The 56830-nt window shown below is 68.0% G+C and carries 52 protein-coding genes (2 of these 52 cut by a window edge); 21 read left to right on the forward strand and 31 right to left on the reverse strand.

Annotation, left to right across the window (positions count from 1 at the left end):
* Positions 1 to 84 carry the final stretch of a muconolactone Delta-isomerase gene (catC, locus tag Q3A80_RS03810; protein WP_446327731.1) on the forward strand. 207 nt of this gene lie to the left of the window's left edge, so the window shows 84 of its 291 coding nt (coding positions 208-291); the start codon falls outside the window, past its left edge; its stop codon occupies positions 82 to 84.
* 138 nt (positions 85 to 222) lie between these two features.
* Here catC and Q3A80_RS03815 read toward each other — a convergent pair whose 3' ends face one another.
* Positions 223 to 1008 carry an NAD(P)H-dependent oxidoreductase gene (locus Q3A80_RS03815; RefSeq protein ID WP_446327732.1) on the reverse strand — a complete coding sequence of 262 codons (786 nt, stop codon included), beginning with the start codon at positions 1006 to 1008 and terminating at the stop codon, positions 223 to 225.
* Between the two features lie 86 nt (positions 1009 to 1094).
* Between Q3A80_RS03815 and Q3A80_RS03820 the strand changes: the two genes are divergently transcribed.
* Together Q3A80_RS03820 and Q3A80_RS03825 are read left to right on the forward strand one after the other, a co-directional pair.
* Positions 1095 to 1988, forward strand: coding sequence for a LysR family transcriptional regulator (locus tag Q3A80_RS03820; protein WP_446327733.1), 894 nt, complete (start codon positions 1095 to 1097; stop codon positions 1986 to 1988).
* 185 nt (positions 1989 to 2173) lie between these two features.
* Positions 2174 to 2578 carry a DUF2471 family protein gene (locus tag Q3A80_RS03825; RefSeq protein WP_063551223.1) on the forward strand — a complete coding sequence of 135 codons (405 nt, stop codon included), beginning with the start codon at positions 2174 to 2176 and terminating at the stop codon, positions 2576 to 2578.
* Between the two features lie 174 nt (positions 2579 to 2752).
* Here the strand turns inward: Q3A80_RS03825 and Q3A80_RS03830 are convergent, their stop codons facing one another.
* A complete protein-coding gene (locus Q3A80_RS03830; RefSeq protein WP_446327734.1) occupies positions 2753 to 4786 on the reverse strand; it encodes an oxidoreductase in 2034 nt (677 codons plus the stop codon).
* 76 nt (positions 4787 to 4862) lie between these two features.
* Between Q3A80_RS03830 and Q3A80_RS03835 the strand changes: the two genes are divergently transcribed.
* Positions 4863 to 5945 (forward strand): AraC family transcriptional regulator, encoded by a 1083-nt coding sequence (locus Q3A80_RS03835; protein ID WP_446327735.1) that lies wholly within the window; start codon positions 4863 to 4865, stop codon positions 5943 to 5945.
* Between the two features lie 9 nt (positions 5946 to 5954).
* Here the strand turns inward: Q3A80_RS03835 and Q3A80_RS03840 are convergent, their stop codons facing one another.
* From Q3A80_RS03840 to Q3A80_RS03850, 3 genes are all read right to left on the reverse strand, one after another.
* A complete protein-coding gene (locus Q3A80_RS03840) occupies positions 5955 to 6404 on the reverse strand; it encodes an aconitase X swivel domain-containing protein (RefSeq protein ID WP_446327736.1) in 450 nt (149 codons plus the stop codon).
* Positions 6397 to 7644, reverse strand: a complete 1248-nt coding sequence (locus tag Q3A80_RS03845; protein WP_446327737.1) for an aconitase X — start codon at positions 7642 to 7644, stop codon at positions 6397 to 6399. Before Q3A80_RS03845 ends, Q3A80_RS03840 begins: the two co-directional genes overlap by 8 nt.
* Positions 7645 to 7708: 64 nt before the next feature.
* Entirely contained in the window at positions 7709 to 8137 is a 429-nt protein-coding gene (locus tag Q3A80_RS03850; RefSeq protein WP_446327738.1) for a MarR family winged helix-turn-helix transcriptional regulator, read from the reverse strand.
* 118 nt (positions 8138 to 8255) lie between these two features.
* On the opposite strand from Q3A80_RS03850, the gene Q3A80_RS03855 reads away from it, so the two are divergent.
* The 5 genes from Q3A80_RS03855 to Q3A80_RS03875 all read left to right on the forward strand — a co-directional run bounded on the left by Q3A80_RS03855 (position 8256) and on the right by Q3A80_RS03875 (position 13936).
* Positions 8256 to 9176 (forward strand): LysR family transcriptional regulator, encoded by a 921-nt coding sequence (locus tag Q3A80_RS03855; protein WP_446327739.1) that lies wholly within the window; start codon positions 8256 to 8258, stop codon positions 9174 to 9176.
* A 107-nt stretch (positions 9177 to 9283) separates the two neighbouring features.
* Positions 9284 to 9718 (forward strand): MarR family winged helix-turn-helix transcriptional regulator, encoded by a 435-nt coding sequence (locus Q3A80_RS03860; protein ID WP_446327740.1) that lies wholly within the window; start codon positions 9284 to 9286, stop codon positions 9716 to 9718.
* A 64-nt stretch (positions 9719 to 9782) separates the two neighbouring features.
* Positions 9783 to 10871 (forward strand): HlyD family secretion protein, encoded by a 1089-nt coding sequence (locus Q3A80_RS03865; protein WP_446327741.1) that lies wholly within the window; start codon positions 9783 to 9785, stop codon positions 10869 to 10871.
* Between the two features lie 13 nt (positions 10872 to 10884).
* The gene (locus Q3A80_RS03870) at positions 10885 to 12459 is read left to right on the forward strand and encodes a DHA2 family efflux MFS transporter permease subunit (protein ID WP_446327742.1); all 1575 of its coding nucleotides are present in this window, start codon (positions 10885 to 10887) and stop codon (positions 12457 to 12459) included.
* Between the two features lie 16 nt (positions 12460 to 12475).
* Positions 12476 to 13936, forward strand: a complete 1461-nt coding sequence (locus Q3A80_RS03875) for an efflux transporter outer membrane subunit (protein WP_446327743.1) — start codon at positions 12476 to 12478, stop codon at positions 13934 to 13936.
* A gap of 253 nt (positions 13937 to 14189) precedes the next feature.
* Here the strand turns inward: Q3A80_RS03875 and Q3A80_RS03880 are convergent, their stop codons facing one another.
* Complete coding sequence (locus tag Q3A80_RS03880; RefSeq protein ID WP_446327815.1) at positions 14190 to 14600, reverse strand: TIGR02594 family protein; 411 nt, start codon at positions 14598 to 14600, stop codon at positions 14190 to 14192.
* A gap of 191 nt (positions 14601 to 14791) precedes the next feature.
* On the opposite strand from Q3A80_RS03880, the gene Q3A80_RS03885 reads away from it, so the two are divergent.
* From Q3A80_RS03885 to Q3A80_RS03895, 3 genes are all read left to right on the forward strand, one after another.
* Positions 14792 to 15703 (forward strand): LysR substrate-binding domain-containing protein, encoded by a 912-nt coding sequence (locus Q3A80_RS03885; RefSeq protein ID WP_446327816.1) that lies wholly within the window; start codon positions 14792 to 14794, stop codon positions 15701 to 15703.
* A gap of 123 nt (positions 15704 to 15826) precedes the next feature.
* Positions 15827 to 17149, forward strand: a complete 1323-nt coding sequence (locus Q3A80_RS03890) for an MFS transporter (protein WP_446327744.1) — start codon at positions 15827 to 15829, stop codon at positions 17147 to 17149.
* 6 nt (positions 17150 to 17155) lie between these two features.
* Positions 17156 to 18397: an amidohydrolase family protein gene (locus Q3A80_RS03895; protein ID WP_446327745.1), complete on the forward strand. Its 1242-nt coding sequence runs from the start codon at positions 17156 to 17158 to the stop codon at positions 18395 to 18397.
* Between the two features lie 46 nt (positions 18398 to 18443).
* Here Q3A80_RS03895 and glmS read toward each other — a convergent pair whose 3' ends face one another.
* The 7 genes from glmS to Q3A80_RS03930 all read right to left on the reverse strand — a co-directional run bounded on the left by glmS (position 18444) and on the right by Q3A80_RS03930 (position 28354).
* On the reverse strand, positions 18444 to 20261 hold the full coding sequence (glmS, locus tag Q3A80_RS03900; RefSeq protein WP_446327746.1) for a glutamine--fructose-6-phosphate transaminase (isomerizing): 1818 nt from the start codon (positions 20259 to 20261) through the stop codon (positions 18444 to 18446).
* Between the two features lie 47 nt (positions 20262 to 20308).
* Positions 20309 to 21397: a hypothetical protein gene (locus Q3A80_RS03905; RefSeq protein WP_446327747.1), complete on the reverse strand. Its 1089-nt coding sequence runs from the start codon at positions 21395 to 21397 to the stop codon at positions 20309 to 20311.
* A gap of 104 nt (positions 21398 to 21501) precedes the next feature.
* Positions 21502 to 23655 carry a polysaccharide deacetylase family protein gene (locus Q3A80_RS03910; protein ID WP_446327748.1) on the reverse strand — a complete coding sequence of 718 codons (2154 nt, stop codon included), beginning with the start codon at positions 23653 to 23655 and terminating at the stop codon, positions 21502 to 21504.
* 340 nt (positions 23656 to 23995) lie between these two features.
* Complete coding sequence (locus tag Q3A80_RS03915) at positions 23996 to 24766, reverse strand: hypothetical protein (protein WP_446327749.1); 771 nt, start codon at positions 24764 to 24766, stop codon at positions 23996 to 23998.
* 14 nt (positions 24767 to 24780) lie between these two features.
* Positions 24781 to 25797, reverse strand: coding sequence for a YaiO family outer membrane beta-barrel protein (locus Q3A80_RS03920; RefSeq protein ID WP_446327750.1), 1017 nt, complete (start codon positions 25795 to 25797; stop codon positions 24781 to 24783).
* A 10-nt stretch (positions 25798 to 25807) separates the two neighbouring features.
* The gene (locus Q3A80_RS03925; protein WP_446327751.1) at positions 25808 to 26815 is read right to left on the reverse strand and encodes a polymer-forming cytoskeletal protein; all 1008 of its coding nucleotides are present in this window, start codon (positions 26813 to 26815) and stop codon (positions 25808 to 25810) included.
* 3 nt (positions 26816 to 26818) lie between these two features.
* Complete coding sequence (locus Q3A80_RS03930; RefSeq protein ID WP_446327752.1) at positions 26819 to 28354, reverse strand: glycosyltransferase family 2 protein; 1536 nt, start codon at positions 28352 to 28354, stop codon at positions 26819 to 26821.
* 1243 nt (positions 28355 to 29597) lie between these two features.
* Here Q3A80_RS03930 and wecB point away from each other — a divergent pair.
* Complete coding sequence (gene wecB, locus Q3A80_RS03935) at positions 29598 to 30815, forward strand: non-hydrolyzing UDP-N-acetylglucosamine 2-epimerase (protein WP_446327753.1); 1218 nt, start codon at positions 29598 to 29600, stop codon at positions 30813 to 30815.
* 156 nt (positions 30816 to 30971) lie between these two features.
* On the opposite strand, the gene Q3A80_RS03940 is transcribed toward wecB, so the two are convergent.
* From Q3A80_RS03940 to Q3A80_RS03995, 12 genes are all read right to left on the reverse strand, one after another.
* Positions 30972 to 31760, reverse strand: coding sequence for a hypothetical protein (locus tag Q3A80_RS03940; RefSeq protein WP_446327754.1), 789 nt, complete (start codon positions 31758 to 31760; stop codon positions 30972 to 30974).
* Between the two features lie 101 nt (positions 31761 to 31861).
* Positions 31862 to 33724 carry a methyl-accepting chemotaxis protein gene (locus Q3A80_RS03945; protein ID WP_446327755.1) on the reverse strand — a complete coding sequence of 621 codons (1863 nt, stop codon included), beginning with the start codon at positions 33722 to 33724 and terminating at the stop codon, positions 31862 to 31864.
* A 159-nt stretch (positions 33725 to 33883) separates the two neighbouring features.
* Positions 33884 to 34570, reverse strand: coding sequence for an OmpA/MotB family protein (locus tag Q3A80_RS03950; protein ID WP_446327756.1), 687 nt, complete (start codon positions 34568 to 34570; stop codon positions 33884 to 33886).
* Between the two features lie 18 nt (positions 34571 to 34588).
* The gene (locus tag Q3A80_RS03955; RefSeq protein WP_446327757.1) at positions 34589 to 35353 is read right to left on the reverse strand and encodes a flagellar motor protein; all 765 of its coding nucleotides are present in this window, start codon (positions 35351 to 35353) and stop codon (positions 34589 to 34591) included.
* Between the two features lie 22 nt (positions 35354 to 35375).
* Positions 35376 to 36614 (reverse strand): Crp/Fnr family transcriptional regulator, encoded by a 1239-nt coding sequence (locus Q3A80_RS03960; protein ID WP_446327758.1) that lies wholly within the window; start codon positions 36612 to 36614, stop codon positions 35376 to 35378.
* A 344-nt stretch (positions 36615 to 36958) separates the two neighbouring features.
* Entirely contained in the window at positions 36959 to 37420 is a 462-nt protein-coding gene (locus Q3A80_RS03965) for a DUF3761 domain-containing protein (protein WP_446327759.1), read from the reverse strand.
* A 61-nt stretch (positions 37421 to 37481) separates the two neighbouring features.
* A complete protein-coding gene (locus Q3A80_RS03970; RefSeq protein ID WP_446327760.1) occupies positions 37482 to 37619 on the reverse strand; it encodes an HHHH-motif protein in 138 nt (45 codons plus the stop codon).
* Between the two features lie 26 nt (positions 37620 to 37645).
* Positions 37646 to 37975, reverse strand: a complete 330-nt coding sequence (locus tag Q3A80_RS03975) for a hypothetical protein (protein ID WP_446327761.1) — start codon at positions 37973 to 37975, stop codon at positions 37646 to 37648.
* Positions 37976 to 37987: 12 nt separating this feature from the next.
* A complete protein-coding gene (locus Q3A80_RS03980) occupies positions 37988 to 38755 on the reverse strand; it encodes an ABC transporter ATP-binding protein (protein ID WP_446327762.1) in 768 nt (255 codons plus the stop codon).
* 33 nt (positions 38756 to 38788) lie between these two features.
* Positions 38789 to 39502 (reverse strand): ABC transporter permease, encoded by a 714-nt coding sequence (locus tag Q3A80_RS03985; protein WP_446327763.1) that lies wholly within the window; start codon positions 39500 to 39502, stop codon positions 38789 to 38791.
* Positions 39499 to 40188, reverse strand: coding sequence for an ABC transporter permease (locus tag Q3A80_RS03990; protein WP_446327764.1), 690 nt, complete (start codon positions 40186 to 40188; stop codon positions 39499 to 39501). Before Q3A80_RS03990 ends, Q3A80_RS03985 begins: the two co-directional genes overlap by 4 nt.
* A gap of 181 nt (positions 40189 to 40369) precedes the next feature.
* Positions 40370 to 41143, reverse strand: coding sequence for an ABC transporter substrate-binding protein (locus Q3A80_RS03995; protein ID WP_446327765.1), 774 nt, complete (start codon positions 41141 to 41143; stop codon positions 40370 to 40372).
* 493 nt (positions 41144 to 41636) lie between these two features.
* Here Q3A80_RS03995 and hutC point away from each other — a divergent pair, with 493 nt between their 5' ends.
* Positions 41637 to 42332 (forward strand): histidine utilization repressor, encoded by a 696-nt coding sequence (hutC, locus tag Q3A80_RS04000; protein ID WP_446327766.1) that lies wholly within the window; start codon positions 41637 to 41639, stop codon positions 42330 to 42332.
* Positions 42333 to 42437: 105 nt separating this feature from the next.
* Here hutC and Q3A80_RS04005 read toward each other — a convergent pair whose 3' ends face one another.
* Positions 42438 to 43679: a glycosyltransferase gene (locus Q3A80_RS04005; RefSeq protein WP_446327767.1), complete on the reverse strand. Its 1242-nt coding sequence runs from the start codon at positions 43677 to 43679 to the stop codon at positions 42438 to 42440.
* Between the two features lie 103 nt (positions 43680 to 43782).
* Between Q3A80_RS04005 and Q3A80_RS04010 the strand changes: the two genes are divergently transcribed.
* On the forward strand, positions 43783 to 44403 hold the full coding sequence (locus tag Q3A80_RS04010; protein WP_446327768.1) for a TetR/AcrR family transcriptional regulator: 621 nt from the start codon (positions 43783 to 43785) through the stop codon (positions 44401 to 44403).
* A gap of 120 nt (positions 44404 to 44523) precedes the next feature.
* Here the strand turns inward: Q3A80_RS04010 and Q3A80_RS04015 are convergent, their stop codons facing one another.
* Positions 44524 to 45138 (reverse strand): TetR family transcriptional regulator, encoded by a 615-nt coding sequence (locus Q3A80_RS04015; RefSeq protein ID WP_446327769.1) that lies wholly within the window; start codon positions 45136 to 45138, stop codon positions 44524 to 44526.
* Between the two features lie 371 nt (positions 45139 to 45509).
* On the opposite strand from Q3A80_RS04015, the gene Q3A80_RS04020 reads away from it, so the two are divergent.
* From Q3A80_RS04020 to Q3A80_RS04030, 3 genes are all read left to right on the forward strand, one after another.
* Positions 45510 to 46172, forward strand: coding sequence for a DUF3313 domain-containing protein (locus tag Q3A80_RS04020; RefSeq protein ID WP_446327770.1), 663 nt, complete (start codon positions 45510 to 45512; stop codon positions 46170 to 46172).
* Positions 46147 to 47781, forward strand: coding sequence for a PqiB family protein (locus tag Q3A80_RS04025; protein WP_446327771.1), 1635 nt, complete (start codon positions 46147 to 46149; stop codon positions 47779 to 47781). The genes Q3A80_RS04020 and Q3A80_RS04025 overlap by 26 nt, the downstream gene beginning before the upstream one ends.
* A gap of 179 nt (positions 47782 to 47960) precedes the next feature.
* Positions 47961 to 48314, forward strand: a complete 354-nt coding sequence (locus tag Q3A80_RS04030; protein ID WP_057925770.1) for a hypothetical protein — start codon at positions 47961 to 47963, stop codon at positions 48312 to 48314.
* A gap of 51 nt (positions 48315 to 48365) precedes the next feature.
* Here the strand turns inward: Q3A80_RS04030 and Q3A80_RS04035 are convergent, their stop codons facing one another.
* From Q3A80_RS04035 to Q3A80_RS04050, 4 genes are all read right to left on the reverse strand, one after another.
* Positions 48366 to 49208, reverse strand: a complete 843-nt coding sequence (locus Q3A80_RS04035; RefSeq protein ID WP_446327772.1) for an alpha/beta fold hydrolase — start codon at positions 49206 to 49208, stop codon at positions 48366 to 48368.
* Positions 49209 to 49316: 108 nt separating this feature from the next.
* Entirely contained in the window at positions 49317 to 50234 is a 918-nt protein-coding gene (locus Q3A80_RS04040) for a LysR family transcriptional regulator (RefSeq protein ID WP_069750038.1), read from the reverse strand.
* A gap of 269 nt (positions 50235 to 50503) precedes the next feature.
* Positions 50504 to 50749 (reverse strand): DUF3717 domain-containing protein, encoded by a 246-nt coding sequence (locus Q3A80_RS04045; protein WP_006761486.1) that lies wholly within the window; start codon positions 50747 to 50749, stop codon positions 50504 to 50506.
* Between the two features lie 365 nt (positions 50750 to 51114).
* The gene (locus Q3A80_RS04050; RefSeq protein WP_446327773.1) at positions 51115 to 52650 is read right to left on the reverse strand and encodes an amino acid permease; all 1536 of its coding nucleotides are present in this window, start codon (positions 52648 to 52650) and stop codon (positions 51115 to 51117) included.
* 598 nt (positions 52651 to 53248) lie between these two features.
* Here Q3A80_RS04050 and Q3A80_RS04055 point away from each other — a divergent pair.
* The 3 genes from Q3A80_RS04055 to argG form a co-directional block, all read left to right on the forward strand.
* The gene (locus Q3A80_RS04055) at positions 53249 to 54781 is read left to right on the forward strand and encodes a diguanylate cyclase (protein ID WP_446327774.1); all 1533 of its coding nucleotides are present in this window, start codon (positions 53249 to 53251) and stop codon (positions 54779 to 54781) included.
* 455 nt (positions 54782 to 55236) lie between these two features.
* On the forward strand, positions 55237 to 56307 hold the full coding sequence (locus tag Q3A80_RS04060; RefSeq protein ID WP_446327775.1) for an FUSC family protein: 1071 nt from the start codon (positions 55237 to 55239) through the stop codon (positions 56305 to 56307).
* A 329-nt stretch (positions 56308 to 56636) separates the two neighbouring features.
* Positions 56637 to 56830 carry the 5' end (the start) of an argininosuccinate synthase gene (gene argG, locus Q3A80_RS04065; RefSeq protein ID WP_446327776.1) on the forward strand. 1144 nt of this gene lie beyond the right edge of the window, so only the first 194 of its 1338 coding nucleotides appear in the window; its start codon is at positions 56637 to 56639; its stop codon lies beyond the right edge, outside the window.

Consider the following 56830-nt stretch of genomic DNA (forward strand, 5'->3'; position numbering starts at 1 on the left):
CAGCTGCCGCTGTTTCCGTATATGGAGATGGAAGTGCAGGCGTTGTGCCGGCATCCGTCTTCGGTGCGGGACGACGATCGGTAAGCGGCGCTGAAGCGCGCGGCCCGCGCACGGCCGCGACACGCATGACACGGGCGGCCGGCGATGTTCTCGCCGGTCGCCCGTATCGTTTTGCAGTCCGGGCTTGCGGCGCCGCCCCGCATCACGCCGATGCAGCGGCGCTCACTGCTGCGCGGCCAGATGCGCGGCAAACCCGACCGTGCCCGGCGCGATTTCCGGCTTCAGCGTCAGCGCCGGAATCTCGTAGTCGCCCGCGTTCTGCCGCCGGAACGGAATCGGCTGCGCGGTCCACAGCGTGTCGAGACGCTTCGCGAGCGCCGCGCGCGTTTCGCCGAAGCGCGCGTCGTCCATCCGTCCGGTGCGATAGATCACGAACGGCGGCAGCACGTCGAACCCCGGGTAATACAGGATCCCGTGCTGGATCGGAAACAGCACGTCGTCGATCGGCCCGTTGATGCCGCGCGCGCTGTAGTGCGACTCCCATCCGCCCGTCGTGACGATCACCATCGCACGCTTGCCCGCGAGCGAACCTTCGCCGTAACGATCGCCCCAATGCCGGTCGGAATGCTCGCCGACGCCGTACGCGAAACCGTACGCATACACACGCTCGACCCAGCCCTTCATGATCGCCGGCATCGAGAACCACCACAGCGGAAACTGCAGGATCACCGCGTCGGCCCACTTCAATTTTTGCTGTTCGCGCGCGATGTCGTCGCGCTGCGTGCCCGTCTCGAACGCGCGCTTCGAATCGAGCGCGGGATCGAAGCGTGCGTCGGGCGCGCGGTCGGTCACGTCATCCGCATCGAATGCGGCCTTCCAGTTCATCGCATACAGATCGGTCACCTGCACCGCATGGCCGGCCGCTTCGAGATGCGCGACGGCGAAGTCCCGCAACGCGCCGTTCAGCGATCGCGGTTCGGGATGGGCATAGACGATCAGCACATTCATGTTCACTGCTCCGTGGATTCAACGACTGCAGGATGCCGTCATCACCGGTATATTGGAAATGAATTCCTGATATCCCAGGTATAGCCATGAACAATCTCAGACGACTGGATCTGAACCTGCTGGTCACGCTGGACGTGCTGCTCGCCGAGCACAACGTCACGCGCGCAGCCGAGAAACTGAACATGTCGCAGCCGTCGGTCAGCGTGCAGTTGCAGAAACTGCGCGACCTGTTCGGCGACCCGCTGCTGCTGCCGGGCCCGCGCGGGATGCGGCCGACCGCGCGTGCGGAAACGCTGCGCGAACCATTGCGCGACGCGCTGGAAGCGGTCGAGCGCGCGGTGCTGACGGCCACGCCGTTCGATCCGGCGACCGCGACGAACACGTGGCGCGTGACCGCGACCGACTACGGCGAATCGACGATCGTCCTGCCCGCGCTGAACGCGCTGCGCTCGGCCGCGCCCGCGACCCGGCTCGCCGTCGTCGAGCTGGTGCCGCCGCGCATCGAGCAGGATGCCGAGCGAAACGGCATCGATCTGGCGTTCCATACGACCGAGGGCTCGCCGGCAGGGATGCGGCGCCTGCCGCTGTTCGCCGAGCGCTACGTGCTGGTCGGCCGCGCCGGGCATCCGAAGCTGAAGCGGCGGCCGACGCTCGCGCAGTTCGGCGCGCTGGAGCACGTGATCGTGTCGCCCGACGGCGGCGGCTTTTTCGGCGTGACCGACGAAGCGCTCGCGCAAGCGGGCGCCACGCGGCGCGTCGTGCTGTCGGTTCCGCATTTCCTGTTCGTGATGTCGGCCATTGCCGGCACCGACCTGGTCGCGATGCTGCCGGAGCGGCTGGTGCGCGACACGCCCGCGCTGCGCGTCGTGGAAGCGCCGGTCGAGGTCCCCGGCTACGAAATGTCGATGCTGTGGCACGAACGCGTGCATCGCGACCCCGCGCATCGCTGGTTGCGGGAGACGATCGCCGCATCGGTGTGAATCGCCGCGCCGGCACGGACGGCCGCACGCGCGGGCGTGTCCGCAATCGTCAGAAAACCGTCACCGCACACACATATTCATTCGGCACTTGATACGGCGCCGAACACTGTATATATTTACAGTGCTTTTGCACCATTTGACCCGAATTCCGTCACCCATGACGGACGGACTTTTGTGAGGCGACCATGTTCCAGTCATCCGCATTCGATCCCGAGCAACCCGGCTTCAACCCCGTCCACTTCGAGCGCGCCGCGCAGCGCGCGGTGGTCGATCTGCAGCGTGTCGTCGGCGGCCCCGCGCAGCGCGCGCTCGGGCTGCGGCGCCGCACCCATCCGGCCGCCGTCCGCACGATGAGCTGGCAGGCGCTGCTGAACGTCGAGGAACTCGCGTTCTCGAATGCCGGCTTCCTGAGCCGCAACGATCCGACGGTCGTCGATGCGTTCATCCGCCTGCGCGACAGCCGGCTCGTCGCCGCGGACGTCGAGGAGCCGGTCGACTGGCGCCGCGACGACGACGACCTGCCGGCCGTCTACCTGATCGTCAAGGCAATGCTGGAAGCGGAAGAAGAAGAGCGCGCCGAAGCGGCGTGATGCGCACCGGCAAGTAGCGAGCGCCGTCTGCCGCGATCGCGTCGCCACGTTGCATGGCGACGCTGTCCGCATCCGTTCGTCGCTGTCGGCATGGAACGGATCCGGAATCGTCGGCGCGAGCATCACGTGCCATCGTGCGACGCACTGCGCCGCGCGACGCGAAGCAGCTGCCCGTTACAACCGCGCGGCCAGCCGCGAACCCTGGTCGATCGCCCGCTTCGCATCGAGTTCCGCGGCCAGCTCCGCGCCGCCGATCAGATGCACCGGGCGGCCGGCCGCCTGCAACGGCGCGAGCAGTGCACGCTGCGGCTCCTGCCCCGTGCACAGCACGATCGTGTCGGCCTCGATCAGCTCGTGATCGGTACGCTGCTCGCCGTACGACACGTGCAGCCCGCGCGCGTCGATCAATTCGTAATTCACGCCGCCGATCATCTTCACCTGCTTCATCTTCAGCGTCGCGCGGTGAATCCAGCCGGTCGTCTTGCCGAGCCCCTTGCCGAGCGGCGCGGCCTTGCGCTGCAGCAGCGTCACCTCGCGAGCGGGCGCCGCGACCTGCGCGCGCGTCACGCCGCCGCGCATCGCGGCCGGATCGGTCACGCCCCACTCCGCTTTCCATTCTTCGAGATCGAGCGTCGGCGACTCGCCGTCCTGCACCAGATATTCGGCGACATCGAAGCCGATCCCGCCCGCGCCGACCACCGCGACGCGCCGGCCGACCGGCCGCCGGCCGGCGAGCACGTCGATATAGCTGAGCACGTTCGGCCCGTCCTGACCGGGAATCTTCGGGTCGCGCGGCGCGACGCCGGTCGCGAGCACGATCTCGTCGTAGCCGCCCGCGATCAGGTCGCTCGCGTCGACGCGACGATTCAGGTGCAGGTTCACGCCTGTGAGCTCGACCTGCCGGCCGAAGTAACGCAGCGCTTCGTCGAACTCCTCCTTGCCCGGAATCCGCTTCGCCATGTTGAACTGGCCGCCGATCTCCGCTGCCGCGTCGAACAGGTCGACGTGGTGGCCGCGCTGCGCGAGCACGGTCGAGCACGCGAGCCCGGCCGGCCCCGCGCCGACCACCGCGATGCGTTTCGGCTGCTGCGCAGGGGCGTAGATCAGCTCGGTCTCGTGGCACGCGCGCGGGTTCAGCAGGCACGACGCGATCCGGTTCCTGAACGCGTGATCGAGGCACGCCTGGTTGCAGCCGATGCACGTGTTGATCTCGTCCGCACGGCCCTGCGCGGCCTTGACGACGAACTCGGCATCCGCGAGCAGCGGGCGCGCCATCGACACCATGTCCGCGCAGCCGTCCGCGAGAATCTGCTCGGCCACTTCGGGCCGGTTGATCCGGTTGGTCGTCACGAGCGGGATGCCGACCTCGCCCTTCATCTTCTTCGTGACCCATGCGAACGCGCCGCGCGGCACCGACGTCGCGATCGTCGGCACGCGCGCCTCGTGCCAGCCGATCCCCGTGTTGATGATGGTCGCGCCCGCGCGCTCGACGGCCTTCGCGAGCTGCACGGTCTCGCGCCAGTCGCTGCCGTCCGGAATCAGGTCGAGCATCGACAGCCGGTAGATCAGGATGAAGTCGCGGCCGACCGCCTCGCGCGTGCGCTCGACGATCTCGATCGGCAGCCGGATCCGGTTCTCGTACGAACCGCCCCACTGGTCGCTGCGCTTGTTCGTATGCATCGAGATGAACTGGTTGATCAGGTAGCCCTCGGAGCCCATGATCTCGACGCCGTCGTAACCGGCGTCGCGCGCGAGCTGCGCGCAGCGGACGAATGCGCGGATCTGCCGCTCGACACCGCGGGCGCTCAGTTCATGCGGCGCGAACGGCGAGATCGGCGACTTGATCTTCGACGGCGCGACCGCGAACGGGTGGTAGCCGTAGCGGCCGGTATGCAGGATCTGCAGCGCGATCTTGCCGTCGTCCGCGTGCACCGCGTCGGTGATCACGCGGTGCCGCCGCGCGCTGGCCGACGTCATCAGCGTGCCGCCGAACGGCTTGGTCCAGCCGGCCACGTTCGGCGCGAAGCCGCCGGTCACGATCAGGCCGACACCGCCACGCGCGCGTTCGGCGAAATAGTCGGCGAGCCGCGGCAGCGTCTTGCGGCTGTCCTCGAGGCCGGTGTGCATCGATCCCATCAGCACACGGTTCCTCAGCGTGGTGAAACCGAGGTCGAGCGGTGCGAGCAGGTGCGGAAAGGCGGTCGTCATGATCGTTCTGCGGTTAAGCGGTGGATGTGATCGTAGGCCGCGCGCCGCCTTGAACGTGAGGGGGCAAACAGCCATAATGCTTGTCATTTCCGGCCAAAAAGACATGACCTCCGCACCACGCAAGGACCACCTCGGGCTGCGCCGGCCGACGATTCCGGTCGCCTATACGCGCCTGCTGCTGCAGGCACTGGCCGCGCGCGGCGTCGATCCGTCCGCGGTGCGTGCGGGCACCGGCCTGCGGGACGCGGTGCTGGCCGAACCGGACGCGCGGGTCGCGCCGTCGCAATGGGGGCGGCTCGTGCTCAACGCGATCGAGATCGGCGGCGACCCGGGCATCGGGCTCGCGTTCGGCTTGCTGCTGAAGCCGACCGTGCACGGCTTCCTCGGTTATGCAACGCTGACCGCGCCGGACATCCGCGCCGCGCTCGTCGTCACGCAGCGCTACTTCCGGATGCGCAATCGCCAATATCGTCTGACCTATGCGGAAGACGAACATGGCGCGACGCTCGAACTGCACGGCGTGCAGGCGAGCCCCGTGCTGCAGCATCACGTGATGTTCGAGTTCGTGCTGACGGGGCTCGCGCAGAACATCGCGCAGTGGTCGGGGCGCGCGTCGCCGCCGATCGCGTTGCGCTTCGCGTGGCCGGAACCCGACTATTTCGCGCGGTATCGCGATCAGCTTCCGCCGGTCGAATTCGGCTGCGCGGCGAATGCGCTGTGGATCGCCCGCGACGTGCTCGACTGGCCGCTGCCGTTTGCCGACGAGGTCGCGCACCGGCAGGCGCTCGTGCAGGTCGAGCGCGAATATGCGCAGGTGCGCCAGGAGGAAGGCGATCTGGTCGAACGCGTGCGGGCGGAACTGGCGCGCACCACCGGCGGCTATCCGAACCCCGACGCGCTTGCCGACGCGCTGCTGGTATCGACGCGCACGTTGCGGCGCCGGCTCGAGGAAGCCGGTTCGAGCTATCGGCAACTGCTCGACGAAGCGCGGTTTCGCGACGCGAAGCAGTTGCTCGCCGCGTCGGATCTCGACCTGAAAACGATTGCCGAGCGGCTGCAATTCACCGACCCGGCGAATTTCACGCGCGCGTTCCGGCGCTGGGCCGGACAGACACCGAGCGCGTACCGGGAAACGGCCGGCGCGCCGGCTCGCGAGTAAGCCGGACGATCAGGTGCAGACGTAGATCCGCGCGCCGCCGTCGCCCTCGCCCGCGTCGATCCGCACGTCGCCTTTCGCGGCGACGATCGCGTCGTACACGTCGTCCGTCACGCACACGACCGGCACCGCGATCGCATACAGCTCGGCGGCGACGATCGCGCCGATCGAGATGATCAGGTCGCGCTCCTTCAGCACGATCCCGACCGGCCCCGTGCCGTTGCGCACCGCTTCCGCGAGCACGCTGCTGCTCGAGCTCGATCCCTTCGCGTGCGGCATCGCCATGATGCGGCCGGCGAGGCTCGCGCCGGCCTGCGGATGCCCGCGATCGACGATCCGCCCCGCGCCCGAATCGTAGCCGCCCCAGAAGCTGAGCGGCTTGTCGAGCACGATCGTGGGCGCGCATGCGCTGCCCGGCACGAGCGTGTCGCCGGTCAATGTCCGAACCGTCGCGTCAGTCATCGAATCGCACCTTTCCTTCGAACGCGGAACGCACGCACTCGCGCATGCTGCCGTATGCGACCGTGACGCCGATGTTCGCAGGCGCATACGATGCCCATTTCCCCGAATTCGTCATCACGAGGCCCGACAGCTGTTTCATCACCGGCGTGATGTACGTGCAGGTGTCGACGACGATCTGCACGCCGCGCGCGGCGAATTTCTCCGCGAGCCCCGACTCACCGAGCTCCCACAGGATGAAGCGGCTCGTATTCACGTAGAAGTCGCACTTCGGCTTGCCGTCGAACGCGTCGAGCAGCGCATCGAGCGTGCGGAATTCGGCCAGCGAGAAATGCGGCGTGCCGAGCGCGACCGCGACGAGCGCATCGCCGGCCGCGCCGTGGTTCAGCGTGCGGCGGATGTCGTCGAGATCGGCCATCGCGACGTCGACGATGCGTTCGGCCGCGCGGCCGTGCAACGCGGCGTCGAGCGTCGGCGCCTCGGGCGTGACGCCGACCGCGTGGAACAGCGCGACCGCGCCGCTCGACGCGGCGGCGGCGCCGAGCGCCTTCAGTTCGTCCTCGGTGGTGTCCGGCGGCAGCCCGACGATCGCCGGCACGACCGCGCCGGCGATCCGGCCGATCAGCAGCCCGAGCGCCGCGAAGTAAATGTCGCGCGACGGCCGGTTGCCGAAGTCCGGTGCGTTGAACACGATCCGCGCCGCGCGATTCGCTTCGACGTGCAGCCCCGCGTACGGCGCACGTCCGGTGATCGCGGCGGCCAGATCGAGAAAGTCGCCGTAGCGGCTGGTGCGCGCACCGAGCACCGAATTGGCGAACACGATCGCATTGGATTCGGCCCACGCGATCTGCTCGCCGAGACGCGGACGATTCTTCAGCTGATACGGCGCGCACGTGAAGCTCGATTCGCAGCCGAGCTGCAGGTGCGCGTCCATCAGCCGCTGCGCGTCGCGCTGAATCGTGCGGTCGCCGTGATAAAGCTCGGGATGGATCAGGTCGAGCGACCCGACGTTCAGCGTGGTCGGCACCGCGACCTGCGCGCCGGTGTCGACGAAATACTCGACGAAGTCGAGGCTCGTCCGGCCGTGGTAAAGACAGCCGTCGATATGCGCGGACGTGATGTCGATCAGGTGCGGCGCCGACATCACGTCGGCCGTGCGCGCGACGATCCGCATCGCGCGCGCGACGCCGTCGCCGAATGCGCCGCGCAACATCGCGCCGTCGCGCTCGCTCAACTGCAGCATGGAGGCTCCTCGTGTCTCGTCCGGTGGATCCGGATCGCTTTTGTCATACTACCGCGCGGCGCGCCTAACGCATCGCCGTCAGGCTGAACAGCTCGTCGCGCAGCGCCTTGGCGCGGCTGCGGCCGAACTGCGTCTCGAATTCGTCCTGCGCGGCCTGCCATGCGACTTTTGCCTGCGCGTAGGTCCGCTCGCCGAGCTTCGTCAGGCTCAGCGCATGCGCCCGCGCGTCATGCTCCGCCGCGGCCGCGGCCACGAGCCCGTCGCGCTGCAGCGGCTTGAGCGCGCGCAGCAGCGTCGTGCGGTCCATCACCAGCGCATCGGCGAGCTCGCTCATCACGAGGCCGGGCCGCCGCGACAGGTTCGCCATGATCGAGAACTGCGCGGGCGTGACCCCGACCGGGGCCAGATGCCGCTCGTACAGCTGCGTGACGAAGCGCGCCGCCTGACGCAGCGCGAGGCAATTGCAGACCTGGGCTATCCGGGTATCGTTCATGTCCGGCAATTTATATGTGCATATGCATAAAGTCAATGTACACTCCGCCGTAACGGCCGGCCGCGGGCATCCGGCGACCGCCATTGCCCGATCGCACCATCGGCCCGAGGAGACGGACATGGACTACATCGACAAGCTGCGGATCTTCCGTTCGGTGGTGGAAACGCGCAGCTTCACGCGCGCCGCCGACATGCACGGCCTCGCGCGGCCGGTCGTGTCGCGGGCGGTCGCGGATCTGGAAGCGCGCTTCGGCAGCCGCCTGCTGCACCGGACCACGCGCCAGGTCTCGCTGACCGAAACGGCCGAGCGCATCTACGAACGCTGCGCGGCCGTGCTCGACGAACTCGATTCGCTGGAAGCGCAGGCGCAGTCGCACACGCGCGAACCGGAAGGGCTGCTGCGTCTCGTCGCGCACACGACGGCCGCGCTGAACCGGCTCGTGCCGCTGATCGCCGGCTTCAAGGCCGCGCATCCGAAGGTGCGCCTCGACGTCACGCTCACCGAGCGGCCGGTCGATCTGGTCGGCGAAGGCTACGACGTCGGCATCGTCGTGCCGTACATGCTGACGAGCGAGACCACCGTCGTGCGGCTGATCGAACGCATTCCGGTCGTGATCGTCGCGACGCCCGCTTATCTGCGCGCGCATCCGCGCCCCGACACGCCGGCCGCGCTCGCCGGCCACGCGTTCGTGCCGATGTCGCCGTCGCTGCGCCGGCCCGCGCTGTCGTTCCGCGTCGACGGCGACACGCTGACCGTGCCGCTCGATTTCGACATCTCGTCGAACAGCCCCGTCTTCAATCGCGAAATGGTGATGCACGACTTCGGGATCGGCGTCGTGCCGAAGACGCTCGTCGAGGCCGAACTGGCGTCCGGCGCGCTCGTGCAGCTGCTCGAAGGCGCCGATCTCGTCGACGCCTTCGTCGACATCAAGCTCGCTTACGCGAACCGCGCGCTGCTGCCCGCGAAGGTCAAGGCCTTCATCGACTACACGGCCGCGTACGCCGACCGCGAAGGCGGGATTGTTCCGGCCGCGGCCTGATCCCGCGCAGCAGCGCGCGCTCCCTCCGTCGATTGGTACAGCCACGACACCAATCTGATCCCGCCGCACCGCTCGCTTCGCATCGTCGCGCCGCCTAGCATGTGCACATGCACAACACCACGCTCGCCGATGACGATTGCTTCGCGGTCCGCCAGGCCGCGCGGCGCATCTCGCAGTTCTACGAGCGCTACCTGTCGCGGGCCGGCGTCACGCCGTCGCAGTACAGCATTCTCGCGCTGCTGCGCGAGCGCCCGGGCCTGACGATGGCGACGCTGTCGGCGGTGCTGGTGATCGAGCGCACCGCGCTCTTGCGGGCCCTCAAGCCGCTGATCGGCGCGGCGCTGGTGACCGGCCGGCTCGAGCCGCGCTGCCGCCGCCAGACGTTCGCGCTGACCGCGCACGGCGAAACGAAGATCGCCGACGCGCATGTGCACTGGCTCGCCGCGCAGCAAGCGTTCGAGCAGCGGTTCGGGTCGGCCCGCGCGGCCCGCCTCAGAGACGAACTGTTCCGGATCACGCACCACCTGCCGGAACGCGATTAACGACTTCCCCGATCGGCGACGCGTCGTCGGTCGCCTCAATAAGTGCATATACATAGGTGATTCGATGGAAACGACCCAAGCCGCTGCCTCCCGCGAGGCAGCCACAATCGAGCGGCCCGCGAAGCAGCGCCGCGTGCCGTGGATGCGGATCGCGCTGGGCGCCGTCGTCGTCGCGGTCGCGGCCGCCGCGCTCGACTGGTTCTTCGTGCTGCGCTTCCAGGAAAGCACCGACGACGCGTATGTCGGCGGCGACGTGACCGTGCTCGCGCCGAAAGTCAACGGCTTCGTCGACAGGATTCTCGTGACCGACAACCAGCGCGTGAAGGCCGGCGACGTACTCGTGCAGCTCGATGCGCGCGACTACGACGCGAAGCTCGCACAGGCCGGCGCGGAAGTCGACAGCGCACGCTCGGCGGTAACCGAACTCGAAGCGAAGCAGCAGCTGCAGTACGCGGTGATCGGCCAGCATGCGGCGGACCGGAACGCGTCGGCGGCCGAACTCACGCGTGCATCGTCCGACCGTGCGCGCTACCGCGAGCTCGTGAAATCCGACGCGGTGTCGAACCAGATCGTCGAGCGCGCGGACGCCGACTACTCGAAGGCGGATGCATCCGTCGCGCGCAGCGATGCCGCGCTGCTCGCCGCGAAGCGCCAGCTCGACGTGCTCGGCGCGCAGCTCGCCGATGCGCGGGCCCGCGTGAACACGGCGCTCGCCGCACAACGCGTCGCGGCGCTGAACGTCGAGTACACGACGATCCGCTCGCCGGTCGACGGCTACGTCGGCAACCGCACCGGCCGCGTCGGGATGCTCGCGAACGTCGGCGTGCCGCTGCTGACCGTCGTGCCGGCTTCCGGCCTGTGGATCGACGCGAACTTCAAGGAAGACCAGCTGCGCAAGATGCGCGCGGGCGACCGCGTCGACGTCGCGCTCGATGCGTCGAGCACGCGGCTGCACGGCCGCGTCGACAGCCTGGCGCCCGCGACCGGCGCAACCTTCAGCGTGCTGCCGCCCGAGAACGCGACCGGCAACTTCACGAAGATCGTGCAGCGCGTGCCGGTGCGCGTGCATCTCGATCCGCAGCCGGGGCTCGACCACGTGCTGCGGCCGGGCCTGTCCGCGGTCGTGACCGTGCATACCGATCGCACGAACTGAACGGGAGCCGGCGATGACCACCGCGTTTTCCGGCGACCCCGCGTCGCAACCGACGAAGCAGCGCGTGCTCGCGTTCGCGCTGATGTGCGTCGGCTTCTTCATGGCGACGCTCGACATCCAGATCGTCGCGTCGTCGCTGCGCGACATCGGCGGCGGGCTGTCCGCGAGCCAGGACGAGCTGTCGTGGGTGCAGACGGCCTACCTGATCGCCGAGATCATCGTGATCCCGATGTCGGGCTGGCTGTCGAAGGTGATGTCGACGCGCTGGCTGTTCGTCGCGTCGGCCGTCGGCTTCACGATCACGAGCATGCTGTGCGGGCTCGCGTGGGACATCGACTCGATGATCCTGTTCCGCGGGCTGCAGGGCGCGCTCGGCGCCGCGATGATCCCGACCGTGTTCACGACCGCGTTCGTGTTGTTCCCCGGCAAGCAGCGGCTGATCGCGTCGACGACGATCGGCGCGCTCGCGTCGCTCGCGCCGGCGATCGGGCCGGTGATCGGCGGCTGGATCACCGATCAATGGTCGTGGCACTGGCTGTTCTACCTGAACCTCGTGCCGGGCATCGCGGTGGCCGCGCTGGTGCCGCGCTACGTGCACATCGACGAACCGGACCTGAGTCTCATCAAGCGCGGCGACTATCTCGGCATCGCGCTGATGTCCGGCTTCCTCGGCTGCCTCGAATACGTGCTGGAGGAAGGCCCGCGCAAGAACTGGTTCGGCGACGACGCGATCCTGATCTGCGCGTGGATCTCCGCCATCTGCGGCTTCCTGTTCATCGTGCACGCACTGACCGCCGACGATCCGATCGTCGACCTGCGCGCGCTCGCCGTGCGCAATTTCGGAATCGGCAGCCTGCTGTCGTTCGTGACGGGCATCGGAATCTTCGTGACGGTGTTTCTCACGCCGCTGTTCCTCGCGCAGGTGCGTGCGTTCAGCTCGCTGCAGATCGGCATCGCGCTGCTGTCGGTCGGCGCGTTCCAGCTGCTCGCGCTGTGCGCGTATGCGTTCGCCGCGCGCCATTTCAGCATGCGCGCGCTGCTCGTGTTCGGGCTCGTCTGCTTCGGCCTCGGCTGCTACCTGTACACGCCGATCACGCATGACTGGGGCTGGCGCGAACTGTTGCTGCCGCAGGCGCTGCGCGGGATCGGCCAGCAGTTCAGCGTGCCGCCGATCGTGACGATGGCGCTCGGCTCGCTGCCGCAGTCGCGGCTGAAATCGGCGAGCGGCCTGTTCAACCTGATGCGCAACCTCGGCGGCGCGATCGGCATCGCGGTGAGCGCGACGATGCTCAATGATCGCGTGAACCTCCACTATCTGCGCCTGAACGAGCATGTGAGCGCCGGCGCGCCGCAGGTCGCATCGCTGCTCGACCGCCAGGCCGCGTACTGGACCTCCGTGGCCGGCAACACGCTGGATACCGCGCAGGCCGGCCTCGCGAACCTGCACCGCCTGATCTATCGCGAAGCGCTGACGCTGACCTACGCCGATGCGTACTACGCGCTGTCGCTGTGCTTCGTCGTCGCGCTGGTCGCCGTCGCGTTTTCGCGCCCCATCACCCTGAACGCGCCGCCGCCGGACGCGCACTGAAGCCGAGACTCCCATCATGAAAAAGCTCCTCGTCGCGCTGGCCGTCAGCGCATTCGCCGCCGGCTGCGCGATGCTGCCCGCGCAGCATCCGGCACTGCACGACGCCGTCGAATCGCTCGCGCCCGCCGCGTGGGACACCGACGCGCCGCGCGCCGACATCGACGCCGCCGCGTGGTGGGCGCAGTTCCACGATCCCGTGCTCGACCGGCTGATCGCGACCGTGCTCGACGGCAACCTCGATCTGCAGGCCGCCGCCGAACGCGTGAAGCAGGCGCAGGCGCTGACCGTGCAGAAGCGCGCGGTACTGCTGCCCGAACTCGACGCGACCGCGCGCGCCGCCGACGTGCGCCAGAACACGCCGCCGCCGCTCGGCTACGTGCGCCAGGCCGGTGCGGGGCTCGCGCTGAGCTGGTCGCCGGACGTGTTCGGCGGCGAACGGCTCGACCTGCTGGCGGCGCAAGCGGAACTCGTCGGGCAACGGCACGCGGAAGACGCGATGCGGCTCGCGCTCGCGGCCGATGCGGCTTCCGCGTATGTGGACCTGCGCTGGGCGCAGCAGGAACTGAAGATCCTGCAGGACAACGCGGCGATTCGCCGGCGTGCGCTCGAACTCACGCGCAAGCGGCAGGCGTTCGGGTTGTCGACGGAACTCGACGTCACGCGTGCGCAGAACCAGCTCGATGCGCTCGAAGCGCGGATTCCGCCGACACAGGCGCAGATCGCGCATCAGCTGAACCTGATCGCCGTGTATTCGGGCCGCACGCCGGAATCGGTCGACCGGCTCGTGCTCGCGCAGGCCGGCGCGATTCCGGCGCCGCCGGCCGGGTCGCCGAGTACGCTGCCGTCACAGGCGCTGCTGCGCCGGCCGGACGTGCTCACCGCGTATGCGCAGGTCGAGCGGCGCGCGGCGCAGGTGGGCGTCGCGAAGGCCGAGCGGTATCCGAAGTTCTCGCTGAACCTGACGGACGGGATTCTGGCCGCGTCGTACCTCGGGTTGCCGACGCTCACCGACAACCTGTTCAGCGCGGCGTTGAGTGCGACGAGCCCGATCTTCAACGCGGGACGCATCACGGCCGACATCGCGCAGAGCGAAAGCCGGATGCGCGAGTCGGAACTCGGGTTGCGGCAGACGATGCTGCAGGCGCTGCGGGAGGTCGAGGATGCGCGCGCGAACCTCGTCAGCAGCGATGAAGCGACGCGGCGGCTCGACAGCGCGCTCGCGGCGTCGGACAAGGCGCTCGGGCTCGCGAACCAGCTGTACAAGGGTGGCGCGACGGATTTTCTGGACGTGCTGTCCGCGCAGGAGGTGTATCTGCGGGATTCGGACGCGCTCAATCAGGTCAGGCGCGAGCATGCGCTGGCGGCGGTCGCGCTGTATCGGTCGCTGGGCGGCGGGTGGAGCACGAACGACGCGGCGGGCGGGATGGAGACGGAGGCCGTGGCGGTCGCCACCATTGCCGGTGCCGTGAAGGAGTGACGGCGGCCGCGCTCCGATACCGGACGCCCGGCTGTACGCGCATGAAGCATACCGAGCGGGCGGTACCAGCTGGCGGCGATGCAGGCCGCCACCCGGGCGGCCGCCCGGCCGTAATGGCCGTAATGGCCGTAATGGCCGTAATGGCCGCAATGGCCGCAATGGCCGCATTGTCGCGACGAACGCGTTCGAGCGCGGATCCCGGGCAACGCAGGCCGCTTTCCCGGCCATCGCCGTGCGGATCGATACGATGCATTCAGCCCGCGTCGGGCCACCGGTAACCAATCACTTCGCTCAGCGGATACGCGAGTTCGCGCACCTCGTCCAGCTGATTGCCGCCGAACAGGTGCACGTGCCGGTCGTCGTGACGCAGATAGAAGCCGACGTGGCCTTTCCAGCTCGCGGGATCGTCGCGCGTCAGGATCGCGATGCAGCCGTACACCGGCCGCTCCAGCGGGCGGCCCCATTCGAGCCACGAGCGCGCGAGCGCGGAGCCGGTGCCGCGGAGCCCGGCGTGCGACATGCACCAGTTGACGAACGACGAGCACCACGAAATCTTGTCGTCGTAGCCGACGAGGTTCGTGTGATTGTTGTATTCGACGATGCGCGGGTTGATGCTGCCGGGCGGGAAACGGCGGATGCCCAGTTCGGCCAGTGCGACGGGCATCCACGGCGGGTGGCCGGATTGCGGGCTGCTGTCGGGGTTCGATCGGGTCACGGCGGTCTCGATGGAATGCGGGACGAAAGTCGCTCAATCTTCGCACGAATATGGCCGGCCGGCATCGGCTGCGCGGACAGGCAATTTCCGGCACGTACGCTCGTATCATGTCGGCAGCCACCTCGATCCTTACACCCGTCATGCGCATCTCGCCCCTGCCGCCCCTCCAGTGCCTCGTCGCGTTCGAAGCCGCCGTGCGGCATGCGAGCTTCACGAAGGCCGCCGCCGAACTGCATCTGACGCAAAGCGCGATCAGCCGCCAGATTCAGCAGCTCGAGGAATTCCTCGGCCGTTCGCTGTTCGTCCGCGAACATCGCTCGCTGCGGCTGACGATCGCCGGCGAACAGTACGCGGCGCAGGTTCATCACCTGCTTACGCAATGCGCGGAAGCCACGCACGACGTGATGAAACCGTACGGCGATCTCGAACTGACGATCGCGTGCTCGTCGGGCGTCGCGGTGCTGTGGCTCACGCCGCGCCTGCCGGCGTTCCGCGCCGCGTATCCGAACATCAAGCTGCGCCTGATCGTGCGCGACGGCCTCGCATCGATGTCGCCCGCGGAATTCGACGTCGGCGTCTACTACGTGCGCCAGCAGGCGCCGGCCGAGTACACCGCGCGCCGGCTGTTCGACGAGGAAGTGTTCCCCGTCTGCGCGCCCGGCTACCTGGCCGGCCGCACGCTGAGCGCGGCCGACCTCGCGAACGAGACGCTGCTGCGCCTCGAGGACGGCCAGCGCCAGTGGATGTCGTGGTCCGAGTGGTTCGACATGAACGACGTGGACCGGCAGAAGGCGCGGCCGCAGGACATCACGATCAATTCGTATCCGCAGATCGTGCAGATGACCATCCTCGGCCAGGGCGTGTCGCTCGGCTGGCGCTACATGATCGACGCATGTATCGAGGCCGGGCTGCTCGTGCGCGTGACGGACGCGTCCGCGAGCCACGGCGGCGGCTATTACGTGATCTCGCCGAACGACCGCGCGCAGAACCAGGCGGCGCGGCTGTTTTCGCGCTGGCTGTTCGAACAGGCGGACCATCAGACGGCGCCATGAATGCGATGCATGCGCTGAGCGCATGCGTGCATGCAAATCTTTCGTTTCAGAAAAAAATCCGGCTGTCCTTAGCATGGGATTCGCGCGGGACACCCGTCCCGGCTTCTGACAAAGGAAGAGACCATGCAAGGAACGCTTTCCCCGCGCGCCGCGCATTCCGTCGATGCGGCCGCGCAGCAGCGCCGCCGCGCCATCGTCGCGACCGTGATCGGCAACGGCCTCGAATGGTTCGACTTCACCGTCTACAGCTTCTTCGCGGTGATCATCGCGAAGCTGTTCTTCCCGACCGGCAATGAACTGACGTCGGTGCTGCTCACCGTCGCGACGTTCGGCGTCGGCTTCTTCATGCGGCCGGTAGGCGGCATCGTGCTCGGCATCTATGCGGACAAGGTCGGGCGCAAGGCCGCGCTGTCGCTGACGATCCTGCTGATGGCATTCGGCACCGCGCTGATCGGGCTCGCGCCGACTTACGAGCAGGCCGGCATCGCCGCGCCGCTCGTGATCGTCGTCGCGCGGCTGCTGCAAGGCTTCTCCGCGGGCGGCGAGATGGGCGGCGCCACCGCGTTCCTCACCGAGTACGCGCCGCCGGAGAAACGCGCGTACTACTCGAGCTGGATCCAGTCGAGCATCGGCTTCGCGGTGCTGCTCGGCGCGGCGACCGGCACGTTCGTGACCACGTCGCTCGACGCGCAGGCACTGCACAGCTGGGGCTGGCGGCTGCCGTTCCTGCTCGGGATCGTCGTCGGCCCGGTCGGCTACTTCATCCGCAGCCATCTCGACGAAACGCCCGCGTTCAGCGCCGTCGAAGCACAGGCGAAGGAAAGCTCGCCGCTGAAGGAAGTGCTGTCCACCTACCCGCGCGAGACGTTCGCCAGCTTCTCGATGGTGATCCTGTGGACGGTCTGCACGTATGTGCTGCTGTTCTACATGCCGACCTATTCGGTCCGCACGCTGCATCTGCCGCAGTCGACCGGCTTCGCGGCCGGCATGGTCGGCGGGCTGATGATCATGTGCGGCTCGCCAATCGTCGGCAGGCTCGCCGACGCGTGGGGCCGGCGCGTGTTCCTGTCCGGCTCGGCGCTCGCGATCCTGGCGCTCGCGTGGCCGATGTTCGCGTGGATCAACCATGCGCCCGGCTTCGGGTCGCTGATCGTATTCCAGGCGGTATTCGGCGTGCTGATCGCCGCGTATACCGGGCCGATTCTCGCCGCATTCGCCGAGCTGTTTCCGACCAAGGTGCTGTCGACCGGGTTGTCGGTCGCGTACAACTTCGCAGTCACGATCTTCGGCGGCTTCGCACCGTTCCTGATGACGTGGCTCATCGCCCGCACGGGCAGCAACATGGCGCCGGCGCTCTACGTGACCGTCGCGGCCGCGATCAGCCTCGTCGGCACGCGCTTCGTCAACGACGTGCGGCGCAACTCGGCCACCACCCGACAAGGATAATTCCCCATGACCATTACCGTGCTCAAGGGCGGCAACGTACTCGATCTCGAACGCGGCGTGCTGCTCGAACACCATCACGTCGTGATCGACGGCGAGCGGATCGTCGAAGTCACCGACCGGCCCGTCGACTTTCCCGATGCACGCGTGATCGACGTGCGCGGCAGGACCGTGATGCCCGGCTTCATCGATTGCCACGTGCACGTGCTCGCGTCGAATGCGAACCTCGGTGCGAACGCGACGCAGCCGAACATTCTCGCGGCGATCCGGTCGCTGCCGATTCTCGATGCGATGCTGGCGCGCGGATTCACCAGCGTGCGCGACGCGGGCGGCGCGGACTGGAGCCTGATGCAGGCAATCGACACGGGGCTCGTCGCCGGGCCGCGCATCTTTCCGTCCGGCAAGGCGTTGTCGCAGACGGGCGGACACGGCGACTTCCGGCCGCGCGGCGATCTGCTCGAACCGTGTTCGTGCTGCTTTCGCACCGGCGCGATCGCCCGCGTCGTCGATGGCGTCGACAGCGTGCGGCTCGCGGTGCGCGAAGAGATCCAGAAAGGCGCGACGCAGATCAAGATCATGGCGTCGGGCGGCGTGGCTTCGCCGACGGACCCGATCGCGAACACCCAGTATTCGGAAGACGAGATCCGGGCGATCGTCGATGAGGCCGACGCCGCGAATACCTACGTGATGGCGCATGCGTACACGGGGCGCGCGATTGCACGCGCGGTGCGTTGCGGCGTGCGGACGATCGAGCACGGCAACCTCGTCGACGAGGCCGCGGCGAAACTCATGCACGAGCGCGGCGCGTTCGTCGTGCCCACGCTCGTCACGTACGACGCGCTGGCGAAGCACGGCGCGCAGTTCGGGATGCCGGCGGATTCGGTGGCGAAGGTCGCGTCCGTGCAGCGCCAGGGGCGCGAGTCGCTCGAAATCTACGCGAACGCCGGCGTGAAGATGGGCTTCGGATCCGACCTGCTCGGCGAAATGCATGCGTTTCAGTGCGGCGAGTTCCGGATCCGCGCCGAAGTGCTCGGCAATCTCGCGGCGCTGCGCTCGGCGACGACGGTTGCGGCCGAAATCGTCAACCTGCCGGGGCAACTGGGCGTGATCGCCGCCGGCGCGATCGCGGACGTCGTCGTGCTCGACGGAAATCCGCTCGACGATATCGGCGTCGTCGCGGGCGAAGGCGAACACGTGGCGTACGTGTTGCAGCGAGGAAAAATCGTGAAGGCGCGCGAGTCGTCGCGCTGACCGCCGGCGCGGGCCGGTCGGCAACCGCCGACCGGCCGAGTTCGCGTCACTCCACCGTCACCGACTTCGCCAGGTTCCGCGGCTTGTCGATATCCGCGCCGCGCAGGCACGCGGCGTGATACGCGAGCAGTTGCAGCGGCACGACGTGCAGGATCGGCGACAGCAGCCCGTAATAATCGGGCATCCGCAGCACCGACACGCCTTCGCCATTGTCGATCCGCGTATCGGCATCGGCGAATACGTACAGCTGGCCGCCGCGCGCGCGCACTTCCTGCATGTTCGACTTCAGCTTCTCGAGCAGTGCGTCGTTCGGCGCGATCGTCGCGACCGGCATCGCGTGCGTGACGAGCGCGAGCGGCCCGTGCTTGAGTTCGCCGGCCGGATACGCTTCCGCGTGGATATACGAAATCTCCTTCAGCTTCAGCGCCCCTTCGAGCGCGATCGGGTAATGCAGCCCGCGTCCGAGAAACAGCGCGTTCTCGTGCCGCGAGAACTCCGCCGCCCAGCGCTCGATCTGCGGCTCCAGCGCGAGCACGTCCTCGAGCGCGGCGGGCAGCCGTCGCAGTTGCATCGTGTAGCGCGCGAGCTGCGCATCGTCGACGTAGCCGCGCAGTCGCCCGAGCGTGACCGCGAGAATGAACAGCGCGACGAGCTGCGTCGTGAACGCCTTGGTCGACGCGACGCCGATTTCGGGGCCGGCGCGCGTGAGAAACCGCAGCCCGGTCTGGCGCATCATCGCGCTGGTCGGCACGTTGCAGATCGCGAGCGTGTCGACATGGCCGAGCGCCTGCGCGTACTTGAGCGCGGCGAGCGTGTCGGCGGTCTCGCCGGATTGCGACACGCTGACCACCAGCGTATTCGGCAGCGCGAGCGCATCGCTGTAGCGGTATTCGCTCGCGATCTCGACCTGCGCGGGCAGCCGCGCGATCGTCTCGAGCCAGCGGCGGGCGGTCAGCCCCGAGTAGTGACTCGTGCCGCACGCGAGGATCAGCACGTTGTCGATCTGCTCGAACGCGCGCGCGGCATCGGGGCCGAATGTCGCAGGATCGAACAGCCCCGCATCGGGAATCGTCGCCGCAACGGCCTGCGGCTGCTCGAAGATTTCCTTCTGCATGAAATGCCGGTACGGTCCGAGCTCGACGACGCCTTGCGTCGACGCGACGGTCTGGATCGGGCGATCGACCGGCGTGCCGCCGCGCGCGAGCACCCGCACGCCGCCCGGCGTCAGTTCGACGATGTCGCCTTCCTCGAGAAAGATGAAGCGATCGGTGACGCCGGCCAGTGCAAGCGCGTCGGACGCGAGAAAGCATTCGTCGTCCTTCAGGCCGACCACCAGCGGCGAGCCCGCACGCGCACCGATCAGCCGCTGCGGCTCGTGCTTGCTGAACACCGCGATCGCATACGCGCCGTGCAGCTGCGACGTCGCATCGCGCACGGCGGCGAGCAGGTCGCCGCGATACTTGCTGTGGATCAAATGCGCGACGACCTCAGTATCGGTCTGCCCGTCGAACTCGTAGTTCTCGTCGGATAGTTGCCTGCGCAACGTCTCGTGGTTCTCGATGATGCCGTTGTGCACGAGCGCGATCTCGTCGCGCGAGAAGATCGGATGCGCGTTGCAGGTCGCGGGCGCGCCATGCGTCGCCCATCGGGTGTGCGCGATGCCGGTGCTGCCGCAGAGGCCGGCGTTGCGCACGTGCGCGTCGAGATCGGCGACGCGCGACACGCTGCGTTCGCGGCGCGCCTGACCGTCGACGACGGTCGCCACTCCGCATGAGTCGTAGCCGCGATATTCGAGGCGGCGCAACCCTTCGATCAGAACCGGAACGATGTTCCGTTGCGCGACCGCGCCGACGATGCCACACATGACACGTCTCCTTCCCTTTGTCCGTTCATGGACCGTGCGCCGTCGTATCAGCGCGATCCGGTCACCGTTGTCTGCGCCGTCGTGAACCCGCAGGTCGCGGGTGCGAGCGGATCGGCCATCCGGCTTTCGAATGCCAGGTACAGCGCCTCCTCCAGTACGTTCCAGTGCGCGCCGTGACGATACGGGCCCGAGCGCGCGTACCAGCAGGCAACGGTGTTCCAGTCGTTCATCTTGTATGCGACCAGCGCGATCAGCCCCCACGGAAAATCGGAGCCGGCGAGCTGCATCCAGGTCTTGCCGTACTTCTGCATCCACTGCGCATAGATCGTCTCGTTCGACTGGTCGGGCACCTGGATGCCCGACAGGATCGGAAAGATCTGCGCGACTTTCGCCGGATAGAAACTCGTGTCGCTGATCTTCTGCGTGCTCGCGCGAAAACCGGATTGCGTGCCGCGCCAGAACACCTTCACGATCGCCGACGCCAGCCGGTCGGCCCGCTGGCTCCACGGCCCCGCCCGCGCGTAGTCGGCGTGACGCACGTAATACGCGGCGAGCGCCTGGAATGCGCTGTGCACCTCGACGTTGTCCATCAGCAGCGCGACGTGCAGCGTCGACGAGATCTGATAGACGCCGGTCGCCTTGTCGAGCAGCGTGTCGAGGTGCGCGCCCGCGCGATTCACGCTCGCCTCCCACGCGGCGGGCATCCCGTCGGACGGCGCAAAGCGCGCGAGCAGCTCGATCCAGGTCGCCATCATCGCGTCGTCCGCGTCGGCTTCCGCGCACGAGCTGACGAGCCCGCTCTTCACGCAATAGCGATCGAAACCGCCGTCCGGACGCTGGCGCGGCAATACCCATGCGATCCACGCGAGCGCGGACTGACGGGCGTCCATCCGGGTGTCGGCGGCGGCCAGCAGCGCCTTCGCCGCGAAGTAAGGGTCGATGCCGGCGCCGTTCAGGCGCACGGTGATCGCGCCGTCCGGGCGTTGATACAGCCCGTTGAGCTGGAGTTCGGCGGCGCCCGCGTGCGGCACGGAGCAGCACGCGGCGACGCAGCAGGCGATGCGCGCGAAACGCAACAGCCTGGCGGTGGCCGCCGCGCACGTGCGGGCGGCCGGGAAAAGCGCGGGCCGGTTCATGATCGGGGGCTCCTGCGCGGTTGTGCTGCGCGGTTGTGCTGCGCAATCGTCGCCGGGCGCGGCGTTGGCCGCGTCGCGTCCGGCTGACGTGTCGACGTTGCGGTTCACTGCATCTTGACGCTGCTGAACTTGAAGCTGGTACCGCTGTTCGCGGTCACGAGCCAGTACGTCGAGTCGGTGACGCCGATGGTCCCGCTGCCTTGCGTGATGACCGGCGTACCGAACCTGGCCTTCGGCAGCAGCCACGTCATGTTCGCGAGGCTCGTCGGGTGGCTGGCCGAGAATGCCCAGCTGGTGCCCGTATCGGTGGCCGACCACGTGACGTTCAGGCGCGCCCGGTCGAACGTCGTGATGTCGGTCATCGTGTACCAGCGGAACTGCCCCATCATCTTCAGCATGTTGGCCTGCGAGAAGATCGCGGACAGCGTCGACGTATACGACGACGCGCCGACCGGGTGCGCATAGATCAGCCGGCTCGTGCGATTCGCGACGACGAAGTTCATCAGCGCGGCGTACCAGTTGTTCACGTCGGTGGTCGGCACCGCATACTGCTGGAACTCTTCGAACGTCGCGTACTTGCCGAACGGCATCACCGGGTACGCCCACAGGCCCGGGTTCAGCAGCGCGCCGTTGCGATATGCGCGGGTCGGCGCCGAGCCGGTGTGGCCGGTGAAGTAGTAGCCGTTGAAGCCGTTGCTTTCGAGCCAGTTCACCGACCAGGTCGGCGTGTTGCCTTCCGGCGCCGCGTATTCGACGTCCGGCTGGAGCGTCGCAGCCTGCACGGCCTGGTGGTTCATCACCAGGTACTGCGTGAACGTGCTCGCGTTCGTTTCGCTCGCATTCGCACCCCAGTAGTCGTGGATCCAGCCGCCGTGACTGCCGACGCGATGGCCCTTCGAGATGAAGTACTTGAGGAGGTTCTGCGCCGTCGGGTTGTTGGCGAGGTTGATACCGTTGCCGTCGCCGAAAGTTGCCTCGTCCGGGCCCGCCGTCACCACGAGCGAGAACGGCCCGTTGTTCCATACGCCAAGGCTCTTCAGGTACAGCGCCGGCTGGATCTGGTCGCCCGCGCAGAAGTGCCAGTTGAACACGAGGCCGGCCTGCGCGTTCGGCAGCGGCGACAGCGACGGCAGGTTCAGCATCTGCGTGCCGAAATAATGCAGGTAGCCGTGGATCAGCATCCCGTCCGTTTGCCCGTCGAGGTACGAGAGCGGCAGGTTGACGAACAGCACGCCGCCGTTGCCGTACGGGTTGTAGCCGGACACCAGCCCGAAGTTCGGCGACGTCAGGATCGTCGTGCCCGAATACGTGCCCTGCGTGACGAAGCTCGGATAGGTCAGGAAGCCGTACACGTAGCCGGAGATGCCTTCGAGCGTGTCGGTGCTGGTCGTCAGCGTGGACGCGAGCGCGTTGGCCTTCGTGCCGGTCGCGGTGCTCAGCAGCGAACCGGCGCTATACGACGTGGTCTTCTTCAGCTTGCCGGTCACGGTGCCGGTCAGCTTCGGGAGCGTCTGGCTCAGCACGCCGCTGCCGGTCGGCGGCGTCGTGTACTGGAACCAGGCCTGGTGGTTGTAATTCGCGAGGCCGCCCGGGTTCGACGGGCTCGCGGACAGGAACAGCGCGCTGGTGCCCGACGTCGATGCCGACGTCTTCGACGTACCGGAACTGCTCGTCGACGCGAACGACGTCGTCGGGCTCGCGGCCGTGGTCGTCGACGTGGTCGTCCATGCCATCGACTTGCCGGGAGGCACCTGCAGCGTGCGCAGCCAGCTGCTCATGCCGATCACGTTGCCGAGGCCGATCATGTTGCCGCCGTATTGGTCATACAGTACGTAATCGACGCCGGCCATGCTGCTGAAGCGCGATTTCGGGCTCACGTAGAAGCCGGCCGAGTTCAGCACGCCGAAATCGTAGACGAGCATCACCTTGCCGCCGTTCAGCGCGTAGTTCTGGATCGCCGTCACGAGCGTATCGGCCGCGGTCGTATGAACCTGGTCCGGCAAGATCAGGCCCGGGTACTGCGACAGTGTCGACCCGGCAGCCATGAACTGGCTGTCGGTCATTACCTTGATCTGCAGCCCCTCCTCCTGTGCGGTATCGAGCCACGCGGACACACGAGGATCGGGCAGCGTCAGCGTGTCGGGCACCAACAGCAGCAGCTGATTGGTGGCTGCCCGAACGCCGCCCGGACTGAATGCGAATGCGAGCGCTAACAACGCGAACAGAATCCGCAAGAACCTGCCTGACTTTGCCAACATGGTGTGCTCCTCGCTTAAGGAATGGGTTGCGCGCGGCAGCAGCGGTATGCGTGCCGGCAAATCAACCAGCCTTGCCCGGTAGATGTGTGAAGCTGCCCCAGTTCGTCGAGCATCGAACGGCACCGGCCGCCGGCAGCCGGACCGGCGAACCGGCCCCGGCACACCGCACCGCTTTCTCGGCTGAAAACGCATCGATGCGACGCGGTGACTCAAGCGAACAACGTGCCATTGGCGCCGCAGGCCCGGTCGTGCTCGCTTCGTGCGCCGGCGTGCCGCGCGGATGGGGCGAAAACGCGGCCGAATCGTTTCATCGCTGATACGGCGGCTTTTGTCGGCGATGTCAGTGCGGGTCGCCGGACGGATTCGTCAGCGCGCCGGGCCAGCTCGCGCAGTACGTGTAGAGCGTGACGAGCAGGCCGATCAGCAGCGGGCCGCCAAGCAGGAAATAGCAGAACGGCAGGAACAGCAGCGAGCCGTGATGGATGACGACCGCGTGCAGCAGCATCACGAACGGCAGCGCGAACACGAAGTAGCCGACCACGAGCAAGGACGCGGCGATCTTCTGCGGCAGCGAGAAATCGAGCGGATAGTAGAGCGCGGCCATCACGAGCGGAATCAGCGTGATCGCCGCGCCGTGCAGCACGAACATGTCGCGCAGGTGCAGCATCGGCACGTACGGAAAGGCGCCCGGCGCGAGCCAGAAATACGCGCAAATCAGCATCTGCGTGAAGCTCGCGATACGTAACAGATATGCAACGGGCAGCCAGTTCGCGCGGCGGACGAACGACGCGCCGAAGCCCGCGGCACAGATCGCCGCGGTCACGGCAAGCTGTGTCGCGCTCGGCATGCGCGCGGCGACGTCGATCGACAGCAGCGGCACGCGCGGCGCATCGGGCGGGTAGCCGAGCACGATCACGTGCAGCGCCGGATCGATCTGCCGTGCGCCCCAGCTCATGACGGCGCGCCAGTAGCGCCACGCGAGCGGCAAGCCGACCCACAGCAGCGCGTAGAGCGTCGGCGTCAGCAGCACGATCGACGTCAGCCAGCGCTGCGGATGCGGATGGATCCGCAGCGAACGATCGACGGGAGGACGGACGGGATGCGTCTGCATGGCGCCCGCCCCCGTTACCAGCGATAGAACACGCTCAGCTCGCCGCCGATCCGTGAATAGTAGGGATTGTGGTAGTAGTCGAATTCGAGCTGCGTGCCCCACTTGCGCGTGACCCAGTAGCGCCATTTCGCGATCAGTTCGTGACTGCGGAAGTCGGCGATCTGCGAACCGGAGCCGGTGACCTGGTACGCCTCGCGGCCGAACCCGCCGCGCAGCACGATCACGCTCTTGCCGACTTCGCCGTAGGTGACGGCGCCGTAGTATTGGGGCGCCTTCACCGAGCCCGGCGAATCGACCGTATAGTTCGTGCCCGCTTCGAAGATCCACTTCGGCAGCGCATACCAGATCAGGCCGGCGTGATACAGCTGGTCCCGGTGGCCGCTGCGGTTCCATGCGTAACCGGCGCCGAGCGACACGATCAGCGAGCGGTTGGACAGCAGCTTGCGGTTGATCGACAGGTCGACGCGCGCGCTCGGCAGGATCGTGCCGGACGTCGTGCCGGAAAAGCCGATGCCGCCGAACCAGTCCGGTCCCAGATCCTGCACGTAGGTCAGCGAGCCGAGCTGGGTGTTTTCGCCGAAGCGGTGCAGTTGCGCCAGCTCGCCGAGTATCGTGCGCCCGCCGTCCTGATAGACGCCGCGCACGTGTACGCCGTACCAGTCGCCGTAGCCGTGCGTCAGGTGTGCGCTCGACACGCCGAGCGACAGCTCCGCATGCGGTTCGCTCGGCGCCTGCACGTGCGCGATCACGGCGTCGGGCAGCGGCGGCCGGTTCGTTTCGTCAGGCGAGAATTCGGCGAGCGACGTGCCGTCCGGCACACCGTCGGCGGACACCCGCACGAATGCGGGCCCGTCGAGCGTGCGCGGCACGATGACGGGCGCCGCGACGTCGGTCGATTGCGCGGGTGGCGGAGCGCCGGTGTCGTCCGGCTGCGCGGCGCGCACCGGGAGCGGGCCGGCGGCGACGCCGCACAGCACCGCCAGGGCGGCGACCGGTGCGCGCGAGCCGCGACGGCGGGAACGATCGGACATGGGGCGCTCCTTAACGGGATGCGTGGAACCAGCCGCTGCGGCACGCGACGAGGTCGCCGTGCACGCACGCATGGCCGATCACCGAGACGTCGCGCGCGCAGGCGCTGACAGGATGGCCGGCCACGCCGATGCGCGCGCCAGTCAGGCGCAGCAGGCCGCCGGCCGACACGACGCCGTCGATGCAGCTGCCGCTCGCGAGCAGCACGTCGTCGCGCGCGAACACGCTGCCATGCAGGAACGCGTGGCGTTCGAGTTCGACGCGATGCGCCTTGACGCTGCCGTGCAGCACGCAGCCGTCGCCGAGCACGAGCGTGCCGTCCACCACGAGATTGCCCTGCACGGCCGTATGCGCGGGCAGCCGCACGTCGCACGGCAGCAGGTAGCGGCCGTGCACGTAGCGATGCGGCAGCTTCGCGAAGTGGCGCGTGAGCGACACGGCGCGCCGCGGTGCGGCGGCCAGGACGGCGGACGGATCGTCGGGCGGCGAACCCGGCGTCTTGCCGAACACGATCGGTTCGCCGTACAGGCACGCGAAGCCGCCCGCGCCATGCAGGAACATCGTGCCGCCGACCACGACGCCGCGCAGCACCGCGCTTTCGACATCGATGTGCGGCGCATGCGCGAGCATGCCGATCGTCGCGCCGGCGCGAATGTCGATGCGCTGCTCGGCGAACGCGTACGCGGCGCGCGCGCCGCCGTCGAGCGCGATCGTGCGGCGCGCATACAGCACGTCGTCGCAGTGTTCGTCGCGCACGACGCGAATCTCGTCGCCGTCCCGCACCAGCAGCCCGAGTGCGTGCCACGGCGGCACGGCCGACGGATCGGCCGGCTGCGCGCCGCCGGCGTGCATGCGCAGCGCATCGTGCCAGCGCGCGGCGAGCAGCGCCTGATCGACGAACGGGCCGTCGCCGATCGGCAGCGCCGCCACGTCGCTGCGCCGGATCAGCTCATGCAGCAGCGGCAGGAACGGCAGGCTGAGCACCCCGGCCACCGGCACCATCACATTGAAGGTCGTCATCGTTCATCGCCCCGGTTTCAATTGCCGGCGGAAGCGCTCGGTCTTGTCCCACTTCAGTTCGCGGCGGAACGCGGCGTCGAGCGCGAGCCCCCACAGCGCGGACACCACCGCCGCGATCGTCACGCAAAAGCCGACCACGTTGACCGGCACGAGCCGCAGCCGCGTCGCGCGACCGTCGAGCCGGGCGGCGACGACGATCTCGAAGAACACGCCGAAGTTGCCGAAGGTGCTGAACCCGAACAACGCGAACAGCGACACGAGCAGACCGAGCGCCGTCGAATTGACGCCGTTGAGCAGGTACAGCGCGATCGCGGTCGCCCATGCGATCGCGAGCAGCGCGGGCATCAGGAACACGCCGAGCAGCAGCGCGCCGTCGAGCCGGCAGCGCCGCGAGATCAGCGGATTGCGCAACACCGGGCCGAGATGGCGCAGCAGCGTCTGGTTGTGCCCCTTCGCCCACCGGGTCAGCTGCCGCGCGCGCACCGCCCAGCGCTCGGGCACTTCCTCGTAGCATTCGGCATGGTTCAGGTAGACCGTGCGCCAGTCGCTCAGCAGCAGGCGGTAGGTCATGTCGGTGTCCTCGGCGAGCGTGTCGTCGCACCAGCCGCCGACCGCATCGAGCGCGCTCTTGCGGACGCCGCCGACGGTGCCGCCGTACTGCGGCACCAGGTTCAGGTTGTTGCGCGCCTGCTGGTTGACCTGGTAGCCGCCCGCGCGCTCCAGATCGAGCAGCCGCGCAAGCAGGTTGCTGTCGGCGTTCTGCGGCACGACGCGCCCCATCACCGCGCCCACTTCGGGATCGAAGAACGGCGCGACCAGTTCCTTCAGCAGCCCGGGGCGCGGCAGGTAATCGGCGTCGAACACCACCATGATGTCGCCGCGGATGAAACGCAGCGCGTCCTTGAGCGCGGCCGCCTTGCCGGGCTTGCCGCTGTCGCGGTGAAACGGCCTGATCAGGTCGGGCGCCAGCGCATGCACCGCGTCGATCAGCGCGCGCGTGTTGTCGGTCGAACGGTCGTTGACCGGAACGATCGTCAGCCGGTCGCGCGGATAGGTCGTCGCGAGCAGCGCCATCAGGCAGTCGACGACGACCGCTTCCTCGTTGTGCGCGGCGACGAATACCGTGAGCCGCGGCCACTCGCCGTGCGTAATCGTCTGATAAGGCGCGTGCTGCGGCTTGAACAGCCGGTCGAGACTGAACACGTAATGGCGTGCGGCGTACACGCAGGTCAGCAGCGTGAACAGCCACAGATACGCGACGCACGGCATCAGCAGCGTATCGGGATCGACCGCGATGCGGCGGTCGTCGACGGACGGCGGCTCGAGCAGCGCCTCCGTATCGGTCGACGCGTGCAGCGCGAGCGGCGCGGCATGGGTGTAGCCGGCGATATGCTCGGCCGCATCGGCGACCGGCATCGCGACATGCACCGCGTCGGCAACCGGCCGCGATGCGGTGTCGTGCAACGCCTGCGAGCAGGCAAGTACGACCAGCAGCAGGATGCCTTCGACCCAGAGCGACATCGTCCGACGGTTCTTCATGTGCTGCCCCCGTGCCGGCGACGGCGGCCGATGAACGCTGGAGCACGGGCCGTGGGTCGCGCGGTTGTCAATGGCAAGCGGCGCACGCTCGCCGCGCGGGCGCGGCCATGTTCCGCGCCTGACGAGCGTGCCGTGCCGCTTTCCGGATTCGTTGCTGTGGCGTCCCGGTTCGTCCGCTGCCGTTCGACCGCATCGGGGTGCGCCTTGTCCGGCCAGAACAAGCAAGGGGCGAGCCATCGGCCGCGCTGCCCCGTGCGGCAAAGGGCAGCACGCATGCGGCGATCGCGCCCCCGGTCGCGGCCGCGGTTTTTTGATTCACCGACGAATCAGCTTTGGCGCATGCCGTGCGACCGCGTATCGCGAGCCGTTCGCATTGCACGGCGAAACGTCTGCTGATCGCGCGCGCATCGCGTTGCATGACGCGGCTTCGGCACGCAATCAATCGTGAATCATCCATGCGGCACCCGCGGCCGGATTCCCCGCGCGGCGCCGGCCGCGGCGCGGCTTCGGCGGCCGCCATGCGGACATCGCGGCCGCGCGCCGGCCGTGCGTTACAGATACGCAACATTTCGCAGCGGTCGGCCCGCGCGCTGCCGTCGACACCGCACGGCGGCGAAATCCGTCGCGAACGATCGCGATCGGCAGATCGATGGTGGTTCGTTCGTTGCCCGGATGAAATTCGTCGAGCGAGGCCCTTCAACGCGCTTCGAAAATCGCGTCGCCCGACAGCGACCGCCGACACACGGCACGCGTCGCCATTCGTCGAACCACGCGGCCGGACCGGTCGCGCGCACCGTCGAACGTTTATCTGCATCGCTGCGTGCCGCCGATGCGGCGCCCGTAGCAGTTGTGAAACGTTCCGTAACGAACCGCGCGCGCAGCGCGAACCGGATCCGGCCGCGGGGGCCGTTGGTTTGAATATTGCTGTATCGGAATCGGGATCACCTGTCGGGTGCGCGGCCGCGTGGCGGCGCGAACGATGTGACGGAAAAACGCGGCGATCGACACAGCGAGGAACGCTCATGACGTGACTGATCAGGTCGAACGGGACGGCCGCCGTCCGACGATTGCGCGGCGCAGACCGCGCGGACAAGAACGGTGCGCTCCCCCGCCACGCCGATGCATGTCGCGCGGCCGGCACCGGCCGGCGCGATCGCGCGCGGAAGCGGGGCGGGTCGCCTGCAACGATGCTTGGTGCCGGGTGCCGGATCTTCCGGCGCAAGGAAGCTCAACGAGGATAACGATGAAGAAGATCTTGCTTGTGTTCGGGACGCGCCCGGAAGCCATCAAGATGGCGCCGCTCGTCCGCGCGCTGAAGGCGCGCAAGGATGTGGACGCCAGAGTCTGCGTGACCGCGCAGCATCGGGAAATGCTCGATCAGGTCCTCACGTTGTTCGACATCAGGCCCGAGTACGACCTCAACCTGATGCGCCAGAGCCAGACGCTGACCGACGTGACGACCGGCATTCTTCAGGCGATCGGCATCGTCTTCGACGACTTCCATCCGGACGTCGTGCTGGTGCACGGCGATACGACCACGACGCTGGCCGTCAGCCTCGCCGCGTTCTACCGCTATCTGCCGGTCGGCCACGTGGAAGCGGGCCTGCGCAGCGGCGACATCTGGTCGCCGTGGCCGGAGGAACTGAACCGCCGCGTGACCGATGCGGTGTCGTCATGGCATTTCGCGCCGACCGGCCAGGCGCGCGACAACCTGTTCAGCGAAGGCGTGCCGGTCGGTGCGGTCGTGATGACCGGCAACACCGTGATCGACGCGCTGCAAGACGTGAAGCGGATGCTCGATCGCGATGCCGAGCTCCACGACAAGGTCGCCGCACATTTTCCGTTTCTCGAACCGGCGCGCCGCGTCGTGCTGATCACCGGCCATCGCCGCGAGAGCTTCGGCGAGCCGTTCCGGCATTTCTGCACCGCGCTGTGCGCGCTCGCGAACCGCTATCCCGATGCGCAGTTCGTCTACCCGCTGCACCTGAATCCGAACGTGCGCGAGCCGGCGCGCGCGCTGCTCGGCGGCGTGCCGAACATCTATCTGATCGAGCCGCAGGAGTATCTGTCGTTCGTGTTCCTGATGTCGCGCGCGCATTTCATCATCACCGATTCGGGCGGCATCCAGGAGGAAGGGCCGGCGCTCGGCAAGCCCGTGCTCGTCACGCGCGAGACGACCGAGCGGCCCGAAGCGATCCAGGCCGGCACCGCGCGGCTCGTCGGCACGGATCAGGAGCGGATCCTGTGGGAAGCGTCGCGGCTGTTCGACAGCGAGAGCGCGTACGAGGAAATGTCGCGCGCGAGCAACCCCTACGGCGACGGGCATGCGAGCGAGCGGATCGTGCACGCGCTGCTGCACATGCCGGGCGCAAGCGCGAATGCATCGAGTTTCCTGATGGGCAGCGCGGCGATGCCGTTGAACGCGCTCACCCTGGGGCTGATGGCGTTGCGTTCGCCTTGAAGCCGGGCGTCGGGCCGCGGCAACCGGGTGGGGGCGCCATTGCGTCGCCGCCCGTCGTTCGTCCTGCTTGAACGCTCGCGCACCTCGGTCGGCGCGCTCGGTTGCACGATTGCACGATGCAATGGCGCGGCCTGCGTGCTGCGGACGCGGCCGCCGCTAGCGGACCACGGTGTCGGCCAGCGATTGCGCCTGCGCGATCAGTCGCGGGTACATCCGTTGGGAAACCACCTGCGTCGCAAAACAGGCCTGACGCGCGCCGTCGGGCACTTTGGCCGCGCTGCACGCGGCAATCGGCCGAAGCGTCACGCTCTTCCACAGGATATAGACCCGCTCTCGCTGCCGGATCGACACGGCCAGCGTGTCCGGGCCGTCCGGCACGCCGTCCTGGCTTTCGCCGAGCAGCCACGCCTTCGCCACGCCATCCGTCGGCTGCCGCTTGACGGGCAGTTCGGCGAAGCGGAACGCCGCAGCATCGTCGCCGAACACGTGCGTATAAAGCGTTTCATTGTCGAGAATCGCGGCGACGTCGTCGGCCGGCTTGACGCCCGCGTCGGCCGTACTCGCCCACGCTTTCAGCAGCGGAACCGTCGTCACGACGAGATGCGTCTTGCCGCCGTCCGCCGTGAACGACAACCCGTCCGGGCCCGCCGGCATCCCGTCGACTGCGCCGACGCTGCGCACCGTGCCCTCCGCGTTCGCGGCAAACCCTTTCGCCCTGACCGGGCCGATCAGCTTCGCGAGCCGCGCGTTCACGTCGGCGGTGTATTGCTTGTCGAGGGCCGCCTGGTCCTCGGTGCGGGCCGCCGCCAGCGCGGCCGCGGCCTTGTGGCGATAGGCGAGATATGCATCCGCCGGCGATGCGATCCCCTTCGCGACGAGCGCCGCGAGCACCGCCGCGACCGCCACCGCCCCTGCCCCGATCTTCAGTGTTGAAATGCGCTTCATTGTTATGACGTTATCGAATCCCGCGCCGATAGCCGGAACGGCTGCCGTGAGTCCACGACCGCCGTCACCCGGAGACGCTGCATTCTAACGTCGCGCGTGCGTCACGCGTCGACCTTGAACGCCGATACCAGCCGTGTCAGCTCGGCCGCCTGCTGCTTCAGGCTCTCCGCGGCCGCCGCGCTTTCCTCGACGAGCGCCGCGTTCTGCTGCGTCATCTGGTCGAGCGACTGCACCGCGTCGCCGATCTGGTCGATGCCGGCGCTCTGCTCGAGGCTCGCCTCCGCGATCTCGCTCATCATCGCGCTGACGCCCTGCACCTGCGACACGACATCGCTGATCACCTTGCCGGCCTCGCTGACGAGCCGCGAGCCGGTGTTCACCGTGCCCGCGCTGTGCTCGATCAGCGCCTTGATTTCCTTTGCCGCCTGCGCGCTGCGCTGCGCGAGATTGCGCACCTCCGACGCGACGACCGCAAACCCGCGGCCTTGCTCGCCGGCGCGCGCGGCTTCCACCGCCGCGTTCAGCGCGAGAATGTTGGTCTGGAACGAGATGCTGTCGATCATCACGATGATCTCGGAGATCCGCTGCGACGCGTCGCTGATCTGCTCCATCGTGGTCACGACTTCGCCCACCACCTGCCCGCCGCGCATCGCGGTGTCCGATGCGCCGGTGATCAGTTGCGCGGCCGTCGTCGCGGTTTCGGTGTTGTTGCGCACGACTGCCGTGATTTCCTCCATCGACGACGCCGTGCGTTCGAGATTGCTCGACTGCCCTTCGGTCCGCTCGCTCAAGTCCGCATTGCCCGACGCGATCTGCGCGGACCCGGTTGCAATCGACGCGGAGGCCGCGCGGATCCGGTGCACGAGCGTCGACAGCGACGACACGAAGCGGTTGAACGCATCCGACAGCTGGCCGATCTCGTCCTGGCTCTCGACCGTCATCCGGCGCGTCAGGTCGCCCTGGCCGCTCGCGATCTCCGACAGCAGCGTGGCCGCGCGCCGGATCGGCGCGGCAATCGCGCGCCCGACCAGCCAGATCACGACGAGCGCGACGCCGAGCCCGACGACCGCGGCGACCAGCGCCGCGCTGCGGATCGCGCGCGTGACCGGGCCGAGCAGTTCCGCTTGCGGCACTTCGACGACCACGTACGCATTCAGCTCCGGAATGAACGACGTCGCGATGAAACGCGCGCCGCCGTCGCCGTCGTAGTCGAGGTACGCATACGGCTTGCCGGCGAGCAGCGTCGACGCTGCGTCGCCCGGCAGGCCCGGCGTGTCCTTCAGAAAATGCTTGCCGTCGATCAGCGACGTATCGCGATGCATCATGATCGCGCCGTCCGGCCGCACGAGGTATGCGAACCCGGTGTCGCCGATCCGGTACGCGGCGATGCCCTTCGCGAGCGCATCGACGGACAGGCTCATGCTGGCCGCGCCGACCGGTGCGCCGTCGAGCTCCACGCGGCTGTTGATGAACATCATGTAGCCGCCGAGCGTGACTTCGCGATCCATGTTCACGTCGTAAGCCTTGCCCGACGCGAGAAAGCTCGTCAGCCACTGGTCCTTGTCGGTGACCTTGCGCTGCAGGCCGCCCTCGTTGTAGTAGTTGCCGCTCCTGACCGACGCCCACTGCACCGACGCGGCCTTCTGTTCATCCTTCACGTTCTTCGCGAGCTGGATCCAGTTGCGCGTGCCGGCGTCGGGCTCGCCGTCGGCTTCCCACTGCAGCAGGAACGCATCGCGCGCGAGGATGCGCGACGCGGCGATCGGCCCGGCCATCTGCCGCTGCACGTCGGCGCGAATGCCGTTCACGGCGGTCGGCAGCTCTTCGCGCACGACGCGCTCGCGCACCGCCTGACCGATCAGGCGCACGCTGAGCCCGCTCGAAATCGCGACGAACACGAGCAGGCAGCTCGTCATGCTGAGAATCAGCTTGTTCTGAATGGACAGCTTGCGCCAGAAGTGCATGGGGAATCCTCGATAACCGCTCGGTCTGAGCCAGCTTGGGTTATCGGCACGCGGCGCGCGAAACCGCATCGCCCGCGTCGCATAGTCGCCATGCGGGATCCGTTATGTCGTTGACCAACGAGCGTCGCGCAGCGCGCCGGCGGCCGCGCGATGCGCGCATCAGTATGCGACGAAGATCGTCACGCGCCGGTTGCGTGCGCGTGCGGCCGCATCGTCGCCCGCGACGAGCGGCTGCGTATCGGCCCGGCCGATCGCCGCGAGCCGGTGCGGCGCGACGCCACGCTCGGCCAGGAAGCGCACGACGCTGCCCGCGCGCGCGGACGACAGCTCCCAGTTCGATTCGTATTTCGCGTTCGCGATCGGCACGCTGTCGGTATGCCCTTCGACGAGGATGTCGCCGGTCGCGTGCTCGCCGAGCGCGCGTGCGATCCGGGCGAGCACCGGCGCCGCCTCCGGCAGCAGCCGCGCATCGCCGACGTTGAACAGCACCTTCGCATCGATGCCGATCTCGATCCCGTGCGGCGCGCGCACGAGCGAAATGCGGCCGTTCGTCTTCAGCACATCGAGCGATGAGAGCCAGGCGGGCGCGGGCCCGGGCAGCGCGGCAGCAGCGGCCGTTGCGCTTGCCGCGCCGTCGTCGTGCCGCGCGAGCGTCCGATAGCGCGCATCGAGCGCGTTGTATTTCGCGAGCTGCAGCACGTACAGCGCGAGAAACAGCACCATCAGCGTCGTGATGAGGTCCGCGTACGAAATCAGCCAGCGCCCCGCTTGCGTGCCCTCGGCTTCATCGTCGTCGCGCTCGGCGCCAGCCGAGCCCGCGCGCGCCGCATCAGTGCGAGCCGTCATGTCCAAGCTCCCCGCGCATCATGCGAGCGACTCGGCCGCGCGGCCGCGCACGTCGCCGGTCAAGCGCGTTTCGATCGTGTGCGGCGATTCCTTGCGCGAGATCGCAAGCAGGCCGTCGAGATACAGCTTGCGAAAACGCAGCTCGCTGTCGATCTGCGCGCGCAGCTTGCCGTACAGCGGCAGAAACACGAGGTTCGCGAACGCGAGGCCGTAGAGCGTCGCGATGAACGCGACCGCGATGCCCGGCCCGAGCTGCGCCGGTTCGAGGATATGGCTCGTCACTTGCACGAGCCCGAGCACCGAGCCGAGAATGCCGAACGTCGGCGCATAGCCGCCGGCCTGCTGCCACACGCGCGCCGCGGCGAGCCGGCTGCGCTCGTATGCGTCCAGGTCGCGATGCAGCGCATCCTCGAGCACGGCGGTCGACACGCCGTTCGCGAGCAGTTCCAGCCCGCGCCGCGCGAACGGATGAATGCCGGTCACGTCCATCGATTCGAATGCGAGCAACCCGTCGAGCTTCGCGCGATCGCCCCATTCGAGCAGGTCGGTCAGGTGCTTGCGATCGACTTCCTGCGCGCGCACGAACGCGAGCCGCAGCTGCTTCACCGCGTCGAGGAAGCGCGCCCACGTGTTCTGGATCATCACCGCGCCGAGCGTGCCGCCGAGCACGATCACGAGCGCCTCGAACTGGAACAGCGTCGAGAAATGCCCGCCTTCGAGCGCGAAGCCGAACACGATCGCCGCGCCGCCGAATACCACGCCAACCAGGGTCAACAGGTCCATATGCGTCTCCGTCGTTCGTGCGTCATGCGTCGGACGAAGCCAGCGGCACGACGGCCGCCGGCGCCTTGGCCGCGCGCACGGCGTCCAGCACGCGCCGCTCGATCGCCTCGACCTCGACCGGATCGAGCTTCAGTTCGCGGCGCATCACCCACGACACCTCGTTGCGCCGCGCTTCCGTCATCACGGAGAACAGCTTGTCGGCCACCGCGCGATCGTCGAGGCTCGCGATCAGCTTCGCGAGATCGTACGTGTCGAACGCGCTGATCACGTCGAACAGCGTGCGCTGGTCGACCCACACGAGGTCCTCGAGCGCGCGCACGTCGCCGCCGGCGCGCGGGCTGCGCCGCGAAAAATACGCGACGCCCTTCTGCTCGACATAGCCGAGCACCTTCGACTTGCGGAACGCGAACACCTCGTCCGCGATCTCGCCGTGCGACAGCTTGTTGAGCAGCAGCTTCCGGTCGACACCGATCAGCGCTTCGAGATCGGCCAGCTCGATCAGCTCGAGCTCGCTGTTGATCGATACGTCGAGATCGTGATCGGCAACCTGCTGCGCGCGATCGACCACGCGCGCGGCGTCGAACGTGACGACCTGGCGCGCATCGGCCGACGCTCCATGATCGGCCGAACCGCCGGCATGGTCGGCCTGCGCGGCTTCGATCGTGACGAGATTGAGCTTTTCCATCCGGCGCAGCATCGCGAGCACGTGCGGGCGCGAATGACCGGCGATCGCGCGGCAGCGGCGGATCACGTCCGCGAGCGGCACCGCCGTCTCCGCCGCGTGCGCCTGCATCGGCCGGCGCGACCACGCGTCGTCCGAGCCGCGCGGGTCGGCGCCCGCCATCAGCGACAGCACGTGCGCATACGACAGCACGCCCGGCATGAAATCCGCATGCGTATAGGTCGCGAGCTGGTCGTCCTTGCGCTTCACGCGCCGGATCATCGTGCGCACGATATGGCGCAGCAGCGCGGACACGTGCGCGATTTCCTCGTCGAGCATCGCGGCCGGCACGACCGTGAGCTGGCAGAACGACAGCGCCTTCGCCGTATGCGCGCGCGGTTCGGCTGCGAGCAGCGCGGATTCGCCGAAGAATTCGCCGCGCCCGAGTGTCGCGACGACGACGCGCTTGTCGTCGCAGCGGGTCGACAACTCGACCTTGCCGTCAGCGATCAGAAAGATGACGGGCTCACCGGCGAAGCCCTCCGAGTAGATGATCTCTCCGGGCGCGGCCGTACGCGTCCACGATTGCTGACGATTCAAGATGGTTCCCCTTCTGCGCTGGTTGTTGCGGACTGCACGTCGCATGTCGGATGCATGCGATTCGACAGTCGTCCCCGTGCCCGTTTAACGTCAGCGGCGCGCGCATCCTTTAGCAAATTCATGCTCGTTTCCCGCGAAAACCAACGTAAAACGTTTGCGCGCGGTCCGGCACTTTCGAGAAATTCGTTTCAACGCGCGCGCATGCAGCGGGATCGAACGGAGATGCGCGACGGCGCGGGCGCACGCGCCGGCAGCGAAATGAAAAACGCCCCGCCGAAACGGCGGGGCGCGATGTCCGACTAGCGGTTGACGAGCGATGCGCGAGCGGCGCTCGCGCGGCCGGCTTACGAGCAGGCCTTGCCGTGCGACGGATGGAAGCCCTTCGCCTTCGCATCGGCTTCCGACATGTAGCTGCCGTGCTTCGTCTTGCCGTAGTACTTGTCGGTCGAGCAGTGATACACCTTCGTGCTGTCGTTGACCCACACCTTGCCCGCGCCGCCGCCCGGCGCGGCGGCCGTCGCCGGCGCGCTCTTCGCGGGAGCGGTGCCGGATGCGGCGGGCGCCGACGACGCCGTTGCCGGCGCGGCGGCCGGTGCGCTCGCCGCCGCGGCAGCCGACGCGCCGTACCAGGTCTTCACGCCCTTGTGGCCCGCGCATGCGCCCTTCTTCGACGCACCCGAATAGAACGAGCCATCCTTGCACAGACCGGTCGTGCCCGCCGGCGCGCTCGCCGGAACCTGTGCGAACGCACCGGCCGACAGCCCCATGCCGGCTGCGAGCGCGGCGATCAACATCGTCTTTTTCATGGTCCTCTCCTGATTGCCTGAATGATGAAAATGCGCCCGGGCATCCCGGGGAACGCGATGCTTACCGCACCCAGCGGCACACGCGATGGTGGTGGTGATCGAAATGGCACACGCGGTGCGAGTGCGCTTCGGCAAGGGCCGGTACGAGAACGGCACAGGCGAGTGCGCCGGCCGTCAGGATCTTCGCGATGCGGTTCATGAGACGCTCCCGGATAGGTCAGCCGATCATTCGGCTGATACCTGCTTAACGCGGGCGAGCGGATCTGCGTGTACCGCGTTCGCGCGGAATTGACGATCTTTGACATCGAGCCGCGTAACGGCGGCGAAGCTGACAGTTGAGTGCGCACAAGCTTTCGATGCTTTCATCCAATCCCGCGCGGGTCGAGCATTCGACAGGATGCGGCGCGAATGCAACCGGCGAACACGCGCGCGCGGCGGAATAAAAAACGGCGCGATGACCATCGCGCCGGCAAGCAAAGCTGGAAGGAGACGGACCGCCATCGCGTGCCGGACATGCGCATCGAGCGCGCGCGTCCGCGGCACGCGGCCGCGCATCCTGCGTGCGACTTACTTCAATCGCCCCGACAGGAACTGCCCGAGCCGTTCGCTCTTCGGGTTGACGAGAATCTGCTGCGGATCGCCCTCTTCCTCGATCCTCCCCTGGTGCAGGAAGATCACGTGATTCGACACGTTGCGCGCGAAGCCCATCTCGTGCGTGACGACGACCATCGTGCGGCCTTCCTCGGCGAGCTGCTGCATCACTTTCAGCACTTCGCCGACGAGTTCCGGATCGAGCGCCGACGTCGGCTCGTCGAACAGCATCACCTCGGGCTCCATCGCGAGCGCACGCGCGATCGCCACGCGCTGCTGCTGGCCGCCCGACAGGTGCGACGGATACATCCCTTCGACGCGCGGCGCGAGACCGACCTTCTCCAGATACTTGCGTGCACGCGCAACGGCCTCGTCCTTGCCGATCCCGAGCACGGCCATCGGCGCCTCGATCACGTTCTCGAGCACCGTCATGTGCGACCACAAATTGAAATGCTGGAACACCATCGACAACTTCGTGCGCATGCGCTGCAGCTGCTTCTGGTCGGCTACGCGCAGCGAGCCGTTGCGGTCGCGCGCGGTCTGGATCGGCTCGGTGCCGATCGTGATCTGCCCCGAACACGGCTGCTCGAGGAAGTTGATGCAGCGCAGGAACGTGCTCTTGCCGGAGCCGCTCGAGCCGATGATGCTGATCACGTCGCCGGCCTTCGCCTTCATCGACACGCCCTTCAACACCTCGTTGTCGCCGAACTTCTTGTGCAGGTTGTCAACGGTGAGCTTGTACATGCTTGGTCTTTCCTTGCGAATCGTGCGAATGCATTAGTGGCCGCGCGGCGAGAGGTACGCGAGCCAGCGCGTCTCGAGCTTGCGGAACGCCCAGATCAGCGCGAACACGACGACGGCATACAGCACGGCCGCGATGCCGTACGCCTGGAACGACATGTACGTCGCGGAGTTCACGTCGCGCGTGACCTTCAGGATGTCGGGGACGGTCGCGGTGAACGCGAGCGTCGTCGCGTGCAGCATCAGGATCACTTCGTTGCTGTAGCTCGGCAGCGAGCGGCGCAGCGCCGACGGCAGGATGATGCGCGTGTAGAGCTTGAAGCGCGACATCCCGTACGCCATCCCGGCCTCGATCTCGCCCGCCGACGTCGCCTTGATCGCGCCCGCGAAGATCTCGGTCGCATACGCGCATTCGTTCAGCACGAACGCGAGCAGCGTGCAGTTCATCGCGTTGCGGAAGAACGTGTCGAGCAGCACGTGGTTGTGCACGACCTGCAGGCTGTAGATGCCGGTGTAGCACATCAGCAGCTGCACGTAGAGCGGCGTGCCGCGGAACACGTACGTATAGAGCCACACCGGGCCGGAGATCCAGCGGTTCGACGACGCGCGCGCGATCGCGAGCGGCACGGCCAGCGCGAAGCCGAGCGCGATCGACACGACCAGCAGCCACAGCGTGATCGCGAGGCCGCTGAAGCGGTAGCCGTCGGTATACAGATAGTTTTGCCAGTACTGGCTGACGAGTTCGATCACAGTGCAAGCCTCCGGACGCCGACGGAATAACGCTTCTCGAGGTGGTGCAGCACGACGTTCGACACCGTCGTGATCGCGAGGTAGATCGCACCGGCCGCGAGCGTGAAGAAGAAGAAATCGAGCGTGCTCTTGCCGGCATCCTGCGACGCCTTCACGACATCCGCGAGGCCGATGATCGACACGAGCGCGGTCGCCTTCACGAGCACCTGCCAGTTGTTGCCGATGCCCGGGAGCGCGAAGCGCATCATCTGCGGGAACAGGATCCGGTGGAACACGCGCCAGCCGCTCATCCCGTATGCGAAGCCCGCTTCGAGCTGGCCGCGCGGCACCGCGAGGAACGCGCCGCGAAACGTCTCGGTGAAGTACGCGCCGTAGATGAAGCCGAGCGTCACGACGCCGGCGACGAACGGGTCGATGTCGATCTGGTCCCAGCCGAGCAGGTCGGTCACGTCGTTCAGCAGGATCTGGATCCCGTAGAACAGCAGCAGCATCAGCACCAGGTCGGGCACCGCGCGGATCAGCGTCGTATAGAACGTGCCGACCGACTTCAGCATGCGATTGGCCGACAGTTTCGCCGCCGCGCCCGCGAGGCCCAGTATCAGCGACGCGGCGAGCGACAGCACCGCGAGCTTCACGGTCTCGACCGTACCGGCCCACAGCAGCGGGCCAAATCCTTGGAAAATCATATAAGGGATCCAGAACGATGTGGCTGGATTGTCAATAGCCATTAAGCGCGCATCAAACGAGTTCTGCGCACTACGTGATGCAGCCTGCTCATCAAGCCGCCCGCATCGCGCGAAGCGGGCGGCATCCGGCAACGGCCGCGGCCGCGGCGCGTGCCGCAATCGACGCGCGCCGCGACGGCGGTCAGCCGCCGTACACGTCGAATGCGAAGTACTTCTTCTCGAGCTTCTTGTACGTGCCGTCCTTGATGATGTCGGCGATCGCGTGGTCGATCTTCGCCTTCAGGTCGGCGTCGTCCTTGCGCAGCCCGATGCCGGCGCCGTTGCCGAGCGTCTTCGGATCGTCGAGGTTGTTGCCGGCGAACTCGAAGTTCGCGCCGCGCGGCGTCTTCAGGAAGCCGAGGTCGGCCTGCACTGCGTCCTGCAGCGCGGCGTCGAGGCGGCCGGACATCAGGTCCTGGTACACGCCGTCCTGGTTCTGGTAAGGCACGACCTGCACACCCTTCGGCGCCCAGTACGCCTTCGCGTAGGTTTCCTGGATCGTGCCCTGCTCGACGCCCACCGATTTGCCCTTCAGCGATTCGGCCGTCGGCTGCAGGTGCGAGCCCTTCTTCGCGACGAGGCGCGTCGGCGTGTTGAACAGCTTGTCGGAGAACGCGATCTGCTCGGCGCGCGCCGGCGTCATCGACATCGACGACAGCACGCCGTCGAACTTCTTCGCCTTCAGCGCCGGGATCATCCCGTCGAAGTCGTTCTCGATCCACACGCATTTCGCCTTCAGGCGCGCGCAGATCTCGTTGCCGAGATCGACGTCGAAGCCGACGACCTTGCCGCTCGCGTCCTTCGATTCGAACGGCGGATAGCTGGCGTCGACACCGAACCGGATCGTCGACCAATCCTTCGCGTGGGCACCGACCGCGATGCAGGCAAGGGCAATACTGAGCGCGAGTTTCTTCATGGCGTTCCTGTCATAGGCGAACTGGGCACGGGTCCCGTCGGGCGGCGCCGCCGCGAACCCTTCCAACCGGATGCCGCCCGTCTGGCGATACCTCAAGTTGTACATACAACTTTGCCTTTTCAGTCCCGCTGCCAGCAATCCGTGTTTATCTCTAATTGTCGGCGGATTGTTTCCGTGAGCGAATTTCCCTTATATTTCAATTTGATACGGATTACGTTCGGCTGAAATAGAGCTTTCTGTGGGATCTCCGTGTGCGGTCGGCGGCCACGCATTTGTCTATACTTTTGCGTTTGCCGCATGCGGGCGGTCGCCGGCCGCGATCCGTGCCGGCGCGCGGCGCTGCAGATTGCCGCTCCGACGAAGGCCGGAATAACCCGGATCACGGGTCCGCAAGCGGGCCCGCGCGGCGTCGAACCCGGTACACTCCGCCCGGACACCGCGCGAAGGCCGCGCTGCGACGGCACGCGGCCGCCGTCTCTTGAACAGCAATGCAATGACCACACCGATCTATCAGGAAATCAAGGATTTCATCCTCGCGCGCATTCATGCGGGCGAGTGGGCGGAAGGCGACCAGGTGCCGTCGGAGAACGAACTCGCGCGCGAATTCAACGTCGCGCGGATGACGGTCAACCGCGCGCTGCGCGAGCTGACCGCCGAGCAGGTGCTCACGCGCACGCGCGGCTCGGGCACGTATGTCGCGTCGCCGAAATACGAATCGACGCTGGTCGCGATCCGCAGCATCTCGGATGAAGTGGCCGCGCGCGGCCATGCGTATCGCGCGCAGGTGCTGGAGGTCGGTGCGGCCGTCGCCGACGCGAAGCTCGCTGACGAACTGCAGCTCGACACGGGCAGCCCGATCTTCCATTCGCGCGTGCTGCACTTCGAGAACGACACGCCCGTGCAGCTCGAAGAGCGCTGGGTCAATCCGGCCTGCGCGCCCGAATACGCGTTGCAGGACTTCACGACGACGACGCCGAACCAGTACCTGACGCGTGTCGCACCGCTGCAGCGCGTCGAATACCGGATCGAGGCCGCGATGCCCGACGGGCAAACGCGCCGCCATCTGGCGATGGACGAACGCGAGCCGTGCCTGCTGCTGCATCGGCGCACGTGGTCGCAGGGGATGGTCGCGGCGGTCGCGAATCTGTGGCACCCGGGCAGCCGCTACCGGTTCACCGGGCATTTCTGATGCACGGCTCGCGCGTTCAGCGCGTTCAACACGTGCGGCGGCGCACCCGGCGCGCGATCGCGTCGACCGCCTGACGCACGCCGTTCTGACGTACGCGTGGCGCGTTCAGCGCGTGCCGCGGCGCGACCGGCGCTCGATTGCGTCGACCGCCTGCCGCACCCCGTCCTCTCGCGCGATTCGCGCCCCCAGTTCGGCGGCACGCGCTTGCGTGTCAGCACGCGCCGCGAACGCGATCGCGCGGGCCAGCGCGGCGCCGTTCACGCGACGGCCCGCTACCGGCGCGTCCGCAACGCCGAGCCGCCGGAGCCGGTCGGCCCAGAAGAACTGATCGCCCGCGAACGGCACGACGACCGACGGGATCCCCGCCCGCGCGGCCGAATGCGTGGTGCCCGAGCCGCCGTGATGGATCGCCATCGCGACATGCGCAAACAACCGGTCGTGTGGCGTGTCGCCGATCACGCACACGTGCGCGGGCAGCATCGACGCATCGATGCCGCTCCAGCCCGGATAGAACAGTGCGCGCCGGCCGTCGAGCGCCTGCACCAGCGCGTCGGCCATCGCGACCCGATCGAACCCGGCCATGCTGCCGAAACCGATATACACGGGCGGCTCGCCCGCTGCGAGAAAGCGCGACAGCGCAGGCGGCGGCGTCCATGCCGATGCGACGATGCGCCACTGACCGCATGCCAGCGCGTTCGACGGCCAGTCGGCCGGATCGGACAGCAACGCCGGCGACACGCCGTACAGCATCGGATGATCGGTCCACACGCGCCGGCGCGGCGGCAGCGCGCACACGCTGGCGCGCGCCGCGTTGGTCGCGTCGCGGAACGCGCGCCAAAGCAGCGCGTTCACGAACCGGTGGCTCGCGCGATTCAGCCAGCGCGGCAGCTTGCCGGGCGGCAGGAACGGCGACGCGAAGGCGGCGGTCGGCGTGATCGGGATCATCCCCGTGCCGATCGCCGGCACGCCGCGATACTCGGCCACCGACAGCCCGACGAACGACGCGAGCCCCGACACGAGGATCGCATCGCAACCGGCCGACGCGTCCGCGATCTCGCGCATCCATGCCGCGGTATTCGCATTCGCGATCGCCGCGAGCGCCTTCGACGTGTCGGTGAAACCGCCGCGCCCGCGCACCGCGTCCGACAACGCGCCGTCCGGCGCGATCGCCGCGCGGATATCGCCGGACAACGGCGCGCACGGCACGCCGAGCGCGGCAGCCGCGCCGAGCGTCGCCGCGTCGGCCAGCAACCGGACTTCATGACCCGCATTCAGCAGCGCGCGGCCGAGCGCCGCGAGCGGGCGCGTGTCGCCTTCGGTACCGTAGGTGGCGATGACGAACTTCATCCAGGACTCCTCGCGCACGACGCGAACGGGTGGATTCAAAAAAGTGCACGTCGTATACTAATGCAATTCGTACACTTTTCGTCAAGACCCGCGCCATGGAGCCATGCCGATGACGACCGACGATCCCGGCCGCCGCGCGCGCAAGCGCATCCAGATGCTCGCGCATCTCGCCGACACCGGCGCACGCCTGTTCGATGCCCACGGCTACGACGCCGTCACGATGGAGCAGATCGCCGCGCAGGCAGACGTCGCGAAGCGGACGCTGTACAACCACTTCGCGACGAAGGAAGCCGTGCTCGCGCACTGGCTGGAAGGTGAACTCGCGCGCGATCTCTCGCATCTGCAGCGCGACGTCGCGCGACGCAAGACGTTCGCATCGCGGCTCGCGTGCGTGCTCGATGCGTCGGCCGCGTGGTGCGAGCAGCATCCGGTGTATCTGCTCGCGTACCTGCGGCACCGGTTCCTGAGCATCGGCGCGGCGCAGACGGAAGGCGGAAGCGAGAACGGCGGCGACATCGCGCTGGTGTGGCAGCAACTGATCGCGGCCGGCCAGCAGGCGGGCGAACTGAACCCGGCGCTCGCCGCCGACCAGCTCGCCACCTGGTTCCATCATCTGTATCTTGCGGCGATGCTGCGCTGGCTGACGGTGCCGGGGTTGTCGCTGAAGCGGGAATTCCAGTCGGTGGCGAAGCTGTTCGTCGAAGGCGCGCAAGCGAAGGCCTGAACGGCCGCCGCACGCCCGCCGCCGGTTCGGAGCCGCTCGCTCAGAGCCGCCCGAGCACGACCGCGAGCAGCGTGCGCCCGAAGCGGGCGATCGCTGCGCCGCACGCCACGAAGGTGCGCTTCATTTCTTCCGCGCCGCCCTGGCCGCCGGCGCACGGCGTTTCGGCGCAGCCGCGCCGCCGGCCGGCCACGCCGACTCGTCGAGCAGCCGGTCGAACAGGCGCGCGCGCTCGGCCGCCGACAACGGGCACAGCCCGAACATCGCCGACAGCGCGATGCCCCACGCCGCCTTCCAGCGCAGCAGCGCCAGATCGGGATCGTCGGCTTCCGCGGCGATACGCTGCACGTTCTTCGCATCGGTATCGCGAACCTTCTGCAGCGGCTCGGGATCCTCGACGAGCGCCGCCATGATCGCGAGCGCCGCGGACGGTTGCTGGTCGATCACCTCGCGCATCGTCGCGATCTGCGCGGACAGCGTCGGCTGCGCTTCGGCCGGATCGCGCGCGGCCAGGTAGTCGCGCTGGAATCGTTCGTAGTAGTCCTGCTGATGTTCCATCAGCGCATCGAGCACGTCGCCTTTCGTGCGGAACTGATGCATCAGCCCGCCCTTGCTGATCCCGCTCTCGCGCGAAATCGCATCGAACGTGAGCTTGCCCGGGCCGTCGCGCTCGAGAATCGCGAGCGCCGCCTGGATCGCGGCAGTGCGCGTCCGCTCGGAACGCGTCGGGTTGTCCATGACCTGTCCCCGGTATGAAGTGACGCGATGCGGCGCCGCCGAAGCGGCGCGGCCGCATCCAGAAAGTGCGCGAAGTCTATCACAAACAAACCGCCTGGTCGGTTTACATCCAAAAACGGCAGTGCTACGATCGGCTCCCGCGTCACCCATGGCGGACTACGCACGCGCTGTACGGGCAGATCGTCCGGCGGCGCGACGCCATGTGCGGCGCGGCGCTCCGACCGACGAACGATGGCCGAGCGTCATGTCGCGCCCCGAATCCATGAGGTAATCTCGCCCCAAAAACAAACCGCCTAGTCGGTTTTTTTCGAAACACCAGCCGCACTACCCCGCGCGCCGATGACCGGCGCGCCACTGACCCGGAGCCCTGCATGAACCGATCGACCGCTTCCCGCCATCTGACCCGCGTCGCGCTTTGCGTCGCACTCGCCGGCTGCGCCGGTGCCCAGCCCGCCCGCTATACGGGCATCGAATCGTCTCCGTACCTGCGCAGCGATCCGCAGGACAAGTCCGGCCGCGTGCCGTATCGCTATGCGTTGCCGGCGGACTGGCATCGTTACCGGAAGCTGATCCTCGACCCCGTCGCCGTGTATCGCGGCACGGACAATCAGTTCGGAACCCTGAGCGATCAGGACAAGGCGACGCTCGCCGCCTACATGGGCGACACGTTCGCGAAGAAACTCGGCAAGCGCTTCGAGCTGACGAACGCCGCGGCCCCCGACACGCTGCGCGTGAAGCTCACCCTGACCGGGGCGTCGACGACGACCGCCTTCGCCGGCGCGTTCGCGCATTTCGACCTCGCGGGCAACCTCTACAACGGCGTGCAGGCGATCCGCGGCCGCGAAGGCGCATTCACGGGCTCCGTCATGTATGCGGTGGAGATTCGCGACGCGGCGACGAACCGGCTGATCAGCGCATACGTGACGAAGCAATATCCGAACGCGATGAACATCGGCGCGAGCTTCGGCGCGCTCAGCGCGGCAAAGACCGGCATCGACAAGGGCGCCGATGCGCTCGTCGCGCAGTTCGACTGAAGCGCGTGCGCGTGTCGCCCGCGCGTGCTGGGCGCGCGCGGCGATCTGGCTCGTCCCGCTCGCGGCTGCGGCGTGCTTCGTCGCGTGGGGCGTCACCGTGCTCGGCAACCGCGGCCCGACGATCACGATCGCGTTCGCGGCGGCCGACGGGCTCGAGGCCGGCCGCTCGACGCTGCGGCTGCGCAACGTCGAAGTCGGCCGCGTCACGCGCGTCGTCGCGTCTCGCGGGCAAGCGGGCGTGCGCGTCGACGTGCAGCTGAACGCCGACGCGCACGCGCTGGCGAGTGCGGGCACACGCTTCTGGATCGTGCGGCCCCGCGTCGGCCCGAACGGCCTGTCCGGGCTCGATACGGTACGGACCGGTGCGTACGTCGCGGCCGCACTCGGCGGCACCGGCGCACCGCGCACGGCGTTCGTCGGGCTCGACGCGCCGCCAGTGGACGACGAGCGCGGCGGCCGCCGCTATACGCTGCGCGCGGCGTCGCTCGGCACGGTGGCCGTCGGCTCGCCGGTCTATCACCGGCGCGCGCGAGTCGGCCAGGTGACCGGCTACACGCTCGATCCGGACGGCCGCGGCGTCTCGATCGCGGTGTTCGTCGCCGCGCCGTTCGATCGCTACGTCGACGCCGACGCACGCTGGTGGCAGGCGGGTGGTGTCGGCCTGCGGCTCGACGCGGGCGGCATGAAACTCGGCACGCCGTCGCTGGCCGCGATGCTCGCCGGCGGGCTCGCGTTCGCGGCGCCGCCCGGACGCACCGCGATCGTCGCGGCACCGGACGGCGCGCGTTTTCGCGTGGCCGACGATGAAATCGATGCGATGCGCACGCCGAATGCGCCGGCCGCACCGGTCGTGATGCGCTTCGACCGTTCGCTGCGCGGCCTCGACGTCGGCGCGCCGGTGGATTTTCGCGGGATCGAGCTCGGACGCGTGACCGCAGTCGGCACCGAATACGACACGCAGCGCGGCGACGTCGCGATGCGCGTGACGATGGCGCTCTATCCCGACCGCCTCGGGCAGCGCTATCGCGATGCGCTCGGCAATGGGGATTCGGCGGCCGGCAAGACGCTGCTGCGCACGCTCGTCGCGCGCGGCCTGCGCGGCCAGCTGCGCGTCGGCAACGTGATCGCGAACCGCTCGTACGTCGCGCTCGACATGTTCCCGAACGCGCCGCCAGCATCGGTCGACACCGACCGGATGCCGATCGTGCTGCCGACCGTGCCCGGCACGCTCGACGTGCTGCGCGTACAGATTGCCGATCTCGCCGGCATGCTTTCCCGATTACCGCTCGATCGCATCGGGAACGGCATGAACGCGACGCTCGCGCACGCCGCGGCGCTGTTCGCGCAACTCGATACCGAACTCGCGCCGCACGCGCGCGACGCACTGATCACCGCGCGACACGCGTTCACGGCCGCGCAGGCGACGCTCGCCGATGCAGATGCGTCCACATCCAGCGTGCACCGTGCGCTCATGCAATTCACGCGCGCGTCGAGCACGCTGCGCGCGCTGGCCGGCGATCTGGAACACCATCCGGAATGGCTGCTGCCCGGCACGGCGGGCGATGCTCGGGCCGCCGCCGCGGCGCATACCGCGCGCGACGATCGCTGAACGCGTCGCACGCCGTACAGGCGTTTTTACAACGAACGAACGTGCGGGATGCCAAAATTCCCGTGCAGCAGTATCCTGATGTCGTACGGCCGCGCACGACACATCGGGCAATCCCCTAGTCCGCACGTCGCCGCGCCGCCGTCGCGACCGCAATCATGCGTTGCAAGGAGGGCTTCTTGATGGCTACCACGCATCAGCACTTCCACCTCGAACTACGGCACGCCACCGCGCCGACTTACTTCATCAGCTACCTGTTTCCCGCCTTGCTGTTCGTTTACGAACTGCTGCGCGTCGGCCAGTGGATCCGCGATCACGGGATGCAATTCGCCGCGTTCAAGCAGATGGGTTACGAGTATCTGCTGATGCTGCTGTTCGTCGGGCTGCAGATCGTCGTCGAGGCGATCTTCCTGCTCGGCGCCGCGATGCGCCGCGACCATCGCGATTTCGAGCACCGCCTGCCGAACGTGGTCCTCGGCATCGGCTGCTCGATCGCGCTGCTCGCGATCGACCTCGCGATCCAGCTGTCGTTCTGAGTGCCGGCGGGCGCGGCCCGCCGGTCGCATCGCGCGCGAGCGTTCGTGCGCTTACGCGGGCGCGTCGCGCAGCAGCGTCGCGACGGCCGCGAGCACGTCGCCGGTCCGCTCGCGATGCGGCATGTGTCCGCATCCGTCGAGCAGCAGGAACGACGACGGTCCCGCGACGCGCGCGGCAATGCGCTTCGGATGCACGTCGGATCCGTATTCGTCCTGTTCGCCGTGAATCGCGAGCGTCGCGCAGCGCACGCGCGGCAATTCGTCGTCGAGACTCCAGTCGCGAAACGCCGGCGACAGCCACGTGTCGACCCACGCGCGCAGCACCCATTCAGCCTTGTCGCCGTGATAGCGCGCGAGCCGGTCGAGCTGGCCGGGCGCGTCGAACTGCTGCGCTGCTTCGCGAATGCCGTCGCGCGTGCGGTCCTCGACGAACGCCTGCGCCGCGACCGTCACCAGCGCGCGGCATCGTTCGGGCTGCGCGGCCGCGCAGCCGACCGCCATGCCGCCGCCGACGCTGTGCCCGAACGCGACGAACGACTCGATGCCGCACTGCTCGAGCAGTGCGCGAAATCCATGGTCGGCCTCGTCGCGCACGAACGTCGTCGCGAGCTGCCCCGGATGGCGGTCGGAGCGGCCGAAGCCGAGCCGGTCGTACGCGATCACGTCGCGCTGCGTCGCGCGCGCGAGCTGCGCGGGGAAGTCGCGCCATAGCTCGACGCAGCCGAGCGAATCGTGCAGCAGCACGATGGGCCGGGCCTCCACAGGTTTGGCCTGCATAGGCGCGGCCTGCCCGGATGCGCCCGTTTCCGCGGCGCGCTCAACGCGCCAGCGCTTCGCGAAGAGACGCCCTTGCGGCGTCTCGACCCAGCTCTCCTCGGTCACGATATCGGTCATGTGTGTGTCGTCTGCGTGAAGGCGGCACGCGCGCGTGCCGCATCGAATGCCGGTGATGGTGGCCCGGCGGCGCGCGCCGCGTCAAGCAAGCCGCCATCTCGCGCACGTTCATTCCGGCTGCGGCGGCAGATACTCCATCTGCGATTCGTCGTACAGCCGGTAGATCAGCGCCTGCATCGCGCGGATGTCCTCCGATTCGTCGAGCATCCGCATGCTCATGATGATCGGCGACACGAGGTTCGGGTCGTCGAGCGGCTTGTAGCTGATGTCGTCGCGCTTCAGGCCGTACACGCTGTGCGGCACGACCGACACGCCCTCGCCCATCGCGACGAGCCCGAGCGCGATCTGCAGCTCGCGCGTCTCGTAGATGCGCCGCGGCTGCAGCGCGCGATCGTGGAACGCGGCTAGCACCTGATCCGCATAGCTCGGCCGCGGCGCCTTCGGAAAGATGATCAGCGTGTCGTTGACGAGATCGTGCAGCGACAGCACAGGCTTCGCGCCGTCGAGCGGATGGCCGACCGGCAGCGCGACGATCATCCGCTCCTCGCGCAGCACGACGCGCCGCACGCTCGGATCCTCGTGACGGATGCGTCCGAACCCGACGTCGATGCGCCCTTCCTTCAGCGCCTTGATCTGGTCCATCGTCGACATCTCGTGCAGGCTCAGCTCGACGGCCGGATACTCGCTGCGAAAGCGCCGGATGATCTTCGGCAGCATCCCGTACAGCGTCGAGCCGACGAAACCGACCGACATGCTGCGCTCGATCTTGCCGACGCGCTTCGTCATCGACTCGAGCTCGGTCGTCTGCGCGAGCAGCTGCACCGCGTGCGAATAGAAGAACCGCCCCGCGTCGGTGAGCTTCAGCGGCCGCGCGTTGCGCTCGAACAGCGGCACGCCGAGTGCCTCCTCGAGCTGCTGGATCTGCCGGCTGAGCGGCGGCTGCGCGATGTGCAGGCGCTCGGCCGCACGCGTGAAATTCCGCTCCTCGGCAACCGCGACGAAGTAGCGGAGGTGTCTCAACTCCATGTTCGAATCCTCCCGGTCGGGCAACACGGACGCTCGTTCGGCACCGTGCGGACAGCGCCCGCAGCAGTCGCCGCCGCCCGGCCATCCGCACCGGCCCTTCCGGATCGCCCGCTTCCCGATCCCGTCACGATACCTCAGCCGGCGCCGATCACGGCGCGAGCAGCTTCGCGCTCGCGGCGGCGTCCGGCGCCGCGCAAAGCAAAACGGGAAGCCGCGAGGCTTCCCGTTCGTTCACCGACGCCGCGCCGCGGCATCGTGTCGACCGCGCGTCACGCCTCGGTCGCGTACAGCGCATCGCGCTGCGCGTCGCTCAGCGAATCGAGCGGCACGTCCGGCAGCCGATAGCAGATCATCGCGCCGTACAGCTCGGCCAGGCAGTTGCTGCCGGCGTCGAGCGCGTAGCCGTCCTCGCCGTCCGGCGCCGGCGGATACACTTCACGCCACGCATTGATCGCGGCTTCGATTCGCACGATGGAAACGGGTCCGGCCTTCCGCTCGGCGGGTGATGCGCTCATGGATTCCTCTGGGTTGCGCGCTCCGCCGGGCCGTATGCGCGCCGCCGGAGCGATGAAAACGCCGGGCGCCGCCGGCCGCCGCCCGACGCGCGCGCCGGATGCCCGATCCGCGCCGCGCTCGTCACGCCGGCCGGGCCGCGGCCCGGTAGGGTCGGGCAATATAACCGGCTTTGACCCCGTGCAGGGGAAAGCCGACAAAAAAAGCGGGGTTGCCCAGTATCCGCGGACGCATCGCGTGGTCGTCCATCGGCGAGCGATCCTTCGACACGGCCGCCACGCCCCGCGACGTCCGCACAAAAACAAACGGGAAGCCCGTGGGCTTCCCGTCTTCACTGCATGTCGCGCGGCGCGGCCCCGCGCGGGCGTCAGCCTGCCGTTTCGCGGTTCGCCACGCGCTGCGTCTGCGCGCCGCGGCTTGCGGCGACCCACGGCGCGATTTCCATGTCCTCGTAGCGCACGAAGCGGCTCTTGTTCAGCAGCCGGTAGCCGAGCCACACCACGACGAACAGCGGGATGCCGACGTACGTCGCGGCGACGCCCGCCCAGTCGATCCGGTTCGCGAGGAACGCCTGATAGTCCTGCCCCAGCGCGATCACGAGACACAGCACGAACGCGAACAACGGGCCGAACGGGAACCACTTCGACTGGTACGGCAGTTGGTCGAGCGCATAGCCCTGCTTCACGTAGCCCTTGCGGAACCGGTAATGGCTGATCGCGATGCCCAACCATGCGATGAAACCGGTCATTCCCGACGTGTTCAGCAGCCACAGGTATACCGTCTTGTCGCCGTACAGCGACGTGAAGAAGCACAGCGCGCCGACGGCGGTCGTCGCGTACAGCGCGTTGCGCGGCACGCCGCCCGGCGACAGCTTCGCGAACAGCTTCGGCGCACGCCCTTCGGTCGCGAGGTTGTAGAGCATCCGCGTCGACGCGTACATGCCCGAGTTGCCGGCCGACAGCACGGCCGTCAGGATCACCGCGTTCATCACGCCGGCCGCGAACGCGAGGCCCGCGTGGCGGAACACGAGCGTGAACGGGCTCACGCCGATGTCGGTCACGTCGCTCTTCAGCAGGTTCGGGTCGGTGTACGGGATCAGCACGCCGATCACGAAGATCGCGAGCACGTAGAACAGCAGGATCCGCCAGAACACCTGGCGCACCGCGCGCGGGATCGTCGTGCGCGGATTCTCCGATTCGCCGGCCGCGACGCCGATCAGCTCCGTGCCCTGGAACGAGAAGCCCGCGATCATCGCGACGCCCATCAGCGCCGGCAGGCCGCCGGCGAACGGCGCATCGCCGACCGTCAGGTTGCCCCAGCCGTTGGCCGGCGCGCCCTTCAGAATGCCGAAGATCATCAGCAGGCCGACGCCGATGAACGCGACCACGGTGACGACCTTGATCAGCGCGAACCAGTATTCGGCCTCGCCGAACCCGCGCACGGTCAATGCGTTGAGCAGGAACATCACGGCGAGGAACGCGGCGCTCCACCACACGCCCGGCACGTCCGGGAACCAGTAGTGCATCACCAGCTGCGCGGCGACGAGCTCGACCGCGATCGTCACGGCCCAGTTGTACCAGTAGTTCCAGCCGAGCGCGAAGCCGAAGCCTTCGTCGACGTATTTCGCGCCATAGGTCGCGAACGAGCCCGACACCGGCATGAACGCGGCCATTTCGCCGAGGCTCGTCATCAGGAAATAGACCATCAGGCCGATCAGCATGTACGCGACCATCGCGCCGCCGGGGCCGGCCTGCGAGATCGACGCGCCGGACGCGACGAACAGGCCCGTGCCGATCGAGCCGCCGATGGCGATCATCGTCAGGTGGCGCGCCTTCAGCGCGCGATGAAGCTTGGGTGGGTTCGCGGACGAACCGGGTTGGTCGGAATTCGGAATTGCGGACATAAACGAGACGAACGTTGAGCGGGCCGGCATCCGGGGCCGGCGCATGCGGGAGCGGGGCGCGGGGCGCCGCCTGCGATGCATCGATGCGGCCCCGATACGCGTTGCGCGCCGGGCGCCTGCGGCGAAGCGCGGATTCTACCTGATTCGTCATGGGGACAGCTTGGATCCGAATGCCCCGCCATGGCGCGCAGACACCGCAGAATCAACGGGTTGGACGCGTTACGGGCAGCGTCAGGCGGGCGTGTTGGCGCGCGGCATCGAAAGGCCGTCGGCGACGACGCGTCGTTCGCGATGCCGAGCGGCATATTCGGCATCAGCGGGCGCCAAGGCCGGCCGGTGCGGGTTTTAAAACGGCAATTCGACCGGCTGGCAGGTCAATAATCAGACGAAATTGCCGGCACTCGCAATTGATTCAAATCAAATCGTCCGAGCGAATCACGGTAATGATGCGTAACCGTCTGGAATCGCCATTTGCGCATGCATGTTTTGCATCGGGCGGCGAGCGACACGAATTCGCGAGATAATGCGGATTAATTCGAAATATTCAGCGCGCGGAATCGTCGATGACGCAAATATCCGCCGCCCCCCGCCCCCGAGGATGAAGTCACACCCGCTGCTCGCTGCGCTGCGCCGCCACACCGGACTGGCCGTGGCGCGCATTCTGTCGCCCCGCGGCGTGCTCGTCGCTGGCATCGTGCTGCTGCTGTTCAGCTGGGGACTCTCCACGTCGCTTTTGATCGAGGCGCGCCACGACGCGTACGACCATGCGGTCGAAAATGCGCGCAACCTGATGCTGCTGATCGAGCGCGATATTTCCCGCAATATCGAGCTTTATGATCTGTCGCTACAAAATGTCGTCGACGGACTCGCCGATCCGGAATTGACGACGCTGCCGCCGCGTCAGCGTCACCGGCTGCTGTTCGACCGTGCCGCCAGCGGTGCGTTTCTCGGCGCCATTTTCGTGATGGACGCGCACGGCAATATCGTGATCGATTCCAGCGCGTCGCCGCCGCAGCAAGGCAATTTCGCCGACCGCGACTATTTCGCCGTGCATCGCGACCGGCTCGTGCAGGGTCTCTACATCAGCCGGCCCTATGCGTCCCGGCTGCGCGGCGGTGCACTGACGATCGCGCTCAGCCGGCGCATCACGCTCGCCGACGGCACGTTCGGCGGGATCGTCGTCGGCACGCTCAGCATCGACTACTTCCGCGCGCTGCTCGACGGCCTCGCGGTCGGCCGGCACGGCAGCGCGGCGATCGTCGAGAACAACGGTGCGCTCGTGTCCCGGCTGCCGTACGACGCGCGCGTGGTCGGCCTCGACATTCACGACTCGCCGCTGTTCATCGACGCGCAGCGCAGCAGCGAAGGCGCGCTGACCGGCGTCGGCGCGATCGACGGCGTGCGGCGCATCTATGTTTACAAGCATCTCGCGAATCTGCCGCTGATCGTCGACGTCGCCCCCGCCGAGATCGACATCTACGCGTCGTGGCGCCACCGCGCGATCTGGGCCGCCGTGCTGATGGGGCTGTTCACCGCGTTCATTGCGTGGGGCTCGCTCGCGCTGTCGCGCGAACTCCGGCGCCGGCAGATCGCCGAATCGAAGCTGTACCGGCTCGCGCGCACCGATTCGCTGACCGGCCTCGACAACCGCGGCACGTTCGACGCGGTGCTCGCGAAGGAGGCACAACGCGCGTCGCGCAGCGGCCGCCCGCTGTCCGTGCTGTTCGTCGACGTCGATCATTTCAAGGCGTTCAACGACGACTACGGCCACCTCGCCGGCGACGACGTGCTGCGCCGGGTCGCGCAATCCGCGTCGCGCTGCCTGCGCCGCGACAGCGACCACGTCGCGCGCTACGGCGGCGAGGAATTCGTCGTCACGCTGCCCGATACCGACGCGCAAGGCGCGGCGACCGTTGCCGAAGCGATCCGGCGCGCGATCGCGGGCCTCGACATCGCGCATGGCCGCAGCCCGTACGGGCACGTGACGGCGAGCATCGGCATCGCGACCGCCGCCGGCGGGCGCGTGAACGCCGCGACGCTGCTGCGCGAGGCCGACGACGCGCTGTACCGCGCGAAGTCCGGCGGCCGCAATCGCGTGGCGGACGCGGAGACGAGCGCGGCCGGCGCGTGACGCGCAGGGCCGCCGGGCCGGGTCGCTATGCGTGGGCGGGGCTGCCTGCTCTCTATTGCCTCCTGGCTACCGCCTGCAGCGCGCCTCGTGCGTCTGCCTTCTGCTTCCTGCCTTCTGCCTCCCGGGGCGCGTTGCGCGTTGCCCGTTGCCCGTTGCCCGTTGCCCGTTGCCCGTTGCTCGTTGCCCGCTGCTCGTTGCCCGTTGCCCGTTGCCCGCCGCCCGTTGCCCGCCGCTCGTTGCCCGCTGCTCGTTGCCCGCTGCTCGTTGCCCGCTGCTCGTTGCCCGCTGCTCGTTGCCCCCGCTCGTTGCCCCCGCTCGTTGCTCGCCGCTCGCAGCTCGCCACCCCGCCGTGGACAGCCCGCGCGCGTTCCGCTAGCGTTACGTCAGCTGCGCGTGCGGCGCGGCGCCGGCCCGCGCAAGCCGCCCGCGCGTGTTCCGGCCACCCCCGCTCCGTCATGACCGCCCAGCTCCCTGCCCGACTGCCGCCGTTCCTGCGCCACGCGCTCCGTCCGTTGCTCGACCCGTACCGCCGCTACCGGCACGCGAAACTGATCCACGCGGCGCGCGTCGCGCTCGCGATCCTCGTGTCGATCGCGCTGTCCACCGGGCTGAACGTGCCGCACGGCGAGTGGTCGACGATCACCGTGCTGATCGTCGTCGGCGGGCTGCAACACCACGGCAACATCCGCAAGAAGGCGGCCGAACGTGCGCTCGGCACGTCGATCGGCGCGCTCGCCGGGCTCGGCCTGATCCTGCTGTACTCGGTGCTGCACGCGCCGCTCGCGATCTATCTGCTGATGGCGATCGCGTGCGGATTCTGTGCGTATCACGCGATCGGCAAGGCCGGCTATATCGCGCTGCTGTCGGCGATCACGATGGTGATCGTCGCCGGGCACGGCGACAACGAGATCGTCGACGGCCTGTGGCGCGCGGTGAACGTGCTGACCGGCATCGCGATCGCGCTGGCGTTCTCGTTCGCGCTGCCGCTTTACGCGACGTACTCGTGGCGGTACAAGCTCGCCGACGCGCTGCGCGCGTGCGCGGCCGTGCACGCGCGGCTCGCCGGCGACCGCCACGTGACCGACGACGCCCACCTGAAGGAGATGGCCGCGCTGAGTGCGCTGCTGGTGCAGCTGCGCTCGCTGATGCCGTCGGTGTCGAAGGAATGCGACATCCCGGTCGCGCACCTCGAGGCGATCCAGCGCAGCCTGCGTCTGTGCATCGGCTATCTGGAGATCCTGTCGAGCGCGGTGCCGGCGCGGGACGACCTGGTTGCCCGCGAATACATGCGCGTCCGGATGAAGGCCGCGAACCGGCGCATCCGCGACACGCTGGTCGGCGCCAGCCGCGCGCTCAAGTTCGGCACGCCGAGCCGGCTGGCGCCGCGCCGGCGGCCGGCGGATGCGCCGCACGACGTGCCGCCGCCGCAGCTGTCCGGCTACGTGTCGATCACGGCCAAGCTGGCCGGCGAAGTCGATCAGTTGCGCGAGAAACTGCTCGAAACTGCCCGGGCGTGGAATATCTGAAGATCGAAGGGTGCAGCGCGGGACGGTATTTCTTTCCAATACCTTTCATTGCAGCGCGCCGGCACCTCGATCATGCCGCTCGCCGCGTTCCGCCGATCCGGCCCTGCAAATGAAGCCGGCGTGCCGCGCGCATTTTCGCCGGTTTCGCCTGCCGCCCGGCGCCGCGTCGCGGCGGATTCTCCGGCCGGTTAACGGCCCGCCAGCCCCGCCGTGACGGGCGCACCGGCGTATTGGCGCGAAAATCAGGTCTTGCCCCAACTTCCCGGACAGCCGATACTCGCATATTCCGCGAAATACGATCCCACCGGCTTCAATCCACGGTAATTCCTATGAGCACGATTCTCGAAAGCCTCCCGACCGGCCAGAAGGTCGGTATCGCCTTCTCCGGCGGCCTGGACACCAGCGCCGCGCTGCACTGGATGAAACTGAAGGGCGCCGTCCCGTACGCATACACGGCGAACCTCGGCCAGCCCGACGAAGACGATTACGACGCGATCCCGAAACGCGCGATCGAATACGGCGC

Source organism: Burkholderia sp. SR8 (assembly GCF_052851275.1).

Excerpts from the sequence above, each read along its gene's own strand:
- Q3A80_RS03815 (WP_446327732.1), bottom strand. The coding sequence starts at position 1,008 with ATGAATGTGCTGATCGTCTATGCCCATCCCGAACCGCGATCGCTGAAC.
- Q3A80_RS03820 (WP_446327733.1), top strand. The coding sequence starts at position 1,095 with ATGAACAATCTCAGACGACTGGATCTGAACCTGCTGGTCACGCTGGAC.
- Q3A80_RS03825 (WP_063551223.1), top strand. The coding sequence starts at position 2,174 with ATGTTCCAGTCATCCGCATTCGATCCCGAGCAACCCGGCTTCAACCCC.
- Q3A80_RS03830 (WP_446327734.1), bottom strand. The coding sequence starts at position 4,786 with ATGACGACCGCCTTTCCGCACCTGCTCGCACCGCTCGACCTCGGTTTC.
- Q3A80_RS03835 (WP_446327735.1), top strand. The coding sequence starts at position 4,863 with ATGCTTGTCATTTCCGGCCAAAAAGACATGACCTCCGCACCACGCAAG.
- Q3A80_RS03840 (WP_446327736.1), bottom strand. The coding sequence starts at position 6,404 with ATGACTGACGCGACGGTTCGGACATTGACCGGCGACACGCTCGTGCCG.
- Q3A80_RS03845 (WP_446327737.1), bottom strand. The coding sequence starts at position 7,644 with ATGCTGCAGTTGAGCGAGCGCGACGGCGCGATGTTGCGCGGCGCATTC.
- Q3A80_RS03850 (WP_446327738.1), bottom strand. The coding sequence starts at position 8,137 with ATGAACGATACCCGGATAGCCCAGGTCTGCAATTGCCTCGCGCTGCGT.
- Q3A80_RS03855 (WP_446327739.1), top strand. The coding sequence starts at position 8,256 with ATGGACTACATCGACAAGCTGCGGATCTTCCGTTCGGTGGTGGAAACG.
- Q3A80_RS03860 (WP_446327740.1), top strand. The coding sequence starts at position 9,284 with ATGCACAACACCACGCTCGCCGATGACGATTGCTTCGCGGTCCGCCAG.
- Q3A80_RS03865 (WP_446327741.1), top strand. The coding sequence starts at position 9,783 with ATGGAAACGACCCAAGCCGCTGCCTCCCGCGAGGCAGCCACAATCGAG.
- Q3A80_RS03870 (WP_446327742.1), top strand. The coding sequence starts at position 10,885 with ATGACCACCGCGTTTTCCGGCGACCCCGCGTCGCAACCGACGAAGCAG.
- Q3A80_RS03875 (WP_446327743.1), top strand. The coding sequence starts at position 12,476 with ATGAAAAAGCTCCTCGTCGCGCTGGCCGTCAGCGCATTCGCCGCCGGC.
- Q3A80_RS03880 (WP_446327815.1), bottom strand. The coding sequence starts at position 14,600 with ATGCCCGTCGCACTGGCCGAACTGGGCATCCGCCGTTTCCCGCCCGGC.
- Q3A80_RS03885 (WP_446327816.1), top strand. The coding sequence starts at position 14,792 with ATGCGCATCTCGCCCCTGCCGCCCCTCCAGTGCCTCGTCGCGTTCGAA.
- Q3A80_RS03890 (WP_446327744.1), top strand. The coding sequence starts at position 15,827 with ATGCAAGGAACGCTTTCCCCGCGCGCCGCGCATTCCGTCGATGCGGCC.
- Q3A80_RS03895 (WP_446327745.1), top strand. The coding sequence starts at position 17,156 with ATGACCATTACCGTGCTCAAGGGCGGCAACGTACTCGATCTCGAACGC.
- glmS (WP_446327746.1), bottom strand. The coding sequence starts at position 20,261 with ATGTGTGGCATCGTCGGCGCGGTCGCGCAACGGAACATCGTTCCGGTT.
- Q3A80_RS03905 (WP_446327747.1), bottom strand. The coding sequence starts at position 21,397 with ATGAACCGGCCCGCGCTTTTCCCGGCCGCCCGCACGTGCGCGGCGGCC.
- Q3A80_RS03910 (WP_446327748.1), bottom strand. The coding sequence starts at position 23,655 with ATGTTGGCAAAGTCAGGCAGGTTCTTGCGGATTCTGTTCGCGTTGTTA.
- Q3A80_RS03915 (WP_446327749.1), bottom strand. The coding sequence starts at position 24,766 with ATGCAGACGCATCCCGTCCGTCCTCCCGTCGATCGTTCGCTGCGGATC.
- Q3A80_RS03920 (WP_446327750.1), bottom strand. The coding sequence starts at position 25,797 with ATGTCCGATCGTTCCCGCCGTCGCGGCTCGCGCGCACCGGTCGCCGCC.
- Q3A80_RS03925 (WP_446327751.1), bottom strand. The coding sequence starts at position 26,815 with ATGACGACCTTCAATGTGATGGTGCCGGTGGCCGGGGTGCTCAGCCTG.
- Q3A80_RS03930 (WP_446327752.1), bottom strand. The coding sequence starts at position 28,354 with ATGAAGAACCGTCGGACGATGTCGCTCTGGGTCGAAGGCATCCTGCTG.
- wecB (WP_446327753.1), top strand. The coding sequence starts at position 29,598 with ATGAAGAAGATCTTGCTTGTGTTCGGGACGCGCCCGGAAGCCATCAAG.
- Q3A80_RS03940 (WP_446327754.1), bottom strand. The coding sequence starts at position 31,760 with ATGAAGCGCATTTCAACACTGAAGATCGGGGCAGGGGCGGTGGCGGTC.
- Q3A80_RS03945 (WP_446327755.1), bottom strand. The coding sequence starts at position 33,724 with ATGCACTTCTGGCGCAAGCTGTCCATTCAGAACAAGCTGATTCTCAGC.
- Q3A80_RS03950 (WP_446327756.1), bottom strand. The coding sequence starts at position 34,570 with ATGACGGCTCGCACTGATGCGGCGCGCGCGGGCTCGGCTGGCGCCGAG.
- Q3A80_RS03955 (WP_446327757.1), bottom strand. The coding sequence starts at position 35,353 with ATGGACCTGTTGACCCTGGTTGGCGTGGTATTCGGCGGCGCGGCGATC.
- Q3A80_RS03965 (WP_446327759.1), bottom strand. The coding sequence starts at position 37,420 with ATGAAAAAGACGATGTTGATCGCCGCGCTCGCAGCCGGCATGGGGCTG.
- Q3A80_RS03970 (WP_446327760.1), bottom strand. The coding sequence starts at position 37,619 with ATGAACCGCATCGCGAAGATCCTGACGGCCGGCGCACTCGCCTGTGCC.
- Q3A80_RS03975 (WP_446327761.1), bottom strand. The coding sequence starts at position 37,975 with ATGCGCGGCCGCGTGCCGCGGACGCGCGCGCTCGATGCGCATGTCCGG.
- Q3A80_RS03980 (WP_446327762.1), bottom strand. The coding sequence starts at position 38,755 with ATGTACAAGCTCACCGTTGACAACCTGCACAAGAAGTTCGGCGACAAC.
- Q3A80_RS03990 (WP_446327764.1), bottom strand. The coding sequence starts at position 40,188 with ATGATTTTCCAAGGATTTGGCCCGCTGCTGTGGGCCGGTACGGTCGAG.
- Q3A80_RS03995 (WP_446327765.1), bottom strand. The coding sequence starts at position 41,143 with ATGAAGAAACTCGCGCTCAGTATTGCCCTTGCCTGCATCGCGGTCGGT.
- hutC (WP_446327766.1), top strand. The coding sequence starts at position 41,637 with ATGACCACACCGATCTATCAGGAAATCAAGGATTTCATCCTCGCGCGC.
- Q3A80_RS04005 (WP_446327767.1), bottom strand. The coding sequence starts at position 43,679 with ATGAAGTTCGTCATCGCCACCTACGGTACCGAAGGCGACACGCGCCCG.
- Q3A80_RS04010 (WP_446327768.1), top strand. The coding sequence starts at position 43,783 with ATGCCGATGACGACCGACGATCCCGGCCGCCGCGCGCGCAAGCGCATC.
- Q3A80_RS04015 (WP_446327769.1), bottom strand. The coding sequence starts at position 45,138 with ATGGACAACCCGACGCGTTCCGAGCGGACGCGCACTGCCGCGATCCAG.
- Q3A80_RS04020 (WP_446327770.1), top strand. The coding sequence starts at position 45,510 with ATGAACCGATCGACCGCTTCCCGCCATCTGACCCGCGTCGCGCTTTGC.
- Q3A80_RS04025 (WP_446327771.1), top strand. The coding sequence starts at position 46,147 with ATGCGCTCGTCGCGCAGTTCGACTGAAGCGCGTGCGCGTGTCGCCCGC.
- Q3A80_RS04030 (WP_057925770.1), top strand. The coding sequence starts at position 47,961 with ATGGCTACCACGCATCAGCACTTCCACCTCGAACTACGGCACGCCACC.
- Q3A80_RS04035 (WP_446327772.1), bottom strand. The coding sequence starts at position 49,208 with ATGACCGATATCGTGACCGAGGAGAGCTGGGTCGAGACGCCGCAAGGG.
- Q3A80_RS04040 (WP_069750038.1), bottom strand. The coding sequence starts at position 50,234 with ATGGAGTTGAGACACCTCCGCTACTTCGTCGCGGTTGCCGAGGAGCGG.
- Q3A80_RS04045 (WP_006761486.1), bottom strand. The coding sequence starts at position 50,749 with ATGAGCGCATCACCCGCCGAGCGGAAGGCCGGACCCGTTTCCATCGTG.
- Q3A80_RS04050 (WP_446327773.1), bottom strand. The coding sequence starts at position 52,650 with ATGTCCGCAATTCCGAATTCCGACCAACCCGGTTCGTCCGCGAACCCA.
- Q3A80_RS04055 (WP_446327774.1), top strand. The coding sequence starts at position 53,249 with ATGAAGTCACACCCGCTGCTCGCTGCGCTGCGCCGCCACACCGGACTG.
- Q3A80_RS04060 (WP_446327775.1), top strand. The coding sequence starts at position 55,237 with ATGACCGCCCAGCTCCCTGCCCGACTGCCGCCGTTCCTGCGCCACGCG.